Raw genomic sequence first — 56885 nt, 5'->3', positions numbered from 1 at the left:
TTCGGCACGTCACGTCTGGTGCCGCCGCCGTCCGGGTCGTCCCCGGTCGGCCACTGCGGCTCGCCTCCGCGCTGCCGGTCATCATGCTGGTCGTTCACGTGAAAAGGCCTCCCAGACCGGCGTGCACCGGCACGCGGTTCGGTGGTCGTACTTCATTCGGAGCAGTGTCACCCGTGGGTCATTCCACCGCTGTCCTCCTGCGTGGCTTTTCCAGCCCACGCTTCCCCAGGACGTATGACTGCACCAGGTGGTTCCAACTGCACGTGCGGCAAACCTCTACGACGTACACGGAGAACTCGTCGAAGAGGTTCGCCATCTTCACGAGTTCTTCAGGTGTGCGTGCAGAGCCCGCCGCGTGCTTGAGCTCGTCACCGTAGACCCACGACACGTTCGTGAGGGGTTCTTTCCGGCAGACCGGGCAGGGCACTTCCGTCGCCGTCCCGTGGAACTTCGCAGCTCGCAGCAGGTACGGGGACGCGTCGCAGACCTCCATGGTGCCCGTGCGACCGGCATGGACCTCCGCCAGCAGCGCACGGCGCTGCAGCGAGTAGTCCACCACCTGTCGTTGGGTCAACACGTGACCAGAGTACGTGCCGCCCGCTTTCCGATGATGGGCCGTTCAGGGCAGCAAGGTCGGACGCGATATGACGGTGTGCCACATCCCACACTTGAGAGGGGCCTTCGATGTATCGCGGCGATATAATCACCTCACCTATCGGTGCAGGTGCGAGGAGGTGACTCGTGTTCGAGTTCGCGCTGCTCGGCCTGCTGCACGAGGCGCCCATGCACGGCTACGAGCTGCGCAAGCGCTTGCATGACCTGCTCGGAGCGTTTCGCGCGTTCTCCTACGGATCGCTGTACCCAACACTGCGGCGACTCCAGCGGGCGGGCCTGATCGTGGAGGAGGGGCCGGAGGAGTCGGCTCTTTCCTGGGGACGCCGGGCCCGCAAGGTCTACAAGCTCACACCGGAGGGCAAGGAGCGGTTCGCCGACCTGCTCTCCGACACGGGGCCGCAGACCTGGGACGACGACTCGTTCGGAGTCCACCTGGCGTTCTTCTCGCGGACGCCGGCCGACGTCAGGATGCGCATCCTGGAGGGCCGGCGGCGGTGGGTCGAGGAACGCAGGGAGGGACTGCGCGAGCGGCTCGCGCGCACGGGTGAGCAGATCGACCGCTACACCCGCGAGCTGCACCGGCAGGGCCTGGAGAGCACGGAGCGCGAGGTGCGGTGGCTCAACGAGCTCATCGCGCACGAGAAGTCCGAGCAGGACGAGTAGCACTTCACATGTTGATCAAGGAGGACTCGGCAATGGGCGAAAACCGCCGCACCGTTCGAGTGGCCATCGTCGGGGTTGGCAACTGCGCGGCGTCGCTGGTGCAGGGCGTCCACTACTACCGGGACGCCGACCCGAGCACCCGCGTGCCCGGCCTGATGCACGTGCAGTTCGGTGACTACCACGTGCGCGATGTCGAGTTCGTCGCAGCGTTCGACGTGGACGCGAAGAAGGTCGGTGTCGACCTGGCCGAGGCCATCGTGGCCAGCCAGAACAACACGATCAAGATCGCGGACGTGCCGCCGCTGGGCGTCGTCGTGCAGCGCGGGCACACCCACGACGGTCTCGGCCGGTTCTACCGCGAGACGATCGAGGAGTCCGACGCCGAGCCGGTCGACGTCGTGGCGGCGCTGCGCGAGGCCGAGGTCGACGTGCTGGTCTCGTACCTGCCGGTGGGCTCGGAGGACGCGGACCGCTTCTACGCCCAGTGCGCGATCGACGCCGGTGTGGCGTTCGTCAACGCCCTGCCGGTCTTCATCGCCTCGGACCCGGAGTGGGCGGAGAAGTTCCGCGCGGCCGGCGTGCCGATCGTCGGTGACGACATCAAGTCCCAGGTCGGCGCCACCATCACGCACCGCGTGCTGGCGAAGCTGTTCGAGGACCGCGGTGTCCAGCTCGACCGCACCATGCAGCTCAACGTGGGCGGCAACATGGACTTCCTCAACATGAAGGAACTGGAGCGCCTGGAGTCCAAGAAGGTCTCCAAGACGCAGTCCGTGACGTCGCAGCTCTCCCGCGACATCGGCAAGGACAACGTCCACATCGGCCCGTCGGACTACGTCGCGTGGCTCGACGACCGCAAGTGGGCGTACGTGCGTCTGGAGGGCCGTGCGTTCGGCGACGTGCCGCTGAACCTCGAGTACAAGCTCGAGGTCTGGGACTCCCCGAACTCCGCGGGCATCATCATCGACGCCGTCCGCGCGGCGAAGATCGCCCTGGACCGGGGCATCGGCGGCCCGATCCTCTCGGCGTCGTCGTACTTCATGAAGTCCCCGCCCGAGCAGTACTCGGACGCCGAGGCCCACGCGGCCGTCGAGGCGTTCATCCGCGGCGAGGCGTGACGTGGTGGGGGCCGTGTCACCGCGGCCCCCACTTCCTCAGCGCGTTCTTCAGCGCTTCGAGAGCCGCAGCTTCTGCCAGCTGCCGTCCGCGGTCCATCCGCCGTCGACGGGCAACGCCACGCCGTTGATGTACCTCGCGTGGTCGCTCGCCAGGAACCGGACCGCCTGCGCGATGTCGTCCGGCGCCGCGAACCGGCCGACCGGCACGTGCTCGGTGATGTCGGAGTCGACGTAGTATCCGCCGGCCTGCGACTCGACGTCCATCTCGGTCTTGACCCAGCCGGGACACACGGCGTTGACCCGGATCCCCCGCCCGCCCCACTCGACGGCGAGCGTGCGCGTCAACCCGATCAGCCCGTGCTTGGTGGTGTTGTAGGCGGCCCGGTCCGCCACGCCCTGCAGTCCGGCGACGCTCGCGATGTTGACGACGCTGCCGCCGCCCCGGGTGAGCATGATCTTGCCCAGTGCCTGCGTGAGCAGGAACGGTCCGGTCAGGTTGACCGCCATGATCCGCTCCCACTGCTCGAGGCTGGTGTCCTCGAACGGCACGATGCCGGCGATCCCGGCGTTGTTGACCAGCACGTCCACCCGGCCGTGGGTGCTCGTGACGTGGTCGGTGAGGCGCTGGACGTCCGCGGCGCTGGCGACGTTGCCGACGATCCCGCCCTCGCTCTCCTGCAGGTCGAAGCCGACTACGGCGTACCCGTCCTCGCGCAGGACCTCCGCGATCCGCAGTCCCATGCCTTGCGCGGTGCCGGTGACCACGGCGACTCGTTGCGTCATGCCGACCACGCTAAGCGCAGAGCACGCACGTGTCCCAGTCGAACGGGACCGAGGTCCTGGTCGTCGGCTCGTCGAGGTACCTGCCGATCACCAGGCCGACCACACGGGTCGCCCCTGCGCGTTTCAGCGCCACGGCCGCCGATTGCAGGCTGGCGCCGGACGTCCACGTGTCGTCGGCCAGCATGACGCTCTTGCCGTGAACGTCGGTGACGACCTCGTACGAGTCGGGCCGCATCTCGCGGGTGTTCGCGGAACTGGTCGCGAGTGCCGAAGCGAAACGTGCGCCGGTGCGGCTGACGCGCCTGCCGAGCACGTCGACGAGCGGTGGTGTGCGGCCTTGTGAGCTGGGCACGACCGTGACCAGGTCGAACTCGCCCAGACAGTCGCTGTGCTTGGCCAGGAAGGTGGCGAGAACGCTGGCGAGCTCGTTGGTGAACTGCCTCCTGACCTCGTCGGACTTGTTGTTCTTGTACTGGGAGAGGACGCGCATCAACTGCTTGTCCTTCTCCGCCATCGAGATCATCACGACCTCGTCGGCTAGCTCCGCGCCGAACTCCTGCCGGTGCCTGTTGCACTGCCAGCACCGGGTGAAGTCGCCTGTGCCGCGGCGGCACGTCACGCACACGTTCGAGCCGCGAGCAGGCGGCGGAACGAGGAAGTTGCGGTAGCTGTCGAGAATGCGGCTGTACGGGCTCACGTCAGAGGTCGATCAGGTCCGGAACTCCGGCGCGCAGCTCGTCCAGAACGCGCAGCAGGTGGTCGGGGCCTTCCAGGACCGTGGTGTTCGGGCGCTTCGCCATGTCGCTCCCCCACGTCGTGCCCGACGCCACCTCCGGCAGCAGGAAGACGTGCCTGCCGTGTTCGAGGGCGAGCCGGGCCTGGATGCGGGTGCCGCTGTGTTCGCCCGCTTCCACCACGACCGTCGCGACGGTGCAACCGCTCATGACGGCGTTGCGCATCGGGAAGTGGTGCTTGGCGGGACCGGCGTCCGGCCAGAACTGGGACAGCACGGCCCCGGTCCTGGCGATTTCCTGCTGCAGGTCCGCGTTCTCCGCCGGGTAGCTGCGACGCAGACCAGTGCCCACCACGGAGACCGTTCGGCCTCCGGCGTCCACAACGGCCCGATGAGCTGCGGTGTCGATGCCTGCCGCCAGTCCGCTGTAGACCGTGATGTCGTGCTTGGTCAGGGTCGTCGCGATCTCGCGGGTGATGTGGAGACCCCGTGCGCTCGCGTGCCTGCTGCCGACGACGGCGACGCCGAACTGGTCGGCGGGGTCGAGGAAACCCTTGCAGGTCAGGAAGGGCGGGCGCTGGTGCACCATCAGCAGCGGGACCGGATACTGCTCGTCGAGCACGGTGACGAGGTGGATGCCCTCGTCTTCCCAGGACTCGAGCTCTTTCTCGACGAGTTCCAGCCGACCGGCGAGGTCGGGGACTACGTGGTCCAGCGTCGGCTGGTCCGGGGTGAGCAGCGACTCCACGACGGACAGGGCGGAGCCGGCGGCCTCGACGGCGTTGGTGACGTCGGCCCAGCCGCGCTCGCTGTCGCGCAGTGCGAGCAGGAACGCCGCCTGTTCACGCCGGTTCACCACGGGGACATCCTATCGAACACAGGTTCGACGCGCTGGGTCGAACCGCCTGGAAGTGGGCGAGTCTAGTGGGGCGAGTGCTGAACTCCGCTAGGTTCGGCCCGGTGCGCACGCTGCTCGTCGCCCTCCCCGGCTTGGTCCTCGCCGGCATCGGCCTGACCCACCCGCACTACCTCGACGCGTCGACCGCGCAGTGGTGGCAGAACATGCACATCATCCTGGCGCTGGTCTTCCCGCTGCTGGGCGCCGCGCAGTGGGTCCTGCTCGACGACAGCCCGAAGTACGTCCGCTACCCGGCCCGAGCGGCCGCCTTCGGTTACGCCGTGTTCTACGGTGCGCTGGACGCGTTGGCGGGCATCGGCGGTGGCGCGATGACGTTGGCGAACGGCGGCCGCTCCCCCGCCGACGAGCCGCTCTTCAAGATCGGCAACCAGCTCGGGCACGTCGGCGCGTGGTGCTTCTTCGCGGCCAGCCTCGCCATCGCGGTGTGTGCGCTGCTCAAGCACCGCCTCAAGGCGATCCCCGGAGCGGCCTTCCTCACCCTCGGCAGCTTCCTGTTCCTCGACAGCCACATCTACTGGCCGAAGGGCGTCATCGCCTGCACCTGCATCGCGATCGGCCTGGCCGCGACCAGCTACGCGAGTGCGTCCGGCAAGTCGGAGACCGACTCCAGCACCCGCACCTGAGCCAGGACGTCCGCGGCGGGCGGGAAGTGCGGGTTCGGCACCGCCAGCACGGTCATGCCCGCCGCCAGCGCCGCCTTGAGCCCGTTCGTCGAGTCCTCGACGGCGTAACAGGAAGAAGCCGCGACGCCGAGTCGTGAGGCCGCGAGCAGGTACACGTCCGGCGAAGGCTTCCCCGCCGCGCACTCCTCCGAAGACACCGCCACGGGCACCGGCAACCCGGTCACCTCGAGAAACACCTTGATCAGCACGGCCGGTGCCGACGAGGCGATCGCGACGGAGTACCGCGACGCCACGGCGCGGACTGCCTCCACGGCACCGGAAATCACCGGCAGGTGCGCGGCGTAGGCCTTCTCCATCTCGGCGACCACGCCGGCGGAGACCTCGGCGGCGGGCAGTTGCACGCCGACGTCCGACACCAGGTACGACGCCCACTCCGGCGTCGACATGCCCTGCATGGCACGGGTGGCAGAAGCGGTCCACGTGCCGCCGTGGGCGCGGGCGAACGACTGCCGCACCTCGTCCCACACCTGCTCGGAGTCGATCAGCACGCCGTCGAGGTCGAAGATCACCGCATCCACGCAGGTAACCGTACCCTGTGACGAAATATACTTCGCTATGCTAAGCAAGAGAAGTTAGGATAGCTAAGTGAATTTCAAAGCTCAGCCCAAACAGGTCTGGATCACGGCTTTCGCCGCCGTGATCGCCTTCATGGGGATCGGGCTCGTGGACCCGATCCTGCTGTCCATCGCAGAGGGTCTGCACGCAACACCGTCGCAGGTCACCCTGCTCTTCTCCTCCTACCTCGGCGTCCAGGTCGTCGCGATGCTGTTCACCGGCGCGGCGACGGCGCGGTTCGGGGCCAAGCGCACGCTCGTCGGCGGGCTCGCGCTGATCGTCATCGCCACGCTGGCGTGCTCGGCGGCAGGGAGCATCGGCCAGCTGGTGGGCCTGCGGGCCGTGTGGGGGCTCGGCAACGCGTTCTTCATCGCCACCGCGCTCAGCGTCATCGTCGGCGCGGCCAGCGGTGGGCAGAAGGGCGCGATCCTGCTCTACGAGGCGGCGCTCGGCCTCGGTCTCAGCGTCGGGCCGTTGCTCGGCGCGTTGCTCGGCAGCATCTCGTGGCGCGGGCCGTTCCTCGGCACCGCGGTCCTGATGGCCGTGGCGTTGATCCTCTGCGTGACGTTCCTGGCCAAGGACTCGCACCAGGAACGGCCGAAGATCGGTCTGCTCGACCCGCTCAAGGCGTTGAAGCACCCCGTGCTGCTGCGAACCGCTATCGGGTCCGCGCTCTACACGGCCGCGTTCTTCACGGTGCTGGCCTGGTCGCCGTTCGTGCTGCAGTGGGGTGCCGTCGAGATCGGACTGATCTTCTTCGGCTGGGGTGTGTTCGTCGCCGTCTCCAGCGTCTTCCTGGCGCCCCGGCTCGCGGACCGCGTCGGCGAGAAGGCGGCGATCATCGGGTCGGTGCTGGCGTTCGCCGTGCTGATGCTGCTGATGGCGGTGCCCAGCAAGCCGTTGCTCGTGGTCGCGGTGGTCGTCAGCGGACTGGTCAGCGGCCTGCTCAACACGTTGTTCACCGGCACCGCGATGAGTGTCAGCGACGCGCCGCGGCCGGTCGCCAGTGCCGGGTACAACTTCCTGCGGTGGCTCGGTGGTGCGCTGGCGGCGACGTTCGTCAGCCACCTCGCCCAGCCGTTCGTCGTGGCGGCCGTGCTGTGCGTGGTCGCGGCGGTGCTGCTGGCGTTCAACCGCACCGACACCCGTGAAGTACCTACGGAAGTCGTGATCGCGAGCGAACAGCTAGTCGGTTAACAAAAGGTGAACTACGGTCGGTCGCGGTTCCCGCACCGACCGTAGGAGGCCACCACCATGATCCCTCTGCCTCTCGTCAACCACCGCGTCGGCAGAGCAGCGGTGACATGCGAGTACCGCTGCGGGGACGCGTGCTTCCACGACGTCCCGAACACCTCGGCCAATCCCTACCTCGGCGACCTGATCAGCCGTCGCACCGCGCTCAAGGCCGGTGCGGTCGTCGCGGCCGCCGCCACCATCGCCACGCCGGCGGTGGCAGCCGCCGAACCCCAGCAGTCCCAAGCCCGTCCGCCCAAGGGGCTCGACTTCACGCCCGTCGAGGTCAACACCAAGGACGAGGTCGTCATCCCCGAGGGGTACGAGCAGGGGGTCGTGATCCGGTGGGGCGACCCGCTCTTCCCCGGCGTCCCCGAGTTCGACTTCGACCACCAGACGGCCGCGAAGCAGGAGAAGCAGTTCGGCTTCAACTGCGACTTCGCTGCGATCTTGCCGCTGGACCCGCTGGAGCTCAGCGGGATCATGGTCACGAACCACGAGTACACCAGCGAGCCGTTCATGTTCCGCGGCTACGACGCGAACAACCCCACCGAGGAGCAGGCGAAGATCGCCTGGGCCGCGCACGGCCTCTCGGTGTTCATGATCAAGCGCTCGCTCTTCTCCGGCCACTACCGGCCGCGGTTCAGCCGGTACAACCGCCGTATCACGTTGAACACGCCGTTCGAGGTGCGCGGTCCGGCCGCCGGCAGCGACCTGCTCAAGACGTCCGTCGACCCGACAGGCAGGAAGGTCTTCGGCACCATCAACAACTGCTCCGGCGGCGTCACGCCGTGGGGCACGATCCTGTCCGGCGAGGAGAACTTCAACCAGTACTTCGCCAACGCCGCGACCCGCAACGACCCGCGCCTGACCCGCTACGGCGTCACGGGCACCGCGACCACCCGCAAGTGGGAGCGCTTCGACAAGCGCTGGGACCTCGCGCAGGAACCCAACGAGGTCAACAGGTTCGGCTGGGTGATCGAGCTCGACCCGCACGACCCGGACTCGACCCCGGTCAAGCACACGCACCTCGGCCGCTTCAAGCACGAGACCGCGAACATCCGCGTCGCCGACGACGGACGCGTGGTCGCGTACTCCGGTGACGACGAGCGGTTCGAGTACATCTACAAGTTCATCTCCAGCGGGAAGATGAAGCACGGCAACAGCAAGGCCGCGCGCCGCCACAACATGACGCTGCTCGACGACGGCACGCTCTACGTCGCGAAGTTCACCGGCGACAGCCCGCCCGCCGAGATCGACGGCACCGGAAAGCTGCCCAGCGACGGCAAGTTCGACGGTTCCGGCGAGTGGATCCCGCTGGCCGCGGGCACGAGGTCGTTCGTGCCCGGCATGACTGCCGAGGAGGTGTACGTCTTCACGCGCCTCGCCGCGGACAAGGTCGGCGCGACGAAGATGGACCGCCCCGAGGACATCCAGTGCCACCCGCACACCGGGAAGGTCTACTGCGCGCTCAGCAACAACGTCGAACGCGGCGTCACGGCGGGCAAGGAGGGCCCGACCGAGCCGAACCCGCGGATCAACAACCGCCACGGCCAGGTGCTGGAGGTGACCGAGCGCCGCAACGACGCGCTGGCGTTGACGTTCAGCTGGGACCTGTTCCTGGTGTGCGGCTTCCCGGACGACCCGGGCACCTACTTCGGCGGCTACGACAAGTCGCAGGTCAGCCCGATCTCCAGTCCGGACAACGTGGCGTTCGACCGGCACGGCAACCTGTGGATCTCCACCGACGCCGACGGCAAGCTCGACGGGCTCAACGACGGCCTCTACGGCGTGCCGCTGGAAGGCCCGGAACGCGGTCACCTCAAGCTGTTCCTCACGGTGCCGCGCGGCGCGGAGACGTGCGGGCCGGTGATCGGCGACCGCGTGATCACCGTGTGCGTCCAGCACCCCGGCGAGGTGGACGGGGCGAACGCGGACAAGCCCGTCTCGAACTGGCCGGACCGCGGCACGGCGCGGCCACGTCCGTCGGTCGTCGCGGTGTGGCGCCAGGGCAGGCGGCAACTGGGAGAAATCGGATGATCACGGCGCGTGCCTGATCGTCCGGGTGCAGTACGAGTTCGCCCGTCGTTCATCTGCTGGACGGCTGGCGAACTCGTTCGGCTCTTAGGTTCGGCCAGTTCCCACACTGACCGATCTCGGAGGCCTGCGTGTCCTCACCCACCGATCGGGGCCGTCGCCTGCTGCCCCTGCTGCCGAAGAACCACCCGCTCGGGCGCCAGGCCGTCACCTGCGAGTTCCGCTGCGGCAACGCCTGTGCGCACGAGGCGCCCAACTCGTCCGCCAACGCGTACTTCGGCGACGTCGTCAAGGAGGTCGTGAGCCGCCGCGGCATGCTCAAGGCCGGTGCGGTCGTCGCGGCCGCCGGCGCCGGAGCTCTCGCGTTCTCCGGTGCGGCCTCCGCCGCCCCGGCCAAGCCCGACGCCGGAGGCCCCGGCCACGGCGGCCCCGGCAAGGACGGCCTCAACTTCGAACCGGTGGCGCCCAACACCCTCGACCAGCTCAGCGTGCCCCAGGGCTTCCAGCAGGACGTCGTCATCCGCTGGGGTGACGGGGTGCTGGACGACGCGCCGAAGTTCGACTTCGACAACCAGACGCCCGAGGCGCAGGCCAAGCAGTTCGGCTTCAACAACGACTTCTGCGGTCTGGTGCCGGTTCCCGGCTACCACGACAGCTGGCTCATGGTGAGCAACCACGAGTACACGACCGAGTCGTTCATGTTCAAGGACTGGTCGGCGACCACCATCACCGAGAAGCACGCCAAGATCGCGTGGGCGGCGCACGGCCTGTCCGTCGTCATGGTCGACCGCGACCCGCGCACCGGCAAGCTCTTCGTCTGCCCCGACGACAAGAAGAAGTACAACCGCCGCATCACCCTCACCACGCCGTTCGAGGTGAAGGGCCCGGCCGCCGGCTCGAAGTTCCTCAAGACCTCCGCCGACCCGACGGGCCGCAAGGTCCTGGGCACGCAGAACAACTGCTCCGGCGGCGTGACGCCGTGGGGCACGATCCTGTCCGGCGAGGAGAACTTCAACCAGTACTTCGCCAACGGCGGCAACGTGACCGACCCGGACACGAAGGCCAAGTTCGCCCGCTACGGCATCAGCGGCGGCGCGTCACTGCGCCAGTGGGAGCGCTTCGACAAGCGCTTCGACCTGGTCCAGGAGCCCAACGAGGCCAACAGGTTCGGCTGGATCGTCGAGATCGACCCGCTCGACAAGACCTCGACGCCGGTCAAGCACACCGCGCTCGGCCGCTTCAAGCACGAGGGCGCGAACGTCATCGTCGCCAAGGACGGCCGCGTGGTCGCGTACATGGGCGACGACGAGCGCTTCGACTACATGTACAAGTTCGTCACCGACGAGAAGATGCAGAAGGGCGACTCGAAGCGCGCCCGCGAGCACAACAAGCAGCTGCTGGACAAGGGAACGCTGTACGTCGCCAGGTTCACCGGCGACAGCCCGGCCGCCGAGATCGACGGCACCGGCAAGGTCCCCGCGGACGGCGAGTTCGACGGCTCCGGCGAGTGGATCCCGCTGGCGCACAACGACAGGTCGTTCGTGCCCGGCTTCACCGCCGAGGAGGTCTACGTCTTCACGCGCCTCGCCGCCGACAAGGTGGGCGCCACGAAGATGGACCGCCCCGAGGACGTCGAGCCCTCGCTGCACAACCGCCGGATCTACGCCGCGCTGACGAACAACACCGACCGCGGCAAGGCGGGCAAGGAAGGCCCGACCGAGATCAACCCGCGCAACGGCAACAAGCACGGCCACGTGCTGGAGATCGAGGAGCGCCGCAGCGACAACACGGCGACCACGTTCTCGTGGAAGCTGCTGCTGCTCTGCGGTGACCCGACCGACCCCGGCACGTACTTCGGCGGGTTCGACAAGTCGCAGGTCAGCCCGATCTCGTGCCCGGACAACGTCGCGTTCGACACGCACGGCAACCTGTGGATCTCCACGGACGGCAACGCGCTGGGCTCCAACGACGGCCTGTTCGCGGTGCCCGTCGAGGGCAAGCGCCGCGGCCAGGTCAAGCAGTTCCTCACGGTGCCCAGGGGCGCGGAGACCTGCGGCCCGGTCGTCACCGAGGACTTCGTGCTGGTGTCCGTGCAGCACCCCGGCGAGATCGACGGCGCGTCGGCCAACAACCCGCTGTCGCACTGGCCGGACGGCGGCACCTCGCAGCCGCGTCCGTCCGTCGCGGTGGTGTGGCGCAAGGACCGCCGCAAGATCTGCGACTGACCGTGTGGTCCGGCTCACGCTGATCACGTGAACCGGTGCGGCCGCCCGTCCGTGTGACGGGTGGCTGCACCGCGGACAGCCAAGGGAACGTCCACTTTGGTCTGTCTACTTTGGAGTGAGTCATGCGTCGTGTCGGCCTTCTCGTTGGTGCTGCTGCTCTTCTGGGCCTTGCTGCGTGTGGAACCACCACCGGTACCGCCAAGCCCACCCCCGTCGCCCAGGCTTCGCCGGACGCGCCCGTCGCCGTCGCGGCGGCCGTCCAGGTCCCGGCCGGCCAGCAGCTGGTCGGCGAGTACCCGGCCACGGGCGTCCAGACCTACTCGTGCACGAACGGCGCGTGGAAGGGTCTGGAGCCCGCCGCGACGCTGGTCGACAAGACCGGCAAGCCGATCATCCTGCACTCGCGCGGCCCGGTCTGGGTGTCCACCGTGGACGGCAGCGCCGTCGAGGCGACCCCGGTCGACGGTGCGAAGAACGACGTCAAGGGCGCCGTCCCGGAGCTCCTGCTCAAGACCAAGACCGCGCGTGGTGACGGCCTGTTCGGCAAGGTCAGCTACGTGCAGCGGCTCGCGACCGAGGGCGGCGTCGCCCCGTCCGGCGCCTGCAAGAACGGCGCGCAGATCTCCGTGCCGTACAAGGCGATCTACACGTTCTTCACTCCGGCGGCGTGACGCACGGTACGCACCGTCTCACATGGCGCGGTCGTTTGAACCGGTCGCGCGACCGGGACGTATCACCAGGTGGCTGCACCGCGGACAGCCGAGACACGTCGCACTGTCTTTCCACTTGGGAGTGAGTGATATGAAGCGTGCTGGTCTCGTTCTCGTCGCGACCGCACTGGTCGGGCTCGGCGCCGGAGTGGCAGGCTCCACGGCCGCGCCGACCCCGGAGCTGATGGGCGACCTCGCCGTCAAGGTCGCCCCCGCCGTCGAGGTCCCCGCCGGCAACAAGCTCGTCGCGAAGTTCTACGCCAAGGGCGTGCAGACCTACACATGCGCCTCAGGTGCCTGGAAGAGTCTCGAACCGGCCGCCACCCTGGCCGACCGGCTCGGCCGCGCCGTCGCCCTGCACTCGCGCGGCCCGATCTGGGTGTCCACCGTCGACGGCAGCGCGGTCGAGGCCGCCCCGGTCGACGGCGCCCGCAACGAGGTGCCCGGCGCCGTTCCGGAGCTCCTGCTGAAGGCCAAGTCGACCAGGGGCGCCGGCACGTTCGCCGGTGTCAGCTACGTGCAGCGGCTCGCCACCAAGGGCGGCGTCGCACCGGCTGCCGCGTGCACCACCGAAGGCGCGCAGACGTCCGTGCCCTACGAGGCGCTCTACACCTTCTCCGCGCCCGCCCTCTGAACCAACGCGACCACGGCCGCGCTGACCATGGTGACGCCGACGACCCAGAGGCCCGTCTTCTGGGTCCCGGTCAGGTCACGCAGCCACCCGGTGACGTAGGGCGCCACGAACCCGCTCACGTTGCCCAGTGAGTTGATCAACGCGATCCCGCCCGCGGCAGCGGTGCCGCCCAGGAAGCTCGTGGGCAGCGCCCAGAACGTGGGCAGGGCGGCGCACACCCCGATCGCGCACACCGACACGGCCACCATCGCCGCGATGGGGTTGTCGAGGTACAACGCGACCGGGATCGCCGCTCCACCCAGCAACATCGGCGCGGCGACGTGCCACTTCCTCTCCCCGGTGCGGTCCCCATGCCTGGCCCACAGGACCATGGCCACCGCACCGAGGACGTACGGGATCGCGTTGATCAGCCCGCGTTCGACGACACCGGCCTCCGGCGCGAGACCCTTGATGATCGTCGGCAGGAAGAACCCCAGCGTGTACAGCCCGTACACGATCCCGAAGTACACGAAGCTCAACGCGAGGATCCGCGGGTGCGTGAGCGCCTTGCGGAGCGGCCAGTGGTCTTCCTCCGGCTGCTCGACGGCCTCCGCGGGCTTGTCCGGCAGCCAGAACCACGTGACGAACGCCAGCGCGATCGCCGGAAGGCCCTCGACCAGGAACATCGTGCGCCAGTCGAACCACTCGATCAGCAGCCCGCTGAACATCGACCCGAGCGCCGTCGAGATCGGCACCGCCACCATGAACAGGGCGACGATCCGCGCGCGGTCCTTCTGCGGGTACCAGTAGGTCAGGTACAGGATGATCCCGGGGAAGAACCCGGCCTCCGCCACCCCCAGCAGGAACCGCAGGACGATCAGCACGGTCCCGTTGGGCACGAACGCCATGGCGGTGGCGACGATCCCCCAGCTGACCATGATCCGCGCGATCCACCTGCGCGCCCCGAACCGGTGCAGCGCGAGGTTGCTCGGCACCTCCAGGATCAGGTAGCCGATGAAGAACACGCCGGACGCGAACCCGAACACGGTGGCCGAGAGCTGCAGCTCCTCCGACATGCCGTTGGGCCCGGCGAAGCCGATGTTGACCCGGTCCAGGTAGTTGATGAAGTAGAGCAGGCAGAGGTACGGCAGGATCAACTTCTTCGGCACTACAGTTCCCCCATGAGTGATCGTCCGGTAGCCCTGGTCACCGGGGCGTCCAGCGGAATCGGCTCGGCCATCGCCCGAAGTCTGGCCCCGTCGCACGACCTGTTGCTAGGGGGACGCGACTCCGACGCCCTGTCGGTCCTGGCCGCCGAGCTCCCCGGCGCCCAGCCCTGGGCGTTCGACCTGACGAACGTCGCCTCCGCCGACCTGGGCGCCCTCTCCCGGCTGGACGTGCTCGTGCACAGCGCCGGCATCGCGCTCCTGGGACCACTGGGCGAGGCCTCCGCCTCCGACTGGCGCCGGACGTTCGACGTGAACGTCTTCGCCGTGGCCGACCTGACGAACCTGGTCCTGCCGCAGCTCCGCGCCGCCTCCGGCCACGTGGTGCTGATCAACTCGGGCGCGGGCAGGAACGTCAACGCCGGCTGGGGCGTGTACGCGGCCTCGAAGTTCGCCCTGCGCGCCTACGCCGACGGCCTGCGCCTCGACGAGCCGTCGTTGCGGGTGACCACCGTCTACCCCGGCCGGACCGCGACTCCGATGCAGGAGGACGTGCGGCGGCAGGAGGGCGGGGACTACGACCCGTCGAAGTACCTCGACCCGGCCTCGGTGGGGCGGGCGGTGGCGTCGGCCGTGCTGGCGACGCCGGACGCCCACATCACCGAGGTGGTCGTGCGGCCGAAATAGGTCAGGCCGACCGCAGCCGCTGTGCCACGGCCGTCACGCCGGCCTGCGCCTCGGCCCGGTCCACCCGAGTCGACTCCCCACCGGCCACGACGTGGTCACCGGCCACCCACACGTCGGTGACCCGGCGCGACCCCGACCCCCACACCAGGTTCGCGAGCAGCTGCGGGTCCGGCGCGTCCAGCCCGGTCGCGAAGGCGGGGTCGTCCGCGGCGATGTGCACGACGTCGGCCCATCGGCCGGTCTCCAGAGCGCCGATGTCGTCACGGCCCAACGCCGAAGCGCCGCCACGGGTCGCCATCAGCAACGCCTGCGCCGCGCCGAGCACGGTCGCGTCCATCTTCGAGACGCGCGCGAACAGGCCGGCCAGCCGTGCCTCCTCGAACAGGTCCAGGTCGTCGTTGGACGCCGGTCCGTCCGTGCCCAGGCCGACCGAGACGCCGGCCGCCAGCATCTCCGGCACCCGCGCGATGCCCGAGGCCAGCTTCGCGTTCGAGCCGGGGCAGTGCGCCACGCCGACGCCGAACGACGCGTACAGCGCGATGTCGTCGTCGGACAGGTGGACGGAGTGCGCGGACAGCACCCGGCCGCCGAGCACGTCGGACGCCTTGAGCAGCGCGGGCACCGACCCGTACTCCGCCCGCTGCGCCTCGTCCTCGAACGGCGACTCGGCGACGTGCACCATCAGCAGCGCCTCACGCGCCCGTGCCTCGACGGCCACCGCGGTCAGCTGAGCGGGTGACAACGTGTAGGCGGAGTGCGGGCCGTAGGCCAGCTCGATCCGCCCACCAGGGCCGAAGACCCGGCCGTCGGCGTCAATCCACGCCGAGATCTCGCCGGTCAGCGACTTCCAGTCCATGCCGGGCACGTCGAGGATCGCGCCGCCGAACACCACCCGCGAACCGGCCTCCAGCACCGCGGACACCAGCTCGGGGCCGTGGAAGTACATCTCGGCGGAGGTCGTCACGCCGTGCCTGAGCATCTCGACGGCGCCGAGCAGCATGCCGGTGCCGACGTCGGCGGCGGTCATCCGCGCCTCGTTCGGCCACATCTGCTCCTGCAGCCACCGCAGCAGCGGCAGGTCGGAGCCCAGGCCGCGCAGCACCGTCATCGGGCTGTGCGCGTGGGTGTTGACGAGACCGGGCAGCAGGATGCCGGACAGGTGCCGGACCTCGCCGTCGAACGCGGGGGCGTCGGCAGCGCCACCCACATGGGTGATCCGGCCGTCGACGACGTCCACGACCGCGTCCCGCAGCACGGAGCAGGACGGGTCGCAAGGCAGCACTACCGGGGCATGCAGGCGCAATGACATGCGACGAATCCTGCCATTGTGATGGCGGTCACAAGAACGTGTGGATCCAGGACGCGTGGGAATCCTGTCCCCGTCGGGCGCGGGCCGACCCCCAGGGTCCGCCCCGGCCTAAAAACTTCTCCCCGACCAAGGGGCTCGTCGCACACGAAACGACGGGCCCTTTGTGCTACCCGGGGCAACCATCGACACAGCAGGGACGTCAACTGATCATGTCGAAGAAGCCGTGCACGTCCAGTGGGTCCTTCCGGCGCGCGCAGAAGCCCGCCACCCCCAAGCCGCCGACTCGCCGCTGAGTTGGCATGATCACATCCGCACGGGACCGGGCGTGATCATGTGGAGGCATTCAGTGGCCGACATCGACCCTCAGAACGACGACCAGTTCAGCGATGCCGAGATGACGCAGGAGTTCGACGTCATCCGCGACGAGAACTAGGCCAGCGGCAGCTCGGCGCGGACCGTCCAGCCGGTCGGTTCGCGCCGGCCCGCCGTGAACGTCCCGCCCAGCAGTTCCACGCGCTCGCGCATGCCCACGAGCCCGTACCCTCCCGATCCGCCAACGGGAACGCCCGACGCGACACCGTCGTCGCGCACGTCCAGCCGCAGCACGCCGTCGCTCGACGACAGCACGACGTCCACTGAGGACACCGCGGAAGCGTGCTTCTGGGTGTTGGTCAGGGATTCCTGCACCAGCCTCAGCACCGACCGCGCCAGTTCCTGCGGCACCCCGTCCCGCAGGTCGAACGACAGCCGCACCGGCAGACCGGATTCCGTTGCCAGCGAGCGCACGTCGTCCATCAGCGACGACGACGCGGCGGGTCCGGCAGAGGTGCTGTCCCGCATGTTCCCGACGAGACGCCGCATCGCGGTCAACGCCTCGTTGCCCGACGCGGCGATCGACGGCAGCACGTCGACCTCGCGGTTGAGCTGTCCTGCCTGTGCGTGCACGACGATCGCCGTCACGTAGTGCGCCACCACGTCGTGCAGTTCGCGCGCCAACGCCATCCGCTCCGCGTTCTGCGCCGCCGCGACGGAAGCCGCCAGCTGAGACGCGCGTTCGTTGTCACGGGCCCGGAAGTACAGCCCGGTGCCGAGCGCCAGCACGAGCATGATGCACGCGCCGAACAGGTACGACGTGGCGTCCGGCCGGTAGTCGGTGTACTCGACCGCGGCGACCACGGGCCAGCCGATGACTTCCGCGGCGACCATGGCCGCCAACACGAGCACGGTGCCGCCGATCGCGCGCAGGCGTGCCGACTCGCGCACGAGGATCGCGATGGTCGCCATCGCGGCGCCGGTGATCGAGACGTTGGCACCGCTCACGAAGAAGTGCGGTGCGATCGCGGCACCGAGAAACCGCATGTAGAGCGCCACGCACACGATCGCGAACGCCAGCGCGAGGGCGGCGTCGAACGGCCGGCGCGGCGCCAGCACCGAGATCGCGCAGATGACCAGCACACCGGGGATCTGCCACCAGCCGGGAGCCGTGTCGATCGACCCGAGCTCCGCCAGGGCGATGCCGGCGAGCGAGAGCGCCAGCGGCCACTGGCGCTTGGCGAGCAACCGCCAGCTCAGATCCGTGCTCTCCACCCGACACACAGTAGGGCCGAACGAGTGACGCCGCGTCCGACTCGGGGCCCACCCGGCATCAGCCGGAAGGCTGAGTGGGCGACCTGCGGAAATACCCTCACGGCGGATGCCGGATCACGCCCCGGTCACGGACTCTGGGAAGGGAAGAGAGTCGGGGAACGGAGGGCGTCATGTTGTCAGTTGTGTTCACCTGGGCCGCCGCGGTGGTCGGTCTGCTCGTGCTCGCGCTCATGGCACTGTCGGGCGTGATGATCGATTCCCAGAGGTAGTCCCAGAAGTAGTCCCAGAAGTAGTCCCAGAAGTAGTCACAGGGGTAGTCACAGGACCAGGTCCACCACCGGGGACCAGCGTGTGATGGGGAAGTCAGACGCTGGTCAGGGAGTGTTGCTGGCGGAGCAGCTCCGCCAGCCTGCTCGTCGGCTGGGGACGGGTCTCGTCCAACGCGGCCGTGAAGCGCGCCGGAGCACCGGTCCGTGCGCGCGCCGCGGCTGCGGTGTCCAGCCGGAACGCCGGACGCGCGACGGACGGGCGTTGCCGGGAGCGCAGCCAGGCGAGACGGTGCAGGGCCTCCGCGTGGTGGTCCGTGATCGTGACGGCCGCCTTGTCGAACGAGTGCAGCACTGCCGCGTTCAGGTGAACGGTCGCGAAGTCCCGCCACAGCGTGCGCTCGGACGACGTGTCGAGCCCGAGCGCCTCGGCCACTTCACGCGCCACGCCGTACGCGCCTTCCTCGGCCAGTGACCGCGTGCCGATCTCGGCGCCGACGAACCACGAGTTGAACGGCGCCGCGGGGTAGTTCACGCCACCGATCGACAGCTTCATGTTCGCGATGACCGGAACCGCGTGCCAGCGCAGACCCATCTCGCCGAACCACGGCAGCGTCGGGTGCTCCAGCGGAACCTCGTGCACGATCTCGGACGGCAGCGTGAACAGCCGCGGCCCTTCGTGTTGCGTCTCCACCACCAACGGCAGCAGGTCGAACCGTGAGCGCCGGACGGGTGGACGCCACCCCATGCCCTGCATGGTTTCCGTGAACTGCGCGTACCGGCGGTCGCCCGTGCCGTCGGAGTACCCGGCGTACCGGATCAGCTGCTCGTTCCAGATCACCGGCCCCGGCGTGCCGGGCGCGTCCGGTGCGAACACCGTGACGAGCGGCCGGATCTCGCCGCCGTTGGTCGCGAGCCGCAGGTGCTCGACGCACTCGCCGGCGACGGCCGCGGCGTTGCGGTAGCCGCGCAGGTCGCGGACCTTGAGCCGGCGCCACGGCACACCCGAGGTGCACCAGCCGGAGTCGCGCAACGCGATCCGCGCGCCGTACGCGAGCTCGTTGGTCGTGTGGCGGTAGGTTCCGGTCTCGGCGATCTCGGCGCGCACCTGGGCGATGCGGGCGGACAACGAGCCTGCGTCGGAGTGCGCCGCGTGGAACATGCGCACGAACTCCTCCGCGACGGGGAGGACGTCGGGGGTCACGGAGCGAGAACCTATGTGGGGAACCGCCTCACGCGTCACTGCCACTCGGGGCATTTCGGGTGATCAACACCGTTACCTGATCGAGTGACTGCGAGACCCGTGGTGGTGAAAGCTCCTGCTTGAGGTCTCGATCAGGTGAGGTCGTTCCGGCGGAACATCAGATCGTGCGACTCGCGACCCTCGTTCACGGCTCGCTGCTCGAACTTCGTGACCGGTCGCCAGTCGGGACGCGGCGCCCAGCCGTCGAACACGTTCGTCAGCAACCGCTCGCCGGAGCACACCTCGAGCATCTGCTCCGCGTAGTTCTCCCAGTCCGTCGCGAGGTGCAGCACGCCACCCGGCTCCAGGCGCGAGGCGAGCAACGACACGAACTCCGGCTGCACGAGCCGGCGCTTGTGGTGCTTCTTCTTCGGCCACGGGTCCGGGAAGAAGATCCGCACGCCGTGCAGCGAAGCGGGGGCGATGTGGTCGGTCAGCAGGTCGACGGCGTCGCCGCGCAGCACCCGCAGGTTGTCGAGACCGCCGAGGTGCTCGCCGCGCAGCAGCAGCTGAGCGAGCCCCGGCTTGTAGACCTCGACGGCGACGTAGTTGAGCTCGGGGGCGGCGGCGACGAGCTGCGACGTGGTCTCACCCATGCCGGAACCGATCTCCAGCAGCACGGGGGCGGAGCGGCCGAACCACGAGTCGAGGTCGAGCGGCCCCTCGGGCAACGACTTGACGTCGTTGCCCATCTTCTCCCAGTAGGTTTCCCAGGCACGCTCCTGCCCCACGGTCATGCGCTCGCCGCGCTGCACGAAGCTGACGATGGAACGGTGGTGCTCAGGCCTGGTCACGACCGGGCATTCTAGGCAATCAGTTCGATGTCCTCGATTTGAGCACGCAGGTCAGCGACCGTGAAGTCGATGGGCTGCGCCTGACCGGGTCCGCGATGAGCCGGCACGAGGTGGATCCAACCGCGGTGCGCGTCCGTGAACTGCACCGTCGTCGGGGTCGCCGGTCCGTAGACACCGCTCTCCGACGGGACGAACTCCCAGTACCCGACCTCACCGAAGTCGGCCCACGGGACGAAGACCCAACCGGGTCGTGAGGACAGCAGCTCGGTCACCGCGTCCTCGAGCGCGTGCCCCTCGGCACGGGACGAGATCTTTCCCCGCTCCAGCGCGCGCAACCACCACGGCGCCGGAACATCGCCCACCGCGTTCACCGCGCGGTAGGTCGCCAGAACCTGCTTCTCATCTGCCTTGTTCACCCAGGACCGCCGGAGTTCCGCCGGCGTACCGGCCAGGACAACCGAACTGGGCGCCTCGAGTGCGTCGGACCACTCGAGGCTGAGCATTGCTTCGACACGAACCGCCACAGGCCACCTCCGGGCTGGGGATAACCCAATTGAACGCGAATCCAAACGCCGAGGATGTCCGATTCGCCGGTTTTCACGGCTTGTTAACAGTCCTCTTACTCACGCTGTGACGCCGCGCACGTTGCGCCATGAGGTGGAAACGCGATGTAGCTCTCGTGCCACTGCTGCCCGCGCTCGTCGTCGCGCTGCCGTTGCTGCTCGCCGCGCAGACGATCGAGGAGCAGGAATGGCACCTCGACGCGCTCGACGTCTACTCCGCCCAGGAGCAGTCCCGCGGGGACGGCGTGGTCGTCGCGGTGATCGACTCCGGCGTCGACGCCCGGCACCCCGACCTGGCCGGCCGGGTCCTGCCGGGAACGGGTTTCGGCAGGTCGAAGGGCACCGACGGCACCACCGACACCGACGGGCACGGCACCGGGATGGCCGGGATCATCGCCGCCACCGGACGGGACGGCGGCGCGCTCGGCATCGCCCCCGGCGCGAAGATCCTCCCGATCGCGAGCGCCGACGAGCAGGACCAGTTCGCGCTCGACGTCATCGGCGACAGCATCCGCTGGGCGGCCGACCACGGCGCCAAGGTCATCAACCTGTCGCTCGGCTTCTCCAGCTCCCTGACTCCGACGCTGGTCAAAGCTGTTAATTATGCGATCGAGAAGGACGTCGTCCTGGTGGCCGCCACCGGCAACGAGGGCAAGCAGGTCTCGGCGCCCGCGAACATCGGCGGCGTGGTCGCGGTGGCGGGCACGACCCGCGACGGCCAGCCGTGGAAGTCGTCCAACGTCGGCGCGGACACGGTGCTCGCGGCACCGGCGGTCGGCATCGTCACGACCGCGCCGGAGAGCGTCTACGCCAGCGGGTACGCCGAGATGGACGGCACGAGCGCGGCGTCGGCGATCGTGTCCGGGGTCGCCGCGCTGGTCAGGGCGAAGCACCCGGACATGCCGGCCAAGGACGTCGTCAACGCGCTGGTGAGGACCGCGAAGGACCTGGCGGAGCCCGGCCGTGACGCCGCGACCGGGTTCGGGATGGTCGACCCGATCGGCGCTCTCGGCGCCCAGCTCCCGCCGGTGGAGCGCAACCCGTTGCTGCCCACGCCGAAACCGTCGACCACGCAGCCCGCGTCGACGCGCTCCGCCCAACGCCCCGAGCAGCCGGCCGTCGCGATCGCGGACCGGCTGCCGTTCGTCGCCGCCGTCGCCGGGGGCACCGCCGTGCTGACGGGACTGCTGATCGCGTTGCCCGCCATCAGGTCGCGGCGCCCCGAGCCGGTCGTCGGTGAGCCCGTGGCCGGCGAGCCCGGCGTCAGTGGGCCTGGTACTCCACCGACTCCTTGGTGAGCTGCATGAAGGCCTCCTCCAGCGACCCGCGCTGAGGGCTGAGCTCGTGCAGCACCACGTTGTTCTCCGCCGCGAGCTCACCGATCTGCTGCGCGGGGATCCCGTGCACCACCAGGCTTCCGCTCGCCGAGTCGTCGGTGACCGTCGCGTGCGCCGCGAGGATCTCGCGAAGCTTCGCGGCGTGCGGCGACCGCACCCGGACGGTGTCCTGGGTGGCGTCGGCGATGAACTGCTCGGTGGAGGTCTGCGCGATCAGCTGACCCCTGCCGATCACGATGAGGTCCTGCGCGGTCTGCGACATCTCCGAGAGCAGGTGGCTCGACACGAACACCGTGCGGCCCTCGCCCGCGAGCCGGTGCATGAACTGCCGGATCCAGAGGATGCCCTCGGGGTCGAGGCCGTTGACCGGTTCGTCGAACAGCAGCACCTCGGGGTCGCCGAGCAGCGCGCCCGCGATGCCGAGCCGCTGTGACATGCCGAGCGAGAAGCCGCCGGCGTTCTTGTGCGCGACCTCGGTCAGGCCGACGATCTCCAGCACTTCCTTCACCCGGCTGACCGGGATCCCGTTGGAGACCGCGAGCCACTTGAGGTGCGAGCGCGCGGACCGGTTGGGGTGCACCCACTTCGCGTCGAGCAGCGCGCCGACCTTGCGCAGCGGCTGCTTGAGCTCGGCGTAGTGCCGCCCGTCGATCTTGACGTCGCCGCCGGTGGGCGTGTCCAGACCGAGGATCATCCGCATGGTCGTGGACTTGCCCGCGCCGTTCGGGCCGAGGAACCCCGTCACCCGGCCCGGCCGGACGGTGAACGACAGGTCGTCGACGGCCTTGGTCTTGCCGTAGTGCTTGCGCAACCGCACTGCTTCGATCATGACCTCTCCCGGTTCGCTCGAACGAACTGACAGGGACCTGGGTCACCCCCCGACGGATGACCCAGGTCCCTCTCCCCCTTACCGGGTCACGCGTCCCGCCGCTTCGCGACGATCAGCGCGACCACCAGCAACGCCACGGCGATGCCGGCGAAGTAGCCGAGCGAACCCCACTGGCTCAGCTTGAAGTCGACGCCCGCCCCCGCCTGTTCAGCGGGGTTGTCGCCGCCGAGCTGCAGGAAGTGGTTGGCGTTCATGAAGGGCAGCCACGCCTGGATCTTCACGCCGGCCTTCGGGATGATCCCGATCAGCTGCTCCAGCAGCATGTTCCACACCAGCAGGATCGCGACGGCGCCGGCGGTCTGGCGGACGAGGACGCCGACCGCGATCGCGATGATCGCGCCGATGCCGTAGAGCAGGCCGACGCCCGCGACGTGCCGCCACTCGTCGCCCGTGGTGATCGCGAGGTCGGAGGCGGGCGACAGCACCTTCGCGATGCCCACCGAGCCGAACGCGATGATCTCGCCGAGGACCGCGGCGATGAACGCCACCACGACGGTCTTCGCGACCAGCGCGGACGTGCGGCCCGGCACCGCGAGGAACGTGGCCCTGATCGTGTTGAAGCGGTACTCGGTCGTGACCGCGAGGGCCGCCATCACCAGCACGACGGACAGCGCGAGCTGGCTGCTGCCGAACTGCGTGGCGCCGAGGGACAGCTGTCCGTTGTCGGTCGAGGCCGCGATGATCGCGGTCAGACCCACACCGAGGACCAGGGCGAGCGCGCTGCACCAGTAGGGCGAACGGGTGGAGAAGAGCTTGATTCTCTCGACTGCCAACAGGGTCATCAGACTCACTTCCCGATCTCTGCGTGGTACTCGACAGCATCGCCGGTCAGCTGCATGAACGCCTCTTCGAGCGAACCGCGCTGGGGGCTCAGCTCGTGCAGGACGACACCGTTGGCAGCGGCGATGTCACCGATCTGGTCACTGGTGGCACCCGATACGGACAACGCGCCGTCCGCGCTGTCACGAACGGTGAAGCCCTTGTCCACGAGCAACGGGCCGAGCTTGGACAGCTGAGGACTGCGCACGAGGACGGTGTTACCCGTTGAGCGGTCGATGAACTCCTGCGTGCTGCTCTGCGTGATCAGCTTCCCCCTGCCGATCACCACGAGGTCGCTCGCCGTCAGCGCCATCTCCGACAGCAGGTGGCTCGACACCAGGACCGTGCGGCCCTCGGCGGCGAGGTTCTGCATGAACGTGCGGATCCAGAGGATGCCCTCGGGGTCCAGGCCGTTCACCGGCTCGTCGAAGAGCAGCACCTTCGGGTCGCCGAGCAGTGCCGCGGCGATCCCCAGCCGCTGCGACATGCCGAGCGAGAACCCGCCGGCGTTCTTGCCGGCGACCTGCGTGAGGCCGACGGCCTCGAGGACCGCGTCGACCCGCGACTTGGGCAGGCCGTTGGAGACGGCGAGCCACTTGAGGTGGGCGCGGGCGGACCGGTTGGGGTGCACCCACTTCGCGTCGAGCAGCGCGCCGACCGTCTGCAGTGGACGGTTCAGGGCGGTGTAGGGCTTGCCGTCGATCAGCACGCGGCCTGCCGTCGGACGGTCGAGCCCCAGCATCATGCGCATCGTGGTCGACTTGCCGGCGCCGTTCGGACCGAGGAACCCGGTCACCCGTCCAGGTTGGACGGTGAACGACAGGTCGTCGACCGCGACCGTCCTGCCGTATCTCTTGGTGAGGCCGATTGCCTCGATCATCAGCTTTCCCCTCTCGGTGACGGGGACAACTCTCCTGCTCCGAGGGGGTCGCGCACATCGCCCTGCGGTCGCCGGAAGTCGTCAACTTCCGTCGTCGGGTGTCGCTACCTCAGTCGTAGTTGAATGAGCCACATGGGATACACGGAAGCTCCCGACGGCTGGTGGCGCGAGTTCGTCCTGGCCAAGCCCGCCCGCACGGCCAAGCTCGCGGTCACCCGCAAGGACGGGTCGCCGCACGTCGCGCCGGTGTGGGTGGACCTCGACGGCCCCGACCTGGTCTTCCTGACCGCGCGCGACACGATCAAGGGCAAGTCGATCCTGCGCGACGGCCGGGTGGCGCTGTGCTTCGACGACGAGGTGCCGCCGTTCAACTTCGTCACGATCACCGGTCAGGCCGTCGTCGACGAGGACCCGGAGCAGCTCAAGTACTGGGCGGGCCGCACCGCCGCGCGCTACATGGGCGACGACCAGGCCGATGCCTACGCCGAGCGCAACGGCGTGCCCGGTGAGATGGTCGTCCGGGTGAAGATCGACAAGGTCGTCGCCAAGCAGAACGTCTCCGACTAGGGCCTGTCCTGCGGATCTTCACCTGAGGTGGAGGACGATGCAGGCCAGGATGATCTCGGCGCGGTGGTAGGCGGCTCGTTTCGCGAACCTGGTGGCCAGGCCGCGGAACTGCTTGAGCCGGTTGAAGCAGCGCTCGACAACGTTGCGCAGCTTGTAGATGTCGGCGTCGAAAGCCGGTGGCCTGCCACCGGCCGAGCCCTTGGCCTTGCGGCGGGCGATCTGGTCCGTGCGCTCAGGAATCGTGGCCTTGATCCGCCGCTGCCGTAACGCGGTGCGGGTGCTCGGGTGGGTGTAGGCCTTGTCGGCGATCACCCGCCCGACCCGCACCCGCCGCCCGTCAACCTCGATATCGCAGATGTCGTCGAGCAGCGGCAGCAGCTGCGGGTTGTCACCGGCCTGCCCGGCGGTGAGGATCACCGCCAGCGGCAGCCCTGCCGCGTTGACGGCCAGGTGAAGCTTGGTCGTCAGCCCTCCGCGGGAGCGTCCGAGGCATTCCCCGTCGACGGCAAGGTCCTCGATCCAGTCGGCGCAGCCCCCTTTTTCCGGGCGCCGGCCGCGTGCTGATGCGCCCGGACGCTCGTGGAGTCGACGCTGACCACGAACGCGACGTTGTCCTCGAGTGTTCCGAGCGAGTCGTCTTTGACGATCACATGCTCGAGGATCCGGTCCCATGTCCCGTCCGCGGTCCACTTGCGCAGCCGCTCATGCGCGGTCTTCCACGGGCCATACCGTTCCGGCAGGTCACGCCACGGGGCTCCGGTGCGTTCATGCCACAGGATCGCGTTGATGACCTGCCGGTGGCTGCGCCACCGGCCACCGCGCTGCCCGCTCTGCACGGGCAGCAACGGCGCGATCCGCGCCCAAGCCTTGTCCGTCAGCTCACCACGTCCGACCACGCACCATCATCTGCACACGATCATGAAGAAGATCCGCAGGACACCCCCTAGGCCGCGGAGGTGGTGAGCGGGTTCATGCCGTAGTTGCGCGCGTACCCGTTCTCCACCCCGACCAGCAGCTCCACCACCTCGAAGTAGGTGTCCCAGAACGGCGTTTCCCGCAACGCCTCCACGAGCAGCTGGTACGACTCGTGGTCCCGCGCCTCCCAGACCCAGATGTCGGTGACGCGCGCGGAGTAGAACTCCGTGTCGTAGAAGCGGAAGCGCACGCTCTCCGACTTCTCCTCGATCGCCGGCAGGATCTCGGTCCTGAACGCCTCCACCCGCTGCGGGACGGTCAGGGTGAGCCACTTCGGGGTGGTCTTGACGAGCATGAACACGGTGACGGCGGCTTCTTCGAAAGTTGTCATGCGTCCATGCTGGGAGCCACCGGGGTTTGCTCGCCACGCAACTTCGGCAAGGCTGGGTTGCATACGATGCAAAGATGCCTGACCAGCTCGATCTGAACCTGTTGCGCGTGTTCGACGCTCTCGTGCAGGACGGCAGCGTCACCGCGGCGGCCGAGCGGCTGCACCTGTCGATCCCGGCTGCCAGCAGGGCGCTGGCGCGGTTGCGCCGGGCGGTGGGCGACCCGGTGCTGGTCCGCGCGGGTCGCGGGATGGTGCCGACGCCGTTCGCGCTCCGGATCGCGCCGCGGGTGCGGTCGTTGCTCGACGAGGCCGCCGCGCTGGTCAACGCGAAGGAGCTCGACCCCGCCGAGCTGCGCCGCACGTTCACGATCCGGGTCAGCGACGGCGTGGTGACCTCGCTGGTCGCCGCGGTCGCCGCGCAGGCCCCCGGCGTGGTGCTGCGGTTCGTGGCCGAGGGCGACGAGAGCGTGGAGGCGTTGCGCGACGGGTCGGTCGACCTCGAGATCGGTGCCGGTCACGACGACGAGGCCGACCTCCGTTCCACCGTGCTGTTCTCCGAGCGGTTCGTCGGCGTCGTCCGCGCCGATCACCCGCTCGGGAACCGCCCCACGCCACGGCAGATCTGCCGCTACCCGCACGTCTCGGTGTCGCGCCGCGGCCGGGTGCGCGGCCCGCTGGACGACGCCCTGCACGCCGTCGGCCTGCGCCGCCACGTCGCCGCGGTGGTGCCGTTCTTCTCGGCCGCCGCCCAGCTGGTGGCGTCGAGCGACTACGTCGGCCTGGTCCCGCAGCGCCTCGCCGCCCAGCACCCGAGCCTGCGGTCGTTCCCGATCGGCCTGCCACTGCCCGAGGTGGACGCGCGGATGGTCTGGCACGCCCGCCTCGACGCCGACCCGGCGCAGCGCTGGCTGCGCGAGACCGTCCTGTCCAGCGTCTAGGCGCTGTCCTGCAAGTTCGTTCGGTGAGAGGCGCGGGCGAGAGACCCGGAGACGGTGCCGCCGCGGCGCCCTCATACCGGGCGTATTCGGGTGTTGCGGCGGTGCCGTCTCCGGGGCCCTCGGCCGCTACTGTCGCCCAACGGACTTGCAGGACAGCGCCTAACCGGGGAAGAAGCGGTCGAGCACCTGCGCGGCGCCGTCCTCCAGCACGGTGGGCGCTACCTCGTCCGCGGCGGCCTGGACGCTCGCGGGCGCCTGCCCCATCGCGACGCCCAGCCCCGCCCACCTCAGCATCTCGACGTCGTTGCTGCCGTCACCGATCGCGAGGGCGTCGCGCGGGCTGATGCCGAGCTCTTGGGAGAGTTCGTCCAGCGCGGAGCCCTTCGTGACGTCCGGCGGCACCGCGGTCAGCCACGGTTCGGTGTGGTCGACGGTCCACTCGATCCCCGGCAACACCAGGTCCTTCACCGCGAACGACAGCTCGGCCGGCGTGTGGTCGAGCCAGCGCATGACGAGCCGCGGGGTGGGCGTGGCGGCCATCTCGTCGAACGTCGAGGGGATCGTCTCGCCCCACAGGTCGCCGGGCAGGAACTGGCCGAGCATGAGGTTGCCGACGCCGGTGCGTTCCACGGCGAACACGCTGCCGGGCAGCAACGCCCGCAACGCCTCGATGGTCGCGCCGGGCTCGAAGGTCGTGCGCTTCGGGATCTCGTTCGTCGCCGGGTCCCACCACACGGCGCCGTTCGAGCAGAGGGCGAACGAGGCGGGGACCTGGGCGGCGATCGGGGTGACGCCGATCAGGCTGCGGCCGGTGGAGAGCACGACCTTCGAGCCGTGTTCCGTCACGCGCGTGATCGCCGCCTTCACGGCAGGTGAGATGTCGTTCGAGCCAGTCGGGGTCAGGGTTCCGTCGATGTCCAGCGCTACCAGGCGCGGTCTCCAGCTCACGTGGCACCACCCTAGGCGAAGGTTAGTGAATTGTGGTTCACTAACCTTCGTGGCACGACCTCGCACCATCACCGACGAGCGCGTCCTGGCCGCCGTCGCCGCCGTCATCGACCGGCGCGGACCCGAGTTCACGGTCGCCGACGTGGCCGCGGAGGCCGGCGTGTCCGTGGGGGCGGTGGCGAAGCGGTTCGGGTCGAAGAGCGGGCTGCTGCAGGCGTTGACCCGTGCCGGCACCGAAGAGGTCGTTGTCCGGATGCGTGCTGCCGGGTCGGTCCGCGAGGCGTTGCTGACGTGGTTCGACCGGCTGGCCGACCCGGCGGTGGCCACCAACAACCTGGCTCAGCTCGGTGTCGACCTGATCGATCCGGAGCTGCGTTCCCTGCTGGCCCGGCACTACGCGGTGCTGGAGGACGAGCTAGAAGTTCTTTGTGCGGCCGAGGGATTGCCCGCTCGCGCGGCTCGGGCGCTCGCCGCGCTGGTCTACGGGATCGCGATGGACTGGTCCGTGCGGCCGCGCGGGGACCTGATGGCGCGCACGGCTGAGGACGTCGACATGGTGTTGAAGGGGATGCGCTGAATGGCCACTTGGGCGGAGTTCTCGGCTGGGCAACCGGAGATGGCGGCGTTCGTGGAGGCGCGGTTCGCTGCCGACCGGCACGCGTTGATCGCGACGTTGCGACGGGACGGCTCGCCGCGGATCAGCGGGGTGGAGCCGGACTTCGCGCGCGGGGACCTGTGGGCAGGGATGATGCCCGGTTCGTTGAAGTCGCGGGACCTGCAACGCGATCCGCGGTTCGCGCTGCACTGCACGACCACGACCGCGTCCATGACGGAGGGCGGGGACGCGAAGGTCAGCGGGACCGCGGAGTTCTGGGACGACAAGTCCGAGTACCTGCGGGAGTTGTTCGAGCGGACCGGGTGGCAGCCGGAGGCGTCGGAGCTGGACCTGTTCCGGTTCGACGTGAGCGAGGTCGTGCAGATGACGGTCGAAGGTGACGAGATGGTCATCCTGTCCTGGGGAGAGGGAAGAGGGGTTCGGCGTGTCGCCAAGAAGTGACCTGAGCGGGCCTGATTTGAGCGGGAAGATCGCCGTCGTCACGGGGGCCACCCGCGGTGCGGGACGGGCCATCGCCGTGGAGCTGGGAGCGGCCGGCGCGACCGTGTTCGTGGCGGGGCGGACGACGCGTGAGCAGCAGTCCGAGGTCGGTCGTGCGGAGACGATCGAGGAGACGGCATCGTTGGTGGACGCAGCCGGTGGCCGTGGGGTAGCCGTGCGGTGCGACCTCACCGTTCCGTCCGATGTGGACGCTTTGGCCGCACGGATCGGAGATCGGCTCGACATCTTCGTCGACAACGCCTGGGGTGGCGAGAACCTCGTCGAGTGGGGGAAGTTCTGGGAGCACGATCTCGAGCGGCAGTTGCGGATGTTCCGCAACGGGGTGGAGACGCATCTCGTTGCGCTGCACCGGTTGATGCCGTTGGTGCTGCGGTCTGATTCCGGGCTGGTCGTCGAGGTCACCGATGGGGAGGACGGGGAGGCCTACTTCGTCAACCTCGCCTATGACGCTGTGAAGAACACGGTGCGGCGGTTCGGGGAGGTGCTGGCGAAGGATCTTGCCGAGTTTCCTCATGTGACTGCTGTTGCTGCTACGCCTGGGTTTTTGCGGTCCGAGCAGATGTTGGAGACGTTCGGGGTCACTGAGGAGAACTGGCGGGATGCGGTCTCGCAGGTGCCGGATTACGCGTTGTCCGAGACGCCTCATTATCTTGGGCGCGGTCTTGCCTGTGTGGCGGCTGATCCGGAGCGGCGGCGGTTTGCTGGGCAGTGCCTGTCTTCTTGGCGGTTGAAGAGGGAGTACGGGTTCACCGATCTTGACGGGTCCCAGCCTGATTGGGGGCGGTGGTGGGATGACGTTGTTCAACCTCGGATTGCTGGGGTTGTCGTTGATGCTGACCCGTTGAAGTATCGGTGAAAAGCTCGGGGCTCTGCCCCGGACCCACCCCACCGCGTCCCCTTGAAAAGCTGGCTCGGCTTCGCCTTCGCTCCGGCTCGGCTTCGGCCTCGCGGTCAGGCGTCGCCTGGGCGGACCAGGCCCGTCTCGTAGGCGAGCACCACGGCCTGCACGCGGTCCCTGAGTTCCAGCTTCGCCAGGATCCGTCCCACGTGCGTCTTCACCGTCGCCTCCGACAGGAAGAGCTTCCGCGCGATCTCCGTGTTCGACAGGCCCTTGGCGATCAGCACGAGCACCTCGCGCTCGCGCTCGGTCAGGACGTCCAGGACGGTGGCGTCGCGCAGTTCGCCGCCGCCGTCACCCAGGAAGCGGCCCAGCAGGCGCTTGGTCACCGACGGCGAGACCACGGCGTCGCCCGAGGCCACTGCGCGCAGGGCCGAGACCAGGTCCGACGGCGGGGTGTCCTTCAGCAGGAAGCCGCTGGCTCCGTTGCGCAGGGCCGAAAGCGCGTACTCGTCCATGTCGAAGGTGGTCATGACCAGGACCTTGGCCGTGTTGGCCTCGGTGATGCGCTTGGTCGCCTCCACGCCGTCCAGGACGGGCATGCGGACGTCCATCAGGACCACGTCGGGGCGCAGTTTGTCGGCCATCTGCACCGCGTCCAGGCCGTCGGCGGCTTCGCCGATGACGTCGATGTCCTCCTGTGCGCCCAGGACCATGCGGAAGCCCATGCGCATCAGTTCCTGGTCGTCTACCAACAGCACCCGAATCACTCGATCACCTTATGCGGCTAGTGGGAATGTCGCGCGGACTCGCCAGCCGCCGCCGGGGTTGGGGCCCGCCTCGAACTCGCCGCCCAGCACGGCCGCTCGTTCCCGCATGCCGATGAGGCCGTTGCCGCCGGACACCTTGACCACGTCGTGCGGGGTGCCGAAGCCGTTGTCCAGGACTTCCAGGCGGAGCTCCTCCTCCGTCCTGGCCAGGCGGACCGTGGCCGTGGTGCCCGAGCCGGCGTGCTTGATGGTGTTGGTCAGGGCTTCCTGGACGATGCGGTAGATGCTCAGGCCCACGCCCGCCGGGAGGTCGTCGACGTCGCCGGTGATCTCCAGGCGGACCGGGACGCCCGCCGCCCTGGTGTTCTCGGCCAGTTCGACCACGCCTCGCGCGTCGGGTTGGGGGGCCCACTGGGTCTCGGTGTCCTCGCTGCGCAGGACGCCCAGGAGGCGGCGCATCTCGGTCAGGGCGAGGCGGCCTGTCTCGGCGATGGTGCGGACCGCGTTCTCGGCCACGTCCGGTTGCGACCGGATCGTGTAGGCGGCGCCGTCGGCGTGGACGATCATCACGCTCACCGCGTGGGCGACCACGTCGTGCAGTTCTCGCGCTATGCGGGAGCGTTCCTCGCCGACCGCGATCTTGGCCTGCTGGTCGCGTTCGGTCTCCAGCAGGACCAGGCGTTGTTCCATCTCGCTCTGGTAGGCGCGGCGGGCGCCCACGAACTCGCCCATGGCCCAGCTGAAGCCGAAGATCACGAAGATCAGGAACACGAAGAAGACGGCCTGGAGCTCGCCCACCTGGAAGATCGCCCAGAGCAGCGTGCCCGCGAGCAGCCAGCACGAGTAGATCAGGGCTGCCTTGCGGCCGATGTTCGCGACCAGCGTGTACAGGGCGATGGCGAGGGCGAAGTCCGACATCCTGATCGGGATGCCCAGCTCACCGCCGTGCGTGAAGAGCTGCAGGAACCCGCCCGCGAGGATCAGGTAGCTGGCGCCGAGCGGGTGGTAGCGGCGGAACGGCAGCGGGCCCAGCATCAGCAGGGTCACGGCGAAGAACGCGGAGAACGACACGCCCCGGTCCACCGCGGAGACGCCGAAGCCGAAGTCGAAGAGCAACAACAGCCCGGCGATCAGGGAGTCCCCGAACGCCGGGTGAGCCTTCATCCACAGGCTGAACCTCCGCACCGCACAAGATTAGGTGCGGATCGAACTGCCGCGCGTCGCGCCACGGGCTGACCTCGCGTACTACTTCAGTGTGAGTTATTGTGTCGAGGGGTTGGTACAAACCTGAGGGGGCGGGATGTTGATCAACGTCGTGATCGCCGCGGTCTACGGCCTCGTGCTGCTCGTGCTGTTGTGGCCGACGCAGAGCACCGCCAAGCGCCTGCTGAAGCGGTGGGAGGTGCCGGACCCGACGCCCGAGCAGTTCGCGGAGGCCATCCGCTACCTCAAGCGGCGGCGCCTGCTCTACCCCGTGCTCTTCGTCGCGGTGGCGCTGGTGCCGAAGTGGGTGGACAGCCACCTGCAGCTCGTCGTGGTCGGCCTGGCGGGCACGTTGCTGGCCGAGCTGCTCGCGCTGCGCACCCGGCGGGACGCGCTCCGGACGGCGACGCTCACCCCGCGCGGCCTGTTCGACATCGCGTCGAAGTGGGTGCTGGGCGCGTACGTGCTGATCGTGGCGGGTGCGGCGGCGTACCTCGTGCACGCGCAGCAGTGGGGCCGGCTCCCGTGGCTCGCGCTGTCGGCGGCGGCCGTCGCGGTGATCATCTGGGCTGCTGTGGCCAGGCCCGCCGGCGGTGAGCAGGTCGTCGACGTGGCGTTGCGGACCCGCAGCGTGCACGTGTCGGCGGGACTCGGCGCGGCGCTGGCCGGGGTGATGATCGACCAGGGTGCCATCGGTCTCGTCGGCATCCTCGCGTGGATCGCGATGGCCAACACGACACCGAAGCACATGAAGATCAAGAGATGACAGCCCCGAGAATCGTCGTCGACGTCGAGAACGGTGTCGCGCCCTGGCGTCAGGTCCGGGACCAGCTCGTCCGGTTGATCAGCGGTGGAGTGCTGCCGGTCGGGGCGCGGTTGCCGACGATCCGCCAGCTGGCCGCCGACCTCGGGCTCGCCGCCGGCACGGTCGCGCGGGCCTACCGCGAGCTGGAGACCGAGGGCGTTCTCACGACAGGACGAAGGCAGGGCACCGTCGTGGCTGCCCTGCCTTCGCATGCACCGGACCCGCTCTCCGCCGCTGCGGCGGAGTTCGTCGCCGTGGCTCGGTCACTCGGCGCCAGTGAGGGGGAGGCACTGAACGCCGTGCGAGCCCACTACTTGGGTGAGTAAGGCGACTCGATCTTGGGCGCGGGCCGCGGTTCGCTGATGCGCGCCGCCTGGCGCTCCTCGTAGATGCGGTGCTCCTCGGCCATCTGGTCCGCGAGCTGCTGCTGCACCTGACGATCACGGATCTTCGCGAGGATCGCCATCGTCGCGCCGTGGGCCAGCGCCAGCAGCAGGAGCACGATGCCCAGCTTCACGACCACGTCTTTCACCGCGTCACCGGTCTCGACCTTGGCGATCGACACCAGCGCGAGCAGACCGAGCACGACGAGGTGGAACAGGACTGCCGTCAGCTTCATCATGCCGGCGGCCTGCTCGTCGTCGTACGCGGCGCGTCGCAGGTATCCCTTGCCGCTGTGGTAGATCAGCTGGCCGTCAACGACGACCAGGACGATCCCCAGCACTAGGAACGTCACGTAGCTGTCACCCATGCACGGTGGCTACCCGCGCACATCCGCGCACAAACCGTGGCACGATTCGTGCTCGTGACGGCGTTGCAGGGACAACAACTGGCTGGTCCGCTCTGTGCGGCGGTGGCCAACCTGTGCGTCGCGCTGCAGCCGCAGGTCTCCCCGCAGACCGCCGCCGGGTTCCAGGAGGTGCTGCGCCGGCTGCACGCGCCGTTGCAGGTCGCGGTGGCCGGGCGGATCAAGTCCGGGAAGTCGACGCTCGTCAACGCGTTGATCGGCCGCCGGGTCGCGCCCACGGACATCGGCGAGTGCACCCGGCTCGTCACGCGCTACCAGTACGGGACCGTCGACCGCATCGAAGTCGTGCTCCAGGACGGACGGCGCCAGGTGCTGCCGTTCGACGCCAACGGCATGATCCCCGCCTCTCTGGGCGTGGACGGCATCTCGCACATCGAGGCGTACCTGACGAACGCGGTGCTGCGCGACTTCACCGTCATCGACACGCCTGGACTCGGTTCGCTGGACGCGGCTTCGGTCGCCCGCACCGAGGAACTGCTGGATCCCGTGTCGCGCAACGCAGTCGCCGGTGCCGAGGCGGTTCTCTACGTCGTGACGCAGGGCGTGCGCGCGGACGACCACTCGACCATCGCGGCCTTCACCGCCGCGACCGCGTCCCGCGAAGCAGGGCCGGTCAACGCCATCGCCGCGTTGAACAAGGTCGACGCCGTGGCGCCGGAGACCGTCGAGGGTTCGGACGGCGACGTCTGGCGGGCAGCGGAGATCCTGGCCGGCAAGCAGGCGCAGCTGCTCAAGCCGCGGGTCGCCGACGTGCTGCCGGTGATCAGCCTGCTCGCCGAGTCCGCGGAGACCGGCGAGTTCACCTCGGCGGACGCGGAGGCGTTGCGGCAGCTCGCGGCCCTCGACGCGGACAGCCGCACGATGATGCTGATGTCCGGCGACCTCTTCACGTCGTGGGAGTGCGACGTCGCGGCGGGCGTGCGGTCGCGGTTGCTGGAGAAGCTCGACCTCTACGGCATCGGCCGCGCGCTCGCCGCCCTCGACGCCGAACCGAACCTGACCGCCGGTGCGCTGCGACGGGTGCTGTTCGACGCGTCCGGGTTCGCCGCTGTTCGTGGTCGGTTGGACGCCGTGTTCCGCGCACGTGCCGACGGCATCAAAGCGGCGGCCGCGCTGGCGTCGGTCACGTCGCTGGCCTCGGGCGATGCGGGCGAACGGCAGCGCGTGCACGACGCGATCGAGGTCCTGCTCGCCCGGCCGGAGGCGCACCAGCTGCGGTTGCTGGAGGCGCTGACGCTGGTGTCGTCCGGTGCGGTCGCGCTGGCACCGGACCTGACGGAGGAGGTGCTGCGCGTCGGCAGCACCCCGGACGTGCCGGGACAGCTCGGCCTGCAGGGTCGCCCGCTGCCGGAACTGATCGCGTACGCGCTCGAACGCGCTGGTTGGTGGCGGTCGTTCGCCTCCTTCGGCGCGACGCCGGCGCAGGCCCGGGTGGCGCACGTCGTCCACCGGGCGTACTTCCTCATCTGGCAGCGACTACGTGCTGGGGGGCACCGATGAGCGTGAACGGAACCGAACCGGGCGAGCTGGCGTCGGACCACGGTGTGGAGACCATCGCCGACGAGCTGCTCGACCAGGCCTTGGCTGAACGCCGCGCCCTGGTCCAGCTGTGCCTGTACGCGCTGGACCGCGCCAGTGCCGGCGTGGTCGCCCGCATCGAGGAAGGCCTGACGGCCATCGGGGTCGTGGCGGTGCGGGCCGACGGCCAGCGCTTCGACCCGTCGCAGCACGAGGCGGCCGGAACCGTGCCGACGGACGACCTGTCGTTGCTGGGCCTGGTCGCCGAGACCGAGGTTCCCGGCTTCGCCGACCGCGGCCGCGTGCTGCGGGCACCGATCGTGACGGTCTACACGGCCCGATGAGCACCCTCTCCCAGACGGTCCGGCAGACGCGCGAACGTCTCACCGCCCTCGTGCGCGACCTCGACCCGTCCATGGCCGACTGGGTCACCCGTCGCGCGGCGCCGGAGGTGTCGTCGGTCGTGATCGTCGGCGAGACGAACCGTGGCAAGTCGTCGCTGGTCAACGCCCTGCTGGCCACGCCGGGCCTGTCCCCGGTCGACGCCGACGTGGCCACCTCGACCTACCTGGTCTTCCAGCACGGCTCGTCGTGGGCCGCCCGCGCCTGCTACCCCGGCGTGCTCGCGCCCGTCACGTTCCCGCTGCCCGCGTTGATCAACTGGGTCTCCGCTGCCCACGAGCTGCCCGAAGGCGAGCTCCCCCCGCGCTACGTCGAGGTCGACGCCCCGATCCCGTTGCTGGAACGGATGTCCGTCGTAGACACCCCCGGCGTCGGCGGCCTGGAGTCGGTGCACGGCGAGCTGGCGCTGGAGGCCGTCACCTCGGCCACCGCCCTGGTCTTCGTCGTCGACGCCTCGTCTCCGTTCACGCGCGGCGAGCTCGACTTCCTCAAGCGCGTCGGCGACCGCGTAGAGACCGTCGTCTTCGCCCTGACCAAGACCGACCAGTACCGCGGCTGGCGCCAGGTCCTCGACGCCGACCGCGCCCTGCTGGCCGAACACGCGCCACGCTTCGCCGACGCGACCTTCCACCCCGTCTCGTCGCGCATGTTCGACATGGCCGCCCAGGCCCCGAACCCGGACGCGGCGTCCATGCTTCGCGAACGTTCGGGCATCTCCGCATTGCAGACCGCGTTGCAGGAACTCGTCGCGGGTCGCGCCGGAATGCTGGCCGAGGCCAATGCTTTGCGCGCGTTGTCGACCGTTCTCGCGGAACTCGAAATCCGTCTGGAACACGAGAAACGCGCTTTGTCGGTGGGCGAGGACGAAGCCGCGATCCTCCGCGCCCGCCGCGAGGAACTGCAAACCGAACGCCGCTCGTCCACCCGAGGCTGGCAGGTCCGCCTCCGCGGCGAGATCCAACGAGCCCGCGTCGAGAACTCGCACGAGATCTCCCGCCAGATGCGCGACCTCCAGACCTGGTACCGCCAGGCCATCGACGCCGCCGACCGCACGGCCCTGGGCGCGCTGCCCCACCAGGTCGACACCGCCCTGCAGGTAGTCTCCGGCCGCATCTCCACCGCACTCTCGGTCCGCCTCGCCCAGGTCACCGACGCCGTGCTGGCCACCCTGTTCTCCGCGGAGGAGCTGACCCTGATCCGCGGCCAGTTCGCCCGCGGCGAGCAACTCCCGGTCGTGGTGCGCCCCAAGGACAAGCGGCCGCCGACCGCGGAGGACAAGCTGCTGGTGTTCATGGGCGTCTCCGGCGGCCTCGGCGCCGGCAAGCTGGCCGTGATGCCCCTGGCCGGCCTCGGCATCGCCGTCCTGAACCCGGTGGTCCTCCCGGTGACCATCGCCCTGGGCCTGGGCGCGGGCTGGTGGATGGCCCGCACCCGCACCCACACCGCCGAGAAGCAGCACGTCAAGCAGTGGCTCTCCGACGCCATCGCCGACGCGCGCTCCACAGTGGACCAGCTGGCGGCCGAGCAGCTGATCGAGGCCGAGCAGGCGTTGTCACTGGCCCTGGACGAGGCGCTGGCCAAGCGGATCGAGGCGATCGAGGCCGAGCTGCGCGAGGTCGACCGCGCCCTGCGGATGGAGGCGGGTGAGCGGGGCCGCGAGCTGCAGTCCGCCACCCGGCAGCTGGCGGAGGTGGAGCAGGGCAGGTCGAAGGCGGAGGAGCTACTCGGTCGGATCCGTTCGGTGCGCGACCGCGCCTAAACGACACGGGCGCAAACGGTTGGCGACGGAACCAAACCGGCATAACGTGGGTCATACCGGTACATGAGCAAGCAGGAGGTGTGTCCCGGTGTACATCGACGAGAACGGTGCGGCCGACGCCGAGCTGAAGGTGACCGTCGAGGACGAGGAGTACACCGCCGACGTCACCTTCGACCTCGACCAGGACGGCGTGAACGACTCCGCCGTGGTCGAGACCGATGACGGCGGTCATCTCGCGTTCACCGACACGAACGGCGATGGCGACGCCGATCTGATGAGCACGTTCGACAAGGACGGCAATCTCCTGAGCCAGGCGCGGTTCGAGGAGAATTCCGGTGAGTGGGTTGCGGTCGACCCCAACGACAACCACCAGGAAAAAACAAATTCTTCGTCTTCCCAGGCGATTGTCGTGACCACCGACGAAGGTGAGCGAAAGGTCGGCCCGGCGACCGAGGACACCGATGGCGACGGCAAGGCCGACACCGCGGTGGTCCGTGACGACGACGGTGACACGTGGCTGTTCACCGACAAGAACGGCGACGGCAAGGCCGACCTGGCGACCGAGATCACGCGATCCGGCGAGGTCACGATGTCCGAGCAGCGCGGGGACGACTGGGTCGAGGTCGAGCACGGGCACATCGAGTCCGACGGCCGGTACGTGACCGACTCGAAGAGCGGCGTTCTGGACGACTCGGACGACTGGTTCGAGGAAGAACGGTTCGACGGTGTCGTCCGAATCGATTCCACCACCGGGCAGTGGATCAGCCCGAACTGACGTCAGAACTGAAGCGCAGGTCACAGGCCCCGGTGTGGTGAGAACCGCACCGGGGCCTCTTGTGTTTTTCCCATCTTCAGGCGGTCTTAACTCCAACCGAGTGCTGAATCGATTCCAGAATCGGTTTTGTGAGGCAAGCGACAGGCTGGGGGTGCTTTACCTGCCATTCATCGGGCTAACCTCAGTCCATCCCCTTCCACGCACGCCCGGCCCCACCGGGCGTCTGGAGCTATTCCCGAGGACGACGAAGTCCTGCACCGGACCACCACGTCCTCGGGTTGCCGAGGCGTTCAGTCAGGAGACGAGACGAGATGACGGCAGTGACCATTCCCGGTCTCGAACACGCACCCACCAACCACGCGCGTCTGCTCGCATGGGTTCAGGAAGTCGCTGAGCTGACCTGCCCCGACGAGGTTGTTTGGGCTGACGGGTCTCAGGGCGAATGGGACCGTCTCACGAAGAAGCTCGTCGACGCCGGCACCTTCGTGCCGCTCAAGAAGAAGCCCAACTCGTTCTGGGCGGCCTCGGACCCGAGCGACGTCGCGCGCGTGGAGGAGCGGACCTACATCTGTTCCGTGCGCGAGGAGGACTCGGGCGCGACGAACAACTGGATGGACCCTTCGGAGATGAAGGCCATCATGCGCGAGCTGTACCGGGGCTGCATGCGCGGTCGCACGATGTACGTCATCCCGTTCTGCATGGGCCCGCTCGACGCCGAGAAGCCGATGCTGGGTGTCGAGATCACCGACTCCGAGTACGTCGTCGTCTCCATGCACATCATGACCCGCATGGGCACCAAGGCCCTCAACGTCTTCGGTGACGACGCGGACTTCGTGCCGGCGCTGCACTCGCTGGGCGCGCCGCTCGAGCCCGGCCAGGAAGACGTGCAGTGGCCGTGCAACACGACCAAGTACATCTCGCACTTCCCGGAGACGCGCGAGATCTGGAGCTACGGCTCTGGCTACGGCGGCAACGCCCTGCTCGGCAAGAAGTGCTACTCGCTGCGCATCGCGTCCGTGATGGCGCGCGACGAGGGCTGGCTCGCCGAGCACATGCTGATCCTCAAGCTCACCTCGCCGGAGAACAAGGCGTACTACATCGCCGCCGCGTTCCCGTCGGCCTGCGGCAAGACGAACCTCGCCATGCTGGAGCCGACCATCCCCGGCTGGAAGGTCGAGACGCTCGGCGACGACATCGCCTGGATGCGCTTCGGTGAGGACGGCCGCCTGTACGCGGTGAACCCGGAGAACGGCTTCTTCGGCGTCGCGCCCGGCACCGACTACCACACCAACCCGAACGCGATGCGCACCATCGCCAAGGGCAACTCGCTGTTCACGAACGTCGCGCTGACCGACGACGGCGACATCTGGTGGGAGGGCATGGGCGAGCCGCCCGCCCACCTCACCTCGTGGAAGCACCAGGACTGGACGCCGGACAGCGAGGAGCTCAGCTCGCACCCGAACTCCCGCTACTGCACGCCGATCGACCAGTGCGACATCAAGGCGCCCGAGTGGGACGACCCCAACGGCGTGCCGATCAGCGCGATCTTCTTCGGCGGCCGCCGCGCCACGACGATCCCGCTGGTCACCGAGTCGCGCGACTGGCAGCACGGCACCTACATGGGCGCCACGCTGTCGTCGGAGACCACGGCCGCCGCGGTCGGCAAGACCGGCGTCGTGCGCCGCGACCCGATGGCGATGCTGCCGTTCATCGGCTACAACGCCGGCGACTACTTCCAGCACTGGGTCGACCTCGGCAAGCGCGCCGACGCCGACAAGCTGCCGAAGATCTTCTACGTCAACTGGTTCCGCCGCGGTGAGGACAAGCGCTTCCTGTGGCCCGGGTTCGGCGAGAACTCGCGCGTGCTGAAGTGGGCCATCGAGCGCCTCGAGGGCAAGGCCGCCGCCGTCGAGACCCCCATCGGCTACGTGCCGACCGCGGACGACCTGGACCTCGAGGGCCTGGACGCGTCGCGGGAGGACATCGAGGCCTCGCTGCAGTTCGACGCCGACGAGTGGCGCGCCGAGATCCCGCTGGTCGAGGAGTGGTTCGCGAAGATCGGCGAGAAGGTGCCGACCACGCTGCGCGACGAGCTGGCTGCGCTGAAGCAGCGCCTGGGGTAACAACTTCAGGTGTTCGGTGACCCACCGGTCAATGGCGACCGGTGGGTCACCTCTTTGAGGTACTACTAGTGGCGTGACGCAGGACGAGGATTTCCTCGGCGGCCTCCACTACGACGGCACCCAGCGCGACGTCGAGGTCGGACCGACCAAGGGCATCGTGCGCTACTACCCGGTGCCGCCCGCTCCACCGGCCCGCACGCCGTGGTGGCGGTACACAGTCGTGTTTCTCGTTGGTTTAGCCATCGGGACCGCAGCCGGCGTGGTCCTGTGCAGCAATTTCCTCTGAGTCCGTGCAGCTCGTAGTCCACATGGGACGAAGTTGTCCACAGTTGTGGACTGTTCTGTGCACATGTTGTGGATAGCTGTGGACAAGCCTGGGGACCGTCCTGGGCCGACTGGCGGCACCGGTTCCGCCATCCCTAGCGTTTGTGTTAAGGCCTTGCAACGTCTCCAGCAAATGGTCTTGCCGCGGGAATGAACCTCGCCCGTCCCGGGAACGTCCTAGGTACGTGATGGCGATCACAAAGATCGTCACCGAAGGCGGAAAGGGAGGTGTGCCGTGGGGATCGCGGGAATCGCGATGCTGGTGCTGTCCCTGGCCGCCGTGCTGATGGTCGTGATCGCCGGGCTAGTTCGGCAGCGGGTTGTCCCGGATGCCGAAGAGGGTGCCGTTGAAGGCCTTGGTGGCCTCCGCGTAGCAGACGGCGTTGGTCCAACCCTCTGACCACGCCTGGGAACCGGGGTTGCGCCACGCCGGGAACACGTCGGTGCGCTTGCTCGAACCCAGGTAGTCGTGCACGGCCTTGGTGCACTTGTCGTTGGCGATCGAGTTCATCTGCTCCTTGGACGGAGCGGGGTCGCTGGACTTGCCGAGCGACACGACACCACCGGGCACGGCTTCGGCCAGGTGTTGCGTGTTGCACGCGACGACCTTGACCTCCTGGTCCTTCGACGGCGAGCCCTGGGTGCAGGTCTGGAACGTCGAGAAGCCGTTGCCCTTGAGGACGTCCTTCACGGAACCCTTGCGCGCCAGCGGCTTCTCGTCGGGGCTGATCTCCACGACGGTGCACAGCCGCCAGCGCTGCCCGTCCTTCCAGCCCTGCTCGTTCGGCCAGAACGCCCAGACCCGCAGGCGCGTCGCGTCGGCGTCCGCGCTGCCCAGGTAGTCGGCGAGCGTCTGACGGCACGGCGGGAGCGCGGCCTTGCGCAGCGCCTGCGTGTCCGGGTAGGTCGTCGAGAGGCCGCTGAGCTCACCGACGCTCATCACCTCGGCCTCGTGCGAGTCGGTGCACTGCAGCACCTTCAGTTCGTAGGCGTTCATGCACTGCCCCGGCTTCGGCAGCGTGGGTGCGGCGGCGGAGGCGGTGGACGGCATCGGTCCCGGGACCGCCTGCCCTCCCACCTGGATCGCGCACGCGGACAGCGCCAACGTGCTCAGGACAATTGCCACCGCCAGCCGCACACGAGTCACACCACAGAGACTAGGGCCTTCACCTGATCCGCGATGTCCCGACGCTGCTTTTCGAAGGCTTCGTCGGTCAGCGCGGCCGGGTCGGCGGGCTGGCCGAGCACCGGGGTGTGCAGGTGTCCGCCGAGGACGTTCGTCGCGCCGTAGCCGGTTCGCAGGCGGTTGGCCCGGTACATGCTCTCGTTGGAGAGGTAGTCACCGCCGCCACCGCTGGCCGCGACCCTGCCCGGCGTCGGCTGGTCCGTGCGGCACGACTGCTGCGACCCGACGGCCACCCACTCGCAGAAGGCCAGGTTGTAGTTCACGGTGAACGGGCCGGTGCCCGCGTCGATCATCTTCTGGTACGGCAGCGAGGTCTCGATGAACTCGTCCGACGGCTGCGGCCAGCCGGGAGCGTTCGGGACGCTGCCGTACGAGCTGATGTCGTTGTTGTCGCCGAAGCCGCCGCGCCAGCGCGCCGCCCACCGCTCGACGTCGAACCGGCCGGGACGTCCCTGGCTGATCGTCACGAACGCGTCGGGCTTCTGCTGCAACGCCGTTCCGTAGAACTGCTCGACGATCCCCTCGTCGAACCCGCCCCACAGCACCGGCAGCACCGCGGCCTGCAGCACGACCTTGCCGGTCGGCGTGTCGATCTCGCGGCCGTCGAGCTGCAACGCCGCCGCGCCCGCCGGGTTGGCGCGCCGCACGTTCGCGCCGCTGAGCTGGAACGGGTCGAAGCCCGTCACCGCGATCTTGCGCACGCCGGGCCTGAGCGGGAACTTCTCGTCGCTCAGACCGCGGGAGGCCCAGTCGAAACGCTGGATCAGCTTCGCGCGGTCGGCGGGCGAGAACGCGAAGCGCGGCTTCCACTGCCGCAGCGCGCTGCTGAGCTGCAGGCGCGCCCAGTACAGCGGCCGGTCGTCGTAGGCGTCGTGCGCCAACGGCTTCGTGCTCTGCGCGCGGGCCACGGCGGCCTTCCACAGCGCGTCGCCCTCGCGTTCCACGAACTGCTGTGCCTGCTTGGACACCGCCTGGCGGCAGAGCTTGGCGGTGAAGTCCGCGACGCGGCCGTCGAAGCCGGCGAGCTTCACGAGCGCGGGCCCGACGGCGGGGCCACCGGTGACGAGCGTGTCGTCGAGCCGCTGCTCCTCGACGGTCAACGGCGCGGCGGTGTCGTAGCAGGTCGAGTCCTGTGCTTGCGCGACGGAGGGACTCAGGACGAGTGCGGCGGCGGTGAGGCCGACCAGTCCGGCAATGGTTTTCACGGGTCCATCTCAACGAAGAAGGCCACCCGCCGTAACCGGCGGGTGGCCCATTGCGTTAACTGCTACGTCTCAGTGAGCGGCGGCCACGGGCTTCACCCGCGGGTTGTCCTCGTCGACGTGGTAGTCGGACGGGTCCGTCTGGTCCGTGCCGTTGAACGCCTTGGCCTGCCTGGCGATCAGCGTGACGACCACCGCGACCAGCAGGTTGACGAACAGCGCGACGGCGCCGACGTAGATCTGCGTGGTCGAGGAACCGAACGGGTGCCAGCCGAACAGCGAGATGTTGCCCAGCGGCAGCGCGGAGCCGGCGAAGTGCGCCTTGCCGACGGCCGGGTTGCCGATCGTGTAGAGCAGCCACATGCCGTAACCCATGCCGGCGACCCAGCCCGCGACCAGGCCGTAGACGTGGAACCAGCGCGTGTAGAGCGCGATCGCGACCGCGGGCAGCGTCTGCAGGATCATGACGCCGCCGATGAGCTGCAGGTCGATCGAGAACTGCGGGTCGACGAACACGATGAACGCCACCGCGCCGAACTTCACGACCAGCGACGCGAGCTTGGCCTGCTTGGCCTCCTCCGCCGGGGTCGCGTTCTTCTTCACGTACTCCTTGTAGATGTTGCGCGTCCACAGGTTCGCCGCCGCGATCGACATGATCGCCGCCGGCACCAGCGCGCCGATGCCGATGGCCGCGAACGCGATGCCCGCGAACCACGACGGGAAGTTCGCGCCGAAGAGCTCGGGCACGATCGTGTTGGTGTCGGGACGCCCGGTCGCCTGGTTGACGATCGGCTTGGTGCCCGCGCTGATCGCGACGAGACCGAGCAGCGCCAGCAGACCCAGCAGCAGCGAGTACGCCGGCAGCGCGACCATGTTGCGCTTGATGACGTTGCGGCCGCGGCTCGCCAGGATGCCGGTCAGCGAGTGCGGGTAGAGGAACAGCGCGAGCGCGCTGCCCAGCGCCAGCGTCGCGTACTGCAGCTGGTTGGAGCCGGTGAGCAGGATGCCGTCGGCCTTGTTCGGCGTGGCGTCGAACTTGGCCTGCGCGTCGTTGAAGATCTCGCCCCAGCCGCCGAACTTCGCCGGCAGGTAGACGATCGCGACGAGGATGACCAGGTAGATCAGGATGTCCTTGACGAACGCGATCAGCGCCGGCGCCCGCAGACCCGACTGGTAGGTGTAAAGCGCGAGGATCACGAACGCGATGAACAGCGGCAGGTGGCCGAGGAGGCCGGACCCGTTGAGGCCCATGGACCGCAGCACCGCTTCGAGGCCGACGAGCTGCAGCGCGATGTACGGCATGGTCGCGACGATGCCGGTGATCGCGATGATCAGCGCGAGCCAGTGCGAGCCGTAGCGGCCCTTCACGAAGTCGGCGGGCGTCACGTAGCCGTGCACGCGGCTGACCGACCACATGCGCACCAACGGCAGGAAGACGATCGGGTAGAGGATCACCGTGTACGGCAGCGCGTAGAAGCCGAGAGCGCCCGCGCCGAACATCAGCGCCGGCACCGCGACGAACGTGTACGCGGTGTAGAGGTCACCACCGACCAGGAACCACGTGATCCAGCTGCCGAACTTGCGGCCGCCGAGACCCCACTCGTCGAGGTGTTCGAGGGTGTCGCCCTTCTGCCACCGCGCCGCCAGGAAGCCCATCACGGTGACGAGCAGGAAGAGGACGCTGAAGACGATCAGCTCGGTCCACTGCATCAGTTCGCTCCCTCGTCCAGGTCGTCCACGCCGAGCTTGTCGGGCTTGCCGGTGACCACGGGCTCGTCCTTGGTCTTGACGTAGACGAGGCCGACGCACAGGACGCCGAGCGGCACGAACAGGAACTGGTACCAGTAGAAGAACGGGAGCCCGAAGATCCGGGGCTCGTCGATGTTGAACCACGGCGTGATGAGCATGAGCAGCGGAACTATCAGCAGCAGGTTCCAGTTGCTCCAGCGCAAGCCGGTCTTGTGATCCGACGGCATGGTGGCCCTCCGTGTACGCGGTGTTGCGCGGATGTTAGGCCTGATCACACGTGCCGTCAGCCTCGTGATCGGAATCGTTGCACTCGGCTTAACGTTCCCTTTGGACTATTCGGCCCGCAGGCGGCCCGCAAGATCCTGTTCAGCGGCGTGGAAGTACTCGTCGAGCTGGTCGACCGCCTGTTGAACAGTCCCATTGTTCAACAATTCCACAATCCTGCGATTCCACGGCAGGTACGTCTGGTGGAACGCCTCGACCTCGTGCGCGACCCGGAAGGCCAGCATGAGCTCGGCGAAGAGGCGGTCGCACTCGTCGCTCAGCCGGGAGCTGCCGGCGAGACCGACGATGCCGCGGTGGAACTGGATGTTCGCGCTGCCGGTCTTGGTGAAGTCGCCCTTCTCCGCGCGGGCCACGGCCTGCCGCACGGGCGCCCTCACCGCTTCGCGCTGCGCGTCGCTGACGTCGTCCCACAGCCGGAGCGCTCCGCACTCGATCACGCTGCGCGCGGCGTAGAGGTCGCGCACGTCGTCGCCCGTGGGCCTGCGGACGAACACCCCGCGGCTGTGCTCGTGCACGAGGATCCGGTCGCGGGTGAGCAGCCGGAACGCCTCCCGCAGCGTGTTGCGGCTGACCCCGAGCGCGCCGCCGATCGCTTCCTCGCTTAGCCGCAGACCGGGTTCGAGCTCGCCGTCGAGCACCCGCTCCCGCAGCATGTCGGCGACCTTCTGCGCGGTGCTCGCGCGCTCCAGGTCGGCCTTGCCCTGCGCCAGCGTCGACACCCACGTCTCACTCACCGATCCAGTCTATTTGCAGGATCGTTCGATTGCACTATCGTAGAATCGTTCAACAATCCCACGATCCAACAACCGGAGCTCGATGGAGGGGTGGCCATGGACCTGAACGCGGATCTCGGCGAGGGCTTCGGCCACTGGACCTTAGGCGACGACAAGGCCCTCCTGCAGATCGTGACCAGCGCAAACATCGCCTGCGGCTACCACGCCGGCGACGCCGACACCATGCGCGAAACCTGCGCCTCAGCCGCCGCGGCAGGCGTAGCCATCGGCGCCCACGTCGGCTACAACGACCTGCCAGGCTTCGGCCACCGCTTCATCGACGTAGCCCCGGACACCCTCACCAACGAGATCCTCGCCCAACTCGGCACCCTCGCCGTCTTCGCCCGAGCAGCCGGCACCCGAATCTCGTACGTCAAACCACACGGCGCCCTCTACAACACCTTGGTCCGCCACGAGTCCCAGGCAGACGCCGTGGTGGACGCAGTACGCCTCTTCGACCCCACGCTCGCCGTACTGGGCCCACCAGGAGCCGTCTGGCTGAAACGAGCCTCGGTGGCAGGCCTCCGAATCTGGCACGAGGCCTTCGCCGACCGCGCCTACACCACAGCCGGCACCTTGGTCCCCCGAAGCGAACCAGGCGCAGTACTGCGAGACCCGGCCGAAATAGCGGCCCGCTGCGTCCAACTGGCCACCGAGGGCTGGCTGCGCAGCGTCTCCGGACGCCCGGTCCGCATCCAGGCGGACTCGATCTGCGTGCACGGCGACACCCCGAACGCCGTGGAGATCGCCCGCACCGTCCGCACCGCCCTGGAGTCGGCAGGGGTGGCGGTGGCCAGAGTGGAGTCACCGCTGCGCCACACCCGCCAAGCGGTCTGACGCTCAACGGCGCCCGGAGTGTCAGACCTCATCTGTAAGTTGGGTCGCGGGGGACGCCAAATCCAGGGGGACCCTTGCGCAAGCGCGCCCGGCGACCCAGCGCACCCGGCCAGCCGACCTGGGGCCCGGCAACTCGCGCGAAGGCAGCGCCCGTCCACTCACCTCTTGGCCAGGCCAACAGCCAGCCCGGCCTCACCGCACCAGCGCAGCCGCCCCCACCAGCCCGGCATCCCCACCCAGCTCCGCCGCCCGAACCTCCAGCCCGGCCAAGTACGACAACCCGGCGTGCGTCTTCAAAGTCCGCCGCACCGGCTCGAACAACAGCTCCCCGGCCTGAGCCACCCCGCCCCCGATGACCGCCAGGTCGAGGTCGCACACCGCCGCAGCCCCGGCGATCGCCATCCCCACCGCCTGACCGGCCCGGTCGAAGGCCTCCAGCGGGATCTCCTCACCGGCCAGCGCGGCGGCCGCGAGCAACGCCGCGTCGGCGTCGTCCGGCGCCTGCCAACCGGCTCGCCGGGCCCACGTCACCATGCGCGGCCCGGATGCGACCGTCTCCACGCACCCGCGCCCGCCGCAGGTGCAGGGCGCGCCGCCCGGTTCCACGACGATGTGGCCGATGTGCCCCGCGTTGCCGGTGCGGCCGCCGAACGGGCGTCCGTCCAGGACCAGGCCGCCGCCCACGCCGGTCGACACGACCAGGCCGACCATGTGCGTGCTGCCCCTCCCGGCGCCGCGCCAGTGCTCGCCGAGCGCCATGCACACGCCGTCGCCCGCCAGCTCCACCCGCACGCCGGGGAACAGCGACGCCACCGACGCGCGCAGCGGGAAGGCCTGCCACGACGGCACGTTGATCGGCGAGACGGTGCCGGCGACCGCGTCGAGCGGGCCGGCCGAGCCGATGCCCACGCCCGCCACCTCGGCGTCACCGACCACCGAGGACGCCAGGGAGACGACTGCCTCCCACGGGTCCGAGGCGGGCGTCGGCACGCGCGCCGAGCGCACCACCGAGCCGCGGGAGTCCACCAGGGCGGCGGCGATCTTGGTGCCGCCGAAGTCCAGTGCCAGCACCAGATCAGTCACGAGAACGCATGGTAACCGCCGCTACCGCTTCAACATGCGGGTCAGACCGGCGGCGACGGTGGTGGCGAGCAACCAGCCCGTCACGATCAGCCCGGACGCGATCCACTGCGACGCGCCGGGCGTCTGCCAGCGGTTCTTGTTGCCGAAGTCGACGATCGGCACCACCAGGTCGATCGTGTAGAGCCACGCGTTCCACGGCAGGTGGTCGTCGTCGTTGATCTCGATGAGCGGTCCCTTGAACTGGAACCACAGGCTGCCCACGACCCACGCCGCGATCAGCCACCCCAGCGCCCGCGCCGGGCGGTAGCCGTAGCCGACCATCGACCGCTGCAGGAAGCTCCACACCAGCACCAGCGGACCGAAGAACCGCATGCCCTCGGCGACCGCCTTGTACCGCAGGCGCTGCTTCTCGATCAGCACGGTCGAGGCGTGCTCCTCGTTGCCCGCCGCGGCCAGCATCTCGGCGAACTGGTCGTACGGCCGCGGGTGGTAGCTGCGGCGCATCGCGGCCCGCAGCCAGCGCAGGCGCTGCTGCACCTGGTCGTCGTCGCGCAGGTCGATCGGGTACGCCAGCGAGTCGTAGCGGAAGTCGTCGAGGTCGATGAACCCGGTGGCGTTCCAGAAGTTCTCGTTGTCGTCCAACGACGTGCAGCGCGCCTGCCGCAGCGTCACGAGACCCTTCGGCGGCGACACGACGTTGAGCATCAGCTCCTGCACCTGCATGCCCATGGCGTTCAACGCGTGGCTGTCGAGCTTGTAGCCGAGCACCGCGCCGTTGAAGTTCGCCATGCGCCCGATCGTCGCCCGACGGCAGCGCACCCCGCCGTGCGCCACGAACTCCTTGTCGCCACGTGCGCAGATGAGGTCGCGGCCGATCGTGGCACCGCCGATGTCCAGTGACGGCTTCTCGCGCGGCTGGTGGCGGTACTTGCCGGGCTTCACGAGCCGGCTGCCGCGCAGGTCGAGGTTCGCGCCGACGGTGATGCCGCGCAGCTCCAGGCCGCCGGAGACGTCCGACTCGCGCACCACGAAGTTGCTGCCGATCTGCGACCGGTTGGCCAGCACGGCGTCCGCGGCCGGGTTGTCCACAGTGGCCCGTTCGATCGTGATGCTGCCGCGCACGTGGGTGTCGACCATGCGCAGCTGGCCCTTGATCCGCACGTGGCGCCCGACCACGTCACCGCCGATCTCCGCGCCGTCGACGTGCAACGCGCGCCCGGAGCCGGTCGGGTCGGTGCCGACGGACGGCGGCGAGACGGCGTCCAGAACGGCGTCCGCCAGCGACAACGTGCCGCCGATGCGCGCGTTCACGGCGCGGACGGTGCCCGCGCTGGAGAAACCGCGGTCGAGCTCGAGGTCGCCGGACACGTCGGAGCGGTCGAGGATCAGCGTCGCGGACGGGTCGGCGTGCGGGTCGGTGGTGTCCTCGAACCGCGAGCCGCGGGAGAGCTTCGAGCCGCGCAACGACAGCGCGGAGCTGATCCGGGCGTTGGAGAGGAACACGACGCCGTGCGAGGTGATGGTGCCGAGGAAGTTGCCGCCGACCTGCATGCCGTTGCCGTTCAACGTGAAACCGTCGGCGTTCTCCAGCACGGCGTTGGTGAGGTTGACGTTGCCGCCGATGCGCGCGCCCGCGAGCCGCATCTCGCCCTCGGTGTGCAGGCCGAACCCGAGCAGCGCGCCCGCGACCGTCAACCGGTCGCCGTGGATGCACTGACCGCCCGGCATTCTGAAACTGCTGTCCCGCAACAGGACCGAGCCCGCGATCTCGGCGTCGGTGAGGTCGGTCAGGCCCGTGACGCGGCAGCCGAGCAACGAGACGTCGTTGCTGCTGCTGAGGTTGCGCGCTTCCAGACCCGGCAGGTCGCAGTCGGTGAACGAGATGCCGGCGAGGTTCGCCTGCCGCAGGTCCGGCGCCGCCTCGAACTGGCAGTGCTCGAACTCCAGCACGTACGGCACCTCGACGGCGCGCAGGTCCAGGACGTCGGTGACCACCCTGTCCACCACGCGGATGACGGGTGGGGTGCTCGGCCTGCGCCGAGGCAACCGCCACCCGCCACCAGCGGAGTTGTCGTTCTCCCCCAACAACCCCCTGAGCACGTCCGTCGCGCTGACCCTCCCCCTGGCCACCGCGGCTACTCCGGGTCGCCCGGACCGTGGTGCGTCGGGTCGAGCACGCGCGCCAGGAACTCCTGGGTGCGCGGTTCCTGCGGGTTGCCGATCACCTCGGCCGCCGGGCCCTCCTCGACGATGTAGCCGCCGTCCATGAAGATCACCTTGTCGGCGACCTCGCGGGCGAACTGCATCTCGTGGGTCACGACCAGCATCGTCATGCCCTCGTCGGCGAGCTGGCGCATGACGCCCAGCACGTCGCCGACGAGCTCGGGGTCGAGCGCCGACGTCGGCTCGTCGAACAGCATGACCTCGGGGTCCATCGACAGCGCGCGGGCGATCGCGACGCGCTGCTGCTGGCCACCGGAGAGCTGCGCGGGCATCGAGTGCGCCTTCTCGCTCAGCCCGACGCGCTCCAGGTTGTGCAGCGCCACCTTGCGCGCCTCGTCCTCGGAGCGCTTGAGCACCTTGCGCTGCGCCACGGTGAGGTTCGCCAGCACGTTGAGGTGCGAGAACAGGTTGAAGCCCTGGAACACCATGCCGATCTTCGTCCGGGCCGCGTCGATGTCGACGTCCGGATCGGTCAGCTCGGTGCCGTTGACGACGATCTTGCCGCCGGTCGGCTCCTCCAGCAGGTTCACGCAGCGCAGCAGCGTCGACTTGCCGGAGCCGGACGGGCCGATGATGCAGACGACGTCGCCGCGGTTGACGGTCACGTCGATGTTCTTGAGGACTTCCAGCGGGCCGAACGACTTCTTCAGCCCGGTGATCTCGACGGAGACGTCGCTCATGCGGACACCTTCTTCCTGCCGCCGGTGCCGCGGCGCTCGAGCCAGCGCGACAGGTAGCCGAGGGGCAGCGTGATGATCAGGTAGCACAGACCGGCGATGAGGATCGGCGTCAGCGACGGGCTGCGGCTCAGCGTCTCACGACCGAACTTCGTCAGCTCGTACTGCTCGCGGAACAGACCCAGGATGTAGATGAGCGAGGAGTCCTTGGTCAGCAGGATCAGCTCGTTCGTGAGCGGCGGCAGGATGATCCGGAACGCCTGCGGGATCACGATCGTGACCATGGCGCGGCCCTGCGACATGCCGAGCGAGCGGGCGGCCTCGACCTGGCCCTTCGGCACGGCCTGGATGCCGGCGCGGATCGTCTCCGCCATGTACGCGGCACCGACTCCACCGAGCGCCAGCATGACCGTGGTCAGCGGCGGGAACTGCATCTGGAACGCGATCGGCACGCCGTAGTAGATGCCGATGAACACCAGCAGCGCGGGGACACCGCGGAAGAACTCGATGTAGACGGTCGCGATCCACCGGTAGGGGGCGACCGACGACAGTTTCATCAACGCGAGCACGAGGCCCAGCGCGAGTCCGAACCCGAAGCCGAGCGCGGTGTAGATGATGGTGTTCTTCAGCGCCACCGTGATGACGTTGGGGAACATCGACTTGGCGATGTCCACGTTGAAGAACGCGGCCTTGATCTGACCCCAGTCCGCCAGGAACGCGACCAGCAGGGCGATGACGATCAGGAGGCCGTACTGCGCATAGCGGAAGTACTCCGCGCGCTTGCGCTTGGACACAGCCATGGAGGCTCCTAGCGGACGTGGTTCGGACAAGCGGCGGGGCCGGCGCGACGTGAGCCGCACCGGCCCCGGAGCGTGGGGACTACTTGCTCGCCGGCTTCTTGCCGAACCACTTCTCGTAGATCTTGTCGTACTCGCCGTTCTCCTTGGCCTTCTTCAGGACCTCGTTGACCTTCGTCTGGAGAGCGGTGTTGCCCTTCTTCATGCCGATGCCGTACTGCTCACCGGTGTCGAACTCCTTGGTCACCTCGGTGTCCGGGAACTCCTTGGCGTAGTCGTAGAGCACGCCGTTGTCGTTGATGGCCGCGTCGACCGCACCGGTGCGCACGGCGGTCTCCATCAGCGGGAGGTCCTCGAACTGGACGACGGTGTAGCCGTTGGCGGCCGCGTTGTCGTTCGCGTACTTCTCACCCGTGGTGTCCTGCTGGACGCCGAGCTTCTTGCCCTTGAGGGCCGCGAGGTCGGCGTAGCCGGAGCCCTTCTTGACCAGGAGCGCCTGCGAGGCCTCGAAGTACGGGTCCGAGAAGTCGATCGCCTGCTTGCGCTCGTCGGTGATCGTCATGCCGGCGGCGGCCAGGTCGCACTGGTTCGCGCTGAACGACGTGCCCGACGTGATCGTCTCGAACGGCGTGTCGAAGATCTGCTGCGTGACGCCGAGGTCCTTGGCGATCAGGTCCACCAGGTCGACGTCGAAGCCGATCGTCTTGTCGCCCTCGCTGTACTGGAAGGGCTTGTAGGAGAGGTGTGTGCAGGTGACGAGCTTGCCGCTCTGCACCAGCGAGACGCCGGAGTTGCCGGCGGGCTGGTTCGTGGGAGTCGCGCAGCCCGACGCTGCCATCACGGCCAGCCCCAGTGCTGGGACCACGGCCATCAACTGCCTGGTTCGACGAGCCACTGCGTCACTCCTCGTAACTGTCGCGGACGAGTGAACGGGATCCTGCCACTCGGGTGACGCGGTGGACAGCACGTGCGTGTTACAGGCCACTGCCTTGCAATGATTTTGCGTCAAATCGCATTTTGAGACGCAAAATATTGTGCAATTTGGCCTAGGTCACACAACCTCTGCACTTATTGCACTCGAATGGTAACGATCCGCGAGCGTGTCCTTGATCAGGATTTGATCACGACAGTGCTGCTCAGCGCGTGCGTTCGGTCAACAGACCGGCGACGAGTGCCGTCCACCCGGTCTGGTGCGTGGCCCCGAGACCCTCACCCGTGTCGCCGTCGAAGTACTCGCTGAACGTGACGTGCTTGCGCCAAAGAGGTGATTCCGATGCCTCTATCCGTTTGCCGTCCGAAGGCCTGCGCCCGTCGTGGTCCGGCAGGAAGAGCCCGACGAGCCGGTCGCTCAGCTCGTCCGCCACCTGGCCCGCGGTGACCCAGCGGCCGGAGTGCGTCGGCATCTCGACCTGGAACATGCCGTCGTGGAAGGCGCAGACCGTGCGCAGTGCCTCGACCAGCAGTGCGTTGGTCGGCAGCCAGATCGGGCCGCGCCAGTTCGAGTTGCCGCCGAACATCGGCGTGTGCGACTCGCCCGGCTCGTAGCCCATGCGGTGGTCCTGGCCGGCGACCTTGACCTCCAGACCCTCGCGGTGGGCGGCGCTGAGACTCCTGATCCCGTGCGGTGACAGGAACTCCTGCTCGTCGAGCATCCGGTGCAGCACGCGCTGGAGCTTGCGTTCGTCCAGCAACGACACGAACGCGCCGCGCTCGTAGTGGAACGCGATGAACTGCCGCAGCTCCGGCCGCCGCTTGAGCAGGTGGTCCAGCCGGCTGGTGAACCCGTGCAGCTCCTCCAGCACCCACGGTTCCAGCACGGCTGAAGCCAGCAACGGGATGAGACCCACCATCGACCGCACGCGCACCGGTTCGGACTCGACGCTGCCATCGGGCCTACGGCGCGAGACGCGGTCGTAGCAGAAGCCGTCCTCGTCGTGCCAGATGCCGCCGCCGTGCGAGCCGAAGTGCGTGAACGCCTCCGCGATCGACAGGAAGTGCTCGACGAACTTCGTCGCGACGTCCTCATAGGACTCGTCGTCGCGCGCCAGCTCCAGCGCGATCTGCATGAGGTGCAGGCTGTACGCGGCCATCCACGACGTGGCGTCGGACTGCTCCAGCCGCCACTCGCCGAGCATCGGCTCGGACCGGTTGACCGGCCCGATGTTGTCCATGCCGAGGAACCCGCCCTCGAACAGGTAGCTGCCGTCGGCGTCCTTGCGGTTGACCCACCACGAGAAGTTGAGCAGCAGCTTGTGGAAGACCTTCGCGAGGAACCCGCGGTCCCTGCTGCCGTCCGCGCGGTAGACCTGCAGTGCCGCCCACGCATGCACGGGCGGGTTGACGTCGCCGAACTCCCACTCGTAGGCGGGGATCTGACCGTTGGGGTGCATCATCCACTCGCGGCAGAACAGCAGCAGCTGCTCCTTCGCGAACGCCGGGTCGACCAGTGTGAACGGGATGGTGTGGAACGCGAGGTCCCACGCCGCGAACCAGGGGTACTCCCACTCGTCCGGCATGGAGATCACGTCGGCGACGTCGAGGTGCCGCCAGTGCACGTTGCGCGCCTGCGGAGTCCTCCTGCTGGACGGCGCCTCGGGCTTGGTCGGGTCGCCGTCGAGCCAGTCGCGCGTGCGGAACCGGTAGTGCTGCTTGGTCCACATCAACCCGGCGAGCGCGCGCCGCAGCACGTGCTTCTGCTCGCGGCTCACGTCCGGCGCGATGTCGTCGTGGAACTCGTCGGCCTCGACCCGGCGCTGGGTCATGGTCTCCTCGAAGCTCGGCCCGAACGGGTCCAGGTGCCCGTCACCGCCGACGAGCCTGAGCCGGACGGTCACCGTCTCGCCCGGCTCCACCGGGTCGAACGAGTACCAGGCGGCGAACTTCGTGCCGGCCGCTCCCGCGTCGTCCGGCCCGACCACCTGGCAGCTGCTCGTGGACCCGCGCACCACGTAGTCGCAGATGCCGTCCTTGGCCCACGGCGACGGGTTCCGCTCGGCCCCGAAGAGCGCCACCTCGTTGCTCTCGTTGTCGGTCATCAGCATCGACGGCGAGTCGTCGAGGTGCAGCGTGTACCGCCCGAGGTTGCCGTGGTCCGCCGTGACCTTGCGCCCGGTCGACGTGCTCGCGACGAGCTGGCACGGCCGCTGGTCCCGACCCCACGCCCACGTGTTGCGGAACCACAGCTGCGGCAACAGGTGCAACGGCGCGTCCTCAGGCCCGTGGTTGGTCGCGCTGATCTCGACGCAGATGTCGTCCGTGTCGGCCTTCGCGTACGTCACCTGGACGTCGAAGAACCGGTTCTCGTCGAGCACACCGGTGTCGCTCAGCTCGGGTTCGCGGTTCTCCCGGCCCGCGTTGCGCGCCATCTCCCTGAGCTGCGCGTACGGGAACTCGCGCTGCGGATACCGGTAGACGACCTGCATCCAGGAGTGGGTGGGCGTCCCGTCGGTGACCCACCAGTGCTCCTTGACGTCCTCGCCGTGGTTGCCCTCGTCGTTGGTGAGCCCGAAGTACCGCTCCTTGAGGAACGGGTCCCGCCCGTTCCACAGCGCCAGCCCGAAGTTGAGGAACCCGTGCACGTCGCAGATGCCGGCGATCCCGTCCTCACCCCAGCGGTAGGCGCGGGACCGGGCGTGGTCGAACGGGAACGAGGCCCACGCGTCACCCGCGGGCGAGTAGTCCTCGCGGACCGTGCCCCACTGGCGACCCGACAGGTACGGCCCCCACAGCCGCCACGGCGAAGTCGGGTTCTCCGACTCCGCGAGACGCGCGCGTTCCGCTTGTTCGACCATCGGCCCAGTGTGGGACACCTGGTCGGACGCCTGGTGGGGGCCAGGTCCTGTCTGAGTTCTTCCTCACTACAGGGCCGGTGGAGCCGATCTCATCGGTCACCGGTCCACAGGTACCTGCGTTTCGGGCTGCGCGGGGTTCCCTCGGCACGGACGACACCTCGTGCCATCAGCTGTTCGAGCCGCGCCAGGACGGTCGGCCGGGAGTACCCGGTCGCCTCCAGCAGTTCTCTGGCGCTCGCCGAACGCAGCGTGCGCAGCACGTCGGCGACGTCGACCTGGGTCGGCGTGACCGTGAAGAGGTCGGGCGTCTCCGCCGTCACCCCCAACGAGTAGGTGGCGTACCTGCGACCGCCGGTGCGGACCGCCAGACCCCTGTCGACCAGGTCGCGGAGCACCGCCGTCGCGTCGGCCTGGTTCGCGCCGAACTGCCGCAGTGCCGCGTTGCTGATCGGCCGGCCGTGGTGCATCGTCGCGAGCGCGAGCTCGTGCAGCTGTGTCAGCCCGGGCTCGCGCAGCCGGGACAGCCACTGGCGGGTGGCGGGGTCGAGGAGCTCGGACCTGCTGAACTCCACCTCGAACCTGTTCGCGAAGTTGCGGAAGATCGGCCTGGCCAGTCCCGACCGCTGGAGCTCCCTGATCATCGCGGGAACACCGGACGCGCGGTTCTCGGCCACCAGCCGATCGCTCGCCGGCAGGTACGTGTCCGACAACAGCGAGGCCAGGAACGAGTTGCGCGACGAGCTCACGCCTTCCGCGCCGAGGTCCTCCAGCACCACCGGCCCGAACAACCCTCCCGGGCTGCGGACGAGCAGGCGGTCGGGGTGCAGTTCGATCTGGACCTGGGTGCCGCGGGTACCGCCGCTGTAGTCGCGGTGCAGGAGAGCGTTGACCACCGCTTCCCGCACGGCTTCCATCGGGTAGTCGAGCTGTTCGCGCCGGCCGCTGTCGTCGACGTGGGTCCGAACTCGCATGTGCCGCCGCAACACGGCCATCGTCTCGTCCACGAGTTCCGGAACAGGGCCGCGGATCACCGGGTTGTCGTCGAACCTCGGCCCGGTCGCGTCGCCGCTGTACACCACCACCGAGACGGTCAGCTGGGGGAAGAACTGCTGGGGGTAGGTGCCGAAGGTGAGCAGCCCGCCGATCGACGGCACCAACATCCCGTTCTCGGTCCGCACCAGCACGCGCAGGCGTTCCAGTGCGCTTACCTCGTCCAAGTCGCGAAAAGCCCGGGACGTCTGCCGCACACGTTCGACGGTGCGGCCGAAGGAGACGCGGTCGAGGTCGCCGATCACCGCCTCGGCCACCGGGTCCAGGTCGTGGCGCGGCTGACCGCGGTTGGCGATCGCCAAGCCGATCTCGGTCTGGGTCATCCTGCGGTCTCCGTCGCCGACCCGCACGAACGAACCCGTGGCGATCCCCTTGGACTCGACGTAGCACGGTCGATGGTCGGAAGGCAGCGGATCGATCTCCGCCACGACGACCGGCAGGCCCTCCAACTCGACGACGTCCACCGTAATCCGGAGCGGGGGATGCAGGCAGTCACTCGCGCATGCGGCCAGGTCGTCGCGCGACTTGGTCGCGTCCGCGAGCCGGACCGGGCGGAAACCGTCGTTCTCGTCCAGCCCGAGCACGAGCGTTCCGCCGTTGGTGT

At 68.9% G+C, this 56885-nt stretch carries 55 protein-coding genes and 1 pseudogene (1 of these 56 running past the window's edge); 24 read left to right on the top strand and 32 right to left on the bottom strand.

Annotation, left to right across the window (positions count from 1 at the left end; translation table 11 throughout):
* Window positions 1-178 precede the first annotated feature (178 nt).
* A complete protein-coding gene (locus tag ACFWV3_RS26820; protein WP_382414853.1) occupies window positions 179-577 on the bottom strand; it encodes a DUF5318 domain-containing protein in 399 nt (132 codons plus the stop codon).
* Window positions 578-741: 164 nt separating this feature from the next.
* Between ACFWV3_RS26820 and ACFWV3_RS26815 the strand changes: the two genes are divergently transcribed.
* Both ACFWV3_RS26815 and ACFWV3_RS26810 read left to right on the top strand, forming a co-directional pair.
* Entirely contained in the window at window positions 742-1278 is a 537-nt protein-coding gene (locus tag ACFWV3_RS26815; RefSeq protein WP_382414851.1) for a PadR family transcriptional regulator, read from the top strand.
* Between the two features lie 32 nt (window positions 1279-1310).
* Window positions 1311-2396 (top strand): inositol-3-phosphate synthase, encoded by a 1086-nt coding sequence (locus ACFWV3_RS26810; RefSeq protein ID WP_382414849.1) that lies wholly within the window; start codon window positions 1311-1313, stop codon window positions 2394-2396.
* Window positions 2397-2444: 48 nt separating this feature from the next.
* Here ACFWV3_RS26810 and ACFWV3_RS26805 read toward each other — a convergent pair whose 3' ends face one another.
* Genes ACFWV3_RS26805 through ACFWV3_RS26795 form a run of 3 tightly spaced genes read right to left on the bottom strand, consistent with a single transcriptional unit; the run spans window position 2445 to window position 4771 of the window.
* Window positions 2445-3179 carry an SDR family NAD(P)-dependent oxidoreductase gene (locus tag ACFWV3_RS26805; RefSeq protein WP_382414847.1) on the bottom strand — a complete coding sequence of 245 codons (735 nt, stop codon included), beginning with the start codon at window positions 3177-3179 and terminating at the stop codon, window positions 2445-2447.
* 10 nt (window positions 3180-3189) lie between these two features.
* Window positions 3190-3876 carry a ComF family protein gene (locus ACFWV3_RS26800; RefSeq protein ID WP_382414845.1) on the bottom strand — a complete coding sequence of 229 codons (687 nt, stop codon included), beginning with the start codon at window positions 3874-3876 and terminating at the stop codon, window positions 3190-3192.
* Window position 3877: 1 nt separating this feature from the next.
* The gene (locus tag ACFWV3_RS26795) at window positions 3878-4771 is read right to left on the bottom strand and encodes a DNA-processing protein DprA (protein ID WP_382414843.1); all 894 of its coding nucleotides are present in this window, start codon (window positions 4769-4771) and stop codon (window positions 3878-3880) included.
* A gap of 101 nt (window positions 4772-4872) precedes the next feature.
* Between ACFWV3_RS26795 and ACFWV3_RS26790 the strand changes: the two genes are divergently transcribed.
* On the top strand, window positions 4873-5454 hold the full coding sequence (locus tag ACFWV3_RS26790) for a hypothetical protein (RefSeq protein WP_382414841.1): 582 nt from the start codon (window positions 4873-4875) through the stop codon (window positions 5452-5454).
* Here the strand turns inward: ACFWV3_RS26790 and ACFWV3_RS26785 are convergent.
* Window positions 5403-6032, bottom strand: a complete 630-nt coding sequence (locus tag ACFWV3_RS26785) for an HAD family hydrolase (RefSeq protein WP_382414839.1) — start codon at window positions 6030-6032, stop codon at window positions 5403-5405. The two genes, ACFWV3_RS26790 and ACFWV3_RS26785, sit on opposite strands and share 52 nt — an antisense overlap.
* 67 nt (window positions 6033-6099) lie before the next feature.
* Here ACFWV3_RS26785 and ACFWV3_RS26780 point away from each other — a divergent pair, with 67 nt between their 5' ends.
* From ACFWV3_RS26780 to ACFWV3_RS26760, 5 genes are all read left to right on the top strand, one after another.
* Window positions 6100-7266 carry an MFS transporter gene (locus tag ACFWV3_RS26780; protein WP_382414837.1) on the top strand — a complete coding sequence of 389 codons (1167 nt, stop codon included), beginning with the start codon at window positions 6100-6102 and terminating at the stop codon, window positions 7264-7266.
* Window positions 7267-7323: 57 nt separating this feature from the next.
* On the top strand, window positions 7324-9342 hold the full coding sequence (locus ACFWV3_RS26775) for a PhoX family protein (RefSeq protein ID WP_382414835.1): 2019 nt from the start codon (window positions 7324-7326) through the stop codon (window positions 9340-9342).
* Between the two features lie 128 nt (window positions 9343-9470).
* The gene (locus tag ACFWV3_RS26770) at window positions 9471-11564 is read left to right on the top strand and encodes a PhoX family protein (protein WP_382414833.1); all 2094 of its coding nucleotides are present in this window, start codon (window positions 9471-9473) and stop codon (window positions 11562-11564) included.
* 122 nt (window positions 11565-11686) lie between these two features.
* On the top strand, window positions 11687-12235 hold the full coding sequence (locus ACFWV3_RS26765; RefSeq protein ID WP_382414831.1) for a DUF3455 domain-containing protein: 549 nt from the start codon (window positions 11687-11689) through the stop codon (window positions 12233-12235).
* Between the two features lie 130 nt (window positions 12236-12365).
* The gene (locus tag ACFWV3_RS26760; protein ID WP_382414829.1) at window positions 12366-12908 is read left to right on the top strand and encodes a DUF3455 domain-containing protein; all 543 of its coding nucleotides are present in this window, start codon (window positions 12366-12368) and stop codon (window positions 12906-12908) included.
* On the opposite strand, the gene ACFWV3_RS26755 is transcribed toward ACFWV3_RS26760, so the two are convergent.
* A complete protein-coding gene (locus tag ACFWV3_RS26755; RefSeq protein ID WP_382414827.1) occupies window positions 12881-14056 on the bottom strand; it encodes an MFS transporter in 1176 nt (391 codons plus the stop codon). The genes ACFWV3_RS26760 and ACFWV3_RS26755 overlap by 28 nt on opposite strands.
* Window positions 14057-14068: 12 nt before the next feature.
* Between ACFWV3_RS26755 and ACFWV3_RS26750 the strand changes: the two genes are divergently transcribed.
* On the top strand, window positions 14069-14740 hold the full coding sequence (locus tag ACFWV3_RS26750; protein WP_382414825.1) for an SDR family oxidoreductase: 672 nt from the start codon (window positions 14069-14071) through the stop codon (window positions 14738-14740).
* Between the two features lies 1 nt (window position 14741).
* Here ACFWV3_RS26750 and ACFWV3_RS26745 read toward each other — a convergent pair whose 3' ends face one another.
* From ACFWV3_RS26745 to ACFWV3_RS26725, 5 genes are all read right to left on the bottom strand, one after another.
* Window positions 14742-16049, bottom strand: coding sequence for an amidohydrolase family protein (locus ACFWV3_RS26745; RefSeq protein ID WP_382414823.1), 1308 nt, complete (start codon window positions 16047-16049; stop codon window positions 14742-14744).
* A gap of 429 nt (window positions 16050-16478) precedes the next feature.
* Window positions 16479-17636, bottom strand: a complete 1158-nt coding sequence (locus ACFWV3_RS26740; protein ID WP_382414821.1) for a sensor histidine kinase — start codon at window positions 17634-17636, stop codon at window positions 16479-16481.
* Between the two features lie 363 nt (window positions 17637-17999).
* Window positions 18000-19106: a nitric oxide synthase oxygenase gene (locus ACFWV3_RS26735; RefSeq protein ID WP_382414819.1), complete on the bottom strand. Its 1107-nt coding sequence runs from the start codon at window positions 19104-19106 to the stop codon at window positions 18000-18002.
* 131 nt (window positions 19107-19237) lie between these two features.
* The gene (trmB, locus tag ACFWV3_RS26730) at window positions 19238-19882 is read right to left on the bottom strand and encodes a tRNA (guanosine(46)-N7)-methyltransferase TrmB (protein WP_382415060.1); all 645 of its coding nucleotides are present in this window, start codon (window positions 19880-19882) and stop codon (window positions 19238-19240) included.
* Between the two features lie 68 nt (window positions 19883-19950).
* Window positions 19951-20355 (bottom strand): hypothetical protein, encoded by a 405-nt coding sequence (locus ACFWV3_RS26725; protein WP_382414817.1) that lies wholly within the window; start codon window positions 20353-20355, stop codon window positions 19951-19953.
* Between the two features lie 263 nt (window positions 20356-20618).
* Between ACFWV3_RS26725 and mycP the strand changes: the two genes are divergently transcribed.
* Complete coding sequence (mycP, locus tag ACFWV3_RS26720; protein ID WP_382414815.1) at window positions 20619-21800, top strand: type VII secretion-associated serine protease mycosin; 1182 nt, start codon at window positions 20619-20621, stop codon at window positions 21798-21800.
* Here mycP and ACFWV3_RS26715 read toward each other — a convergent pair.
* The 3 genes from ACFWV3_RS26715 to ACFWV3_RS26705 form a co-directional block, all read right to left on the bottom strand.
* Window positions 21766-22668: an ABC transporter ATP-binding protein gene (locus ACFWV3_RS26715; RefSeq protein ID WP_382414813.1), complete on the bottom strand. Its 903-nt coding sequence runs from the start codon at window positions 22666-22668 to the stop codon at window positions 21766-21768. The two genes, mycP and ACFWV3_RS26715, sit on opposite strands and share 35 nt — an antisense overlap.
* A gap of 86 nt (window positions 22669-22754) precedes the next feature.
* Window positions 22755-23510 carry a hypothetical protein gene (locus tag ACFWV3_RS26710; RefSeq protein ID WP_382414811.1) on the bottom strand — a complete coding sequence of 252 codons (756 nt, stop codon included), beginning with the start codon at window positions 23508-23510 and terminating at the stop codon, window positions 22755-22757.
* 5 nt (window positions 23511-23515) lie between these two features.
* The gene (locus tag ACFWV3_RS26705; RefSeq protein ID WP_382414809.1) at window positions 23516-24427 is read right to left on the bottom strand and encodes an ABC transporter ATP-binding protein; all 912 of its coding nucleotides are present in this window, start codon (window positions 24425-24427) and stop codon (window positions 23516-23518) included.
* A gap of 132 nt (window positions 24428-24559) precedes the next feature.
* On the opposite strand from ACFWV3_RS26705, the gene ACFWV3_RS26700 reads away from it, so the two are divergent.
* Window positions 24560-24994 (top strand): PPOX class F420-dependent oxidoreductase, encoded by a 435-nt coding sequence (locus ACFWV3_RS26700; protein WP_382414807.1) that lies wholly within the window; start codon window positions 24560-24562, stop codon window positions 24992-24994.
* An 18-nt stretch (window positions 24995-25012) separates the two neighbouring features.
* Here ACFWV3_RS26700 and ACFWV3_RS26695 read toward each other — a convergent pair.
* Window positions 25013-25890, bottom strand: a pseudogene (locus tag ACFWV3_RS26695) (IS5 family transposase).
* A 47-nt stretch (window positions 25891-25937) separates the two neighbouring features.
* Complete coding sequence (locus tag ACFWV3_RS26690) at window positions 25938-26300, bottom strand: darcynin family protein (protein ID WP_382414805.1); 363 nt, start codon at window positions 26298-26300, stop codon at window positions 25938-25940.
* A 74-nt stretch (window positions 26301-26374) separates the two neighbouring features.
* On the opposite strand from ACFWV3_RS26690, the gene ACFWV3_RS26685 reads away from it, so the two are divergent.
* On the top strand, window positions 26375-27238 hold the full coding sequence (locus tag ACFWV3_RS26685) for a LysR family transcriptional regulator (protein WP_382414803.1): 864 nt from the start codon (window positions 26375-26377) through the stop codon (window positions 27236-27238).
* Window positions 27239-27397: 159 nt separating this feature from the next.
* Here ACFWV3_RS26685 and ACFWV3_RS26680 read toward each other — a convergent pair whose 3' ends face one another.
* Window positions 27398-28186 (bottom strand): HAD family hydrolase, encoded by a 789-nt coding sequence (locus ACFWV3_RS26680; protein WP_382414801.1) that lies wholly within the window; start codon window positions 28184-28186, stop codon window positions 27398-27400.
* 49 nt (window positions 28187-28235) lie between these two features.
* Here ACFWV3_RS26680 and ACFWV3_RS26675 point away from each other — a divergent pair, with 49 nt between their 5' ends.
* Genes ACFWV3_RS26675 through ACFWV3_RS26665 form a run of 3 tightly spaced genes read left to right on the top strand, consistent with a single transcriptional unit; the run spans window position 28236 to window position 30159 of the window.
* Complete coding sequence (locus tag ACFWV3_RS26675; RefSeq protein WP_382414799.1) at window positions 28236-28763, top strand: TetR/AcrR family transcriptional regulator; 528 nt, start codon at window positions 28236-28238, stop codon at window positions 28761-28763.
* Window positions 28764-29243 carry a pyridoxamine 5'-phosphate oxidase family protein gene (locus ACFWV3_RS26670; RefSeq protein ID WP_382414798.1) on the top strand — a complete coding sequence of 160 codons (480 nt, stop codon included), beginning with the start codon at window positions 28764-28766 and terminating at the stop codon, window positions 29241-29243.
* 16 nt (window positions 29244-29259) lie between these two features.
* A complete protein-coding gene (locus ACFWV3_RS26665) occupies window positions 29260-30159 on the top strand; it encodes an SDR family oxidoreductase (protein ID WP_382414796.1) in 900 nt (299 codons plus the stop codon).
* 95 nt (window positions 30160-30254) lie between these two features.
* On the opposite strand, the gene ACFWV3_RS26660 is transcribed toward ACFWV3_RS26665, so the two are convergent.
* Both ACFWV3_RS26660 and ACFWV3_RS26655 read right to left on the bottom strand, forming a co-directional pair.
* On the bottom strand, window positions 30255-30911 hold the full coding sequence (locus ACFWV3_RS26660; protein WP_109629817.1) for a response regulator transcription factor: 657 nt from the start codon (window positions 30909-30911) through the stop codon (window positions 30255-30257).
* A gap of 9 nt (window positions 30912-30920) precedes the next feature.
* Window positions 30921-32096, bottom strand: a complete 1176-nt coding sequence (locus tag ACFWV3_RS26655) for a sensor histidine kinase (RefSeq protein WP_382414793.1) — start codon at window positions 32094-32096, stop codon at window positions 30921-30923.
* 115 nt (window positions 32097-32211) lie between these two features.
* Here ACFWV3_RS26655 and ACFWV3_RS26650 point away from each other — a divergent pair, with 115 nt between their 5' ends.
* Together ACFWV3_RS26650 and ACFWV3_RS26645 are read left to right on the top strand one after the other, a co-directional pair.
* Complete coding sequence (locus ACFWV3_RS26650) at window positions 32212-32880, top strand: hypothetical protein (protein ID WP_382414791.1); 669 nt, start codon at window positions 32212-32214, stop codon at window positions 32878-32880.
* A complete protein-coding gene (locus ACFWV3_RS26645) occupies window positions 32877-33245 on the top strand; it encodes a GntR family transcriptional regulator (protein ID WP_382414789.1) in 369 nt (122 codons plus the stop codon). Before ACFWV3_RS26650 ends, ACFWV3_RS26645 begins: the two co-directional genes overlap by 4 nt.
* Here the strand turns inward: ACFWV3_RS26645 and ACFWV3_RS26640 are convergent.
* Window positions 33230-33670, bottom strand: coding sequence for a hypothetical protein (locus ACFWV3_RS26640; protein WP_382414787.1), 441 nt, complete (start codon window positions 33668-33670; stop codon window positions 33230-33232). The two genes, ACFWV3_RS26645 and ACFWV3_RS26640, sit on opposite strands and share 16 nt — an antisense overlap.
* 36 nt (window positions 33671-33706) lie before the next feature.
* On the opposite strand from ACFWV3_RS26640, the gene ACFWV3_RS26635 reads away from it, so the two are divergent.
* The 6 genes from ACFWV3_RS26635 to ACFWV3_RS26610 all read left to right on the top strand — a co-directional run bounded on the left by ACFWV3_RS26635 (window position 33707) and on the right by ACFWV3_RS26610 (window position 40590).
* On the top strand, window positions 33707-35227 hold the full coding sequence (locus ACFWV3_RS26635; protein WP_382414785.1) for a dynamin family protein: 1521 nt from the start codon (window positions 33707-33709) through the stop codon (window positions 35225-35227).
* Window positions 35224-35589 (top strand): nucleotide exchange factor GrpE, encoded by a 366-nt coding sequence (gene grpE / locus ACFWV3_RS26630; protein WP_382414783.1) that lies wholly within the window; start codon window positions 35224-35226, stop codon window positions 35587-35589. Before ACFWV3_RS26635 ends, grpE begins: the two co-directional genes overlap by 4 nt.
* Window positions 35586-37406, top strand: coding sequence for a dynamin family protein (locus ACFWV3_RS26625; protein WP_382414781.1), 1821 nt, complete (start codon window positions 35586-35588; stop codon window positions 37404-37406). Before grpE ends, ACFWV3_RS26625 begins: the two co-directional genes overlap by 4 nt.
* A gap of 88 nt (window positions 37407-37494) precedes the next feature.
* Complete coding sequence (locus ACFWV3_RS26620) at window positions 37495-38181, top strand: DUF6802 family protein (RefSeq protein WP_382414779.1); 687 nt, start codon at window positions 37495-37497, stop codon at window positions 38179-38181.
* Between the two features lie 311 nt (window positions 38182-38492).
* Window positions 38493-40304, top strand: a complete 1812-nt coding sequence (locus ACFWV3_RS26615; RefSeq protein WP_382414777.1) for a phosphoenolpyruvate carboxykinase (GTP) — start codon at window positions 38493-38495, stop codon at window positions 40302-40304.
* Window positions 40305-40377: 73 nt separating this feature from the next.
* Window positions 40378-40590 carry a hypothetical protein gene (locus tag ACFWV3_RS26610; protein WP_382414775.1) on the top strand — a complete coding sequence of 71 codons (213 nt, stop codon included), beginning with the start codon at window positions 40378-40380 and terminating at the stop codon, window positions 40588-40590.
* A 342-nt stretch (window positions 40591-40932) separates the two neighbouring features.
* Here the strand turns inward: ACFWV3_RS26610 and ACFWV3_RS26605 are convergent, their stop codons facing one another.
* The 5 genes from ACFWV3_RS26605 to ACFWV3_RS26585 form a co-directional block, all read right to left on the bottom strand.
* A complete protein-coding gene (locus ACFWV3_RS26605; RefSeq protein ID WP_382414773.1) occupies window positions 40933-41775 on the bottom strand; it encodes a septum formation family protein in 843 nt (280 codons plus the stop codon).
* Window positions 41772-43019 carry a hypothetical protein gene (locus ACFWV3_RS26600; RefSeq protein ID WP_382414771.1) on the bottom strand — a complete coding sequence of 416 codons (1248 nt, stop codon included), beginning with the start codon at window positions 43017-43019 and terminating at the stop codon, window positions 41772-41774. The genes ACFWV3_RS26605 and ACFWV3_RS26600 overlap by 4 nt, the downstream gene beginning before the upstream one ends.
* A 69-nt stretch (window positions 43020-43088) precedes the next feature.
* The gene (gene mctP, locus ACFWV3_RS26595) at window positions 43089-44726 is read right to left on the bottom strand and encodes a monocarboxylate uptake permease MctP (RefSeq protein ID WP_382414769.1); all 1638 of its coding nucleotides are present in this window, start codon (window positions 44724-44726) and stop codon (window positions 43089-43091) included.
* Entirely contained in the window at window positions 44726-44992 is a 267-nt protein-coding gene (locus ACFWV3_RS26590; protein WP_382414767.1) for a DUF3311 domain-containing protein, read from the bottom strand. The genes mctP and ACFWV3_RS26590 overlap by 1 nt, the downstream gene beginning before the upstream one ends.
* A gap of 105 nt (window positions 44993-45097) precedes the next feature.
* On the bottom strand, window positions 45098-45784 hold the full coding sequence (locus ACFWV3_RS26585) for a GntR family transcriptional regulator (protein WP_382414765.1): 687 nt from the start codon (window positions 45782-45784) through the stop codon (window positions 45098-45100).
* A gap of 96 nt (window positions 45785-45880) precedes the next feature.
* Here ACFWV3_RS26585 and ACFWV3_RS26580 point away from each other — a divergent pair, with 96 nt between their 5' ends.
* Window positions 45881-46660: a LamB/YcsF family protein gene (locus ACFWV3_RS26580; RefSeq protein ID WP_382414763.1), complete on the top strand. Its 780-nt coding sequence runs from the start codon at window positions 45881-45883 to the stop codon at window positions 46658-46660.
* A gap of 192 nt (window positions 46661-46852) precedes the next feature.
* Here ACFWV3_RS26580 and ACFWV3_RS26575 read toward each other — a convergent pair whose 3' ends face one another.
* From ACFWV3_RS26575 to ACFWV3_RS26545, 7 genes are all read right to left on the bottom strand, one after another.
* Window positions 46853-47743, bottom strand: a complete 891-nt coding sequence (locus tag ACFWV3_RS26575; RefSeq protein ID WP_382414761.1) for an ROK family protein — start codon at window positions 47741-47743, stop codon at window positions 46853-46855.
* Between the two features lie 21 nt (window positions 47744-47764).
* On the bottom strand, window positions 47765-49873 hold the full coding sequence (locus tag ACFWV3_RS26570; protein WP_382414759.1) for a hypothetical protein: 2109 nt from the start codon (window positions 49871-49873) through the stop codon (window positions 47765-47767).
* 5 nt (window positions 49874-49878) lie between these two features.
* The gene (locus tag ACFWV3_RS26565) at window positions 49879-50646 is read right to left on the bottom strand and encodes an amino acid ABC transporter ATP-binding protein (protein ID WP_382414757.1); all 768 of its coding nucleotides are present in this window, start codon (window positions 50644-50646) and stop codon (window positions 49879-49881) included.
* Entirely contained in the window at window positions 50643-51443 is an 801-nt protein-coding gene (locus tag ACFWV3_RS26560; RefSeq protein ID WP_382414755.1) for an amino acid ABC transporter permease, read from the bottom strand. The genes ACFWV3_RS26565 and ACFWV3_RS26560 overlap by 4 nt, the downstream gene beginning before the upstream one ends.
* Window positions 51444-51522: 79 nt before the next feature.
* Complete coding sequence (locus ACFWV3_RS26555) at window positions 51523-52335, bottom strand: transporter substrate-binding domain-containing protein (RefSeq protein ID WP_382414753.1); 813 nt, start codon at window positions 52333-52335, stop codon at window positions 51523-51525.
* Window positions 52336-52576: 241 nt separating this feature from the next.
* Window positions 52577-55231 (bottom strand): glucosidase, encoded by a 2655-nt coding sequence (locus ACFWV3_RS26550; protein WP_382414751.1) that lies wholly within the window; start codon window positions 55229-55231, stop codon window positions 52577-52579.
* Window positions 55232-55320: 89 nt separating this feature from the next.
* Window positions 55321-56885, bottom strand: partial view of an ATP-binding protein gene (locus tag ACFWV3_RS26545; RefSeq protein WP_382414749.1) — the 3' portion only. The gene runs 133 nt beyond the window's last position; only the last 1565 of its 1698 coding nucleotides appear in the window; its start codon lies beyond the right edge, outside the window; the stop codon is at window positions 55321-55323.

Origin of the sequence: Lentzea sp. NPDC059081 (assembly GCF_042738015.1) — a bacterium.
Lineage (GTDB): Bacteria > Actinomycetota > Actinomycetes > Mycobacteriales > Pseudonocardiaceae > Lentzea.
This window is presented reverse-complemented; position numbering and strand designations above follow the sequence as displayed.

Coding starts and splice junctions, on each gene's coding strand:
- ACFWV3_RS26810 (WP_382414849.1), top strand. CDS start 1,311: ATGGGCGAAAACCGCCGCACCGTTCGAGTGGCCATCGTCGGGGTTGGC.
- ACFWV3_RS26805 (WP_382414847.1), bottom strand. CDS start 3,179: ATGACGCAACGAGTCGCCGTGGTCACCGGCACCGCGCAAGGCATGGGA.
- ACFWV3_RS26775 (WP_382414835.1), top strand. CDS start 7,324: ATGATCCCTCTGCCTCTCGTCAACCACCGCGTCGGCAGAGCAGCGGTG.
- ACFWV3_RS26765 (WP_382414831.1), top strand. CDS start 11,687: ATGCGTCGTGTCGGCCTTCTCGTTGGTGCTGCTGCTCTTCTGGGCCTT.
- ACFWV3_RS26760 (WP_382414829.1), top strand. CDS start 12,366: ATGAAGCGTGCTGGTCTCGTTCTCGTCGCGACCGCACTGGTCGGGCTC.
- ACFWV3_RS26750 (WP_382414825.1), top strand. CDS start 14,069: ATGAGTGATCGTCCGGTAGCCCTGGTCACCGGGGCGTCCAGCGGAATC.
- ACFWV3_RS26745 (WP_382414823.1), bottom strand. CDS start 16,049: ATGTCATTGCGCCTGCATGCCCCGGTAGTGCTGCCTTGCGACCCGTCC.
- trmB (WP_382415060.1), bottom strand. CDS start 19,882: ATGACCGTGGGGCAGGAGCGTGCCTGGGAAACCTACTGGGAGAAGATG.
- ACFWV3_RS26715 (WP_382414813.1), bottom strand. CDS start 22,668: ATGATCGAAGCAGTGCGGTTGCGCAAGCACTACGGCAAGACCAAGGCC.
- ACFWV3_RS26710 (WP_382414811.1), bottom strand. CDS start 23,510: ATGACCCTGTTGGCAGTCGAGAGAATCAAGCTCTTCTCCACCCGTTCG.
- ACFWV3_RS26705 (WP_382414809.1), bottom strand. CDS start 24,427: ATGATCGAGGCAATCGGCCTCACCAAGAGATACGGCAGGACGGTCGCG.
- ACFWV3_RS26700 (WP_382414807.1), top strand. CDS start 24,560: ATGGGATACACGGAAGCTCCCGACGGCTGGTGGCGCGAGTTCGTCCTG.
- ACFWV3_RS26690 (WP_382414805.1), bottom strand. CDS start 26,300: ATGACAACTTTCGAAGAAGCCGCCGTCACCGTGTTCATGCTCGTCAAG.
- ACFWV3_RS26685 (WP_382414803.1), top strand. CDS start 26,375: ATGCCTGACCAGCTCGATCTGAACCTGTTGCGCGTGTTCGACGCTCTC.
- ACFWV3_RS26670 (WP_382414798.1), top strand. CDS start 28,764: ATGGCCACTTGGGCGGAGTTCTCGGCTGGGCAACCGGAGATGGCGGCG.
- ACFWV3_RS26650 (WP_382414791.1), top strand. CDS start 32,212: ATGTTGATCAACGTCGTGATCGCCGCGGTCTACGGCCTCGTGCTGCTC.
- ACFWV3_RS26645 (WP_382414789.1), top strand. CDS start 32,877: ATGACAGCCCCGAGAATCGTCGTCGACGTCGAGAACGGTGTCGCGCCC.
- ACFWV3_RS26640 (WP_382414787.1), bottom strand. CDS start 33,670: ATGGGTGACAGCTACGTGACGTTCCTAGTGCTGGGGATCGTCCTGGTC.
- grpE (WP_382414783.1), top strand. CDS start 35,224: ATGAGCGTGAACGGAACCGAACCGGGCGAGCTGGCGTCGGACCACGGT.
- ACFWV3_RS26625 (WP_382414781.1), top strand. CDS start 35,586: ATGAGCACCCTCTCCCAGACGGTCCGGCAGACGCGCGAACGTCTCACC.
- ACFWV3_RS26615 (WP_382414777.1), top strand. CDS start 38,493: ATGACGGCAGTGACCATTCCCGGTCTCGAACACGCACCCACCAACCAC.
- mctP (WP_382414769.1), bottom strand. CDS start 44,726: ATGCAGTGGACCGAGCTGATCGTCTTCAGCGTCCTCTTCCTGCTCGTC.
- ACFWV3_RS26590 (WP_382414767.1), bottom strand. CDS start 44,992: ATGCCGTCGGATCACAAGACCGGCTTGCGCTGGAGCAACTGGAACCTG.
- ACFWV3_RS26580 (WP_382414763.1), top strand. CDS start 45,881: ATGGACCTGAACGCGGATCTCGGCGAGGGCTTCGGCCACTGGACCTTA.
- ACFWV3_RS26565 (WP_382414757.1), bottom strand. CDS start 50,646: ATGAGCGACGTCTCCGTCGAGATCACCGGGCTGAAGAAGTCGTTCGGC.
- ACFWV3_RS26560 (WP_382414755.1), bottom strand. CDS start 51,443: ATGGCTGTGTCCAAGCGCAAGCGCGCGGAGTACTTCCGCTATGCGCAG.
- ACFWV3_RS26550 (WP_382414751.1), bottom strand. CDS start 55,231: ATGGTCGAACAAGCGGAACGCGCGCGTCTCGCGGAGTCGGAGAACCCG.